Below are 55,960 nucleotides of genomic sequence, written 5' to 3' on the forward strand. Positions count from 1 at the left end.
CCCGCTGACCGAGATGACGGGCGAGAAGGGCGCTCCCGTCCGCCGTACGGCCACCGCGGAGACCGCCGACCTGCTGACCGACCTCGCCGTCCAGGGGGTCCGCACGGTGGCCTTCATCCGCTCCCGGCGCGGCGCCGAGCTGATCGCCCTGATCACCCAGGAGCGGCTGGCCGAGGTCGACCGCTCCCTGCCCCGGCGGGTCGCGGCCTACCGGGGCGGCTACCTGCCGGAGGAGCGCCGCGCCCTGGAGCGGGCCCTGCACTCGGGCGAGCTGCTGGGCCTGGCCGCCACCACGGCACTGGAACTCGGCGTCGACGTGTCCGGCCTGGACGCCGTGCTGATCGCCGGCTACCCCGGGACCCGGGCCTCGCTGTGGCAGCAGGCGGGCCGCGCCGGCCGGTCCGGCCAGGGCGCGCTGGCCGTGCTGGTCGCCCGCGACGACCCGCTCGACACGTACCTCGTCCACCACCCCGACGCGCTGTTCAAGCGCCCCGTCGAGGCCACCGTCCTCGACCCCGACAACCCCTACGTGCTGGCCCCGCACCTGTGCGCCGCCGCCGCGGAGCTGCCGCTGACGGAGGACGACCTGGCGCTCTTCGGCCCCGCCACGGCCGACCTGATGCCGCAGCTGGAGGCCGCGAAGCTGCTCCGCCGCCGCGCCACCGCCTGGCACTGGACGCGCCGCGAGCGGGCCTCGGACCTCACCGACATCCGGGGCGGCGGCGGGCGCCCCGTCCAGATCGTGGAGGCCGCGACCGGTCGGCTGCTGGGCACCGTGGACGAGTCCGCCGCCCACACCGCCGTCCACGAGGGTGCGGTCCACCTCCACCAGGGCCGTACGTACCTGGTGAAGACGCTGGACCTGGAGGACTCCGTGGCCCTCGTGGAGGAAGCCAGCCCGCCCTTCTCCACCACCGCCCGCGACACCACGTCGATCTCCGTGCTGGAGACCGAGACCGAGGTCCCCTGGGGCGACGCCCGGCTCTGCTACGGGTCCGTCGAGGTCACCAACCAGGTGGTGTCCTACCTGCGCCGCAAACTGATCACCGGCGAGGTGCTGGGCGAGGCCAAGCTCGACCTGCCGCCCCGCACCCTGCGCACCCGGGCCGTCTGGTGGACGGTCACCGAGGACCAGCTCGACGCCGCCCGGATCAACCCGGAGATCCTCGGCGGAGCCCTGCACGCCGCCGAGCACGCATCCATCGGCCTCCTCCCGCTCTTCGCCACCTGCGACCGCTGGGACATCGGCGGCGTCTCCGTGCCGCTGCATCCCGACACCCTCCTTCCGACGGTCTTCGTCTACGACGGCCACCCGGGCGGCGCCGGGTTCGCCGAGCGCGCCTTCCACACGGCCCGCTCCTGGCTCACCGCCACCCGCGAGGCCATCGCGTCCTGCGAGTGCGAGGCGGGATGCCCCTCGTGCATCCAGTCCCCCAAGTGCGGCAACGGCAACGACCCGCTCCACAAGCGCGGCGCCGTCCGCCTGCTCACCGAGCTCCTCAAGGCGGCCCCGGCGCCCTGACGGGCACCCCGAGCGGCGCTCCGGGCAGCATCCCGGCCGACGGCGCCCCGGCCGGCCCGCCGGTCAGCGCCTCGGCGGGACCGGCCCGGGCGGCCACCTCCGGAGCGAAGGGCCCGGCCCGCACCCGGGCGGCCACGTCCGCCACCTCGCCGGGGGCGGCGCACCGGGAGAGCTCCGCACCCTGGGCCCGGGCCACCCGCAGCGCGACCGCACACGCCTCGGGCTCCCCCCGGGTCCACACCGTGGCGGCCGCCAGGGCGGCCAGGTCCGCGGCGGCGGCGGCCCGGTGCCGGGCCACCACCACCTGGCCCAGCGTGAGGACGCCCCCGAACACGGCGGTCAGCACGGAGGCCACCAGCACCGCCCAGACGGTCGCCGAGCCCCGGTCCCGGCTCACGGCAGCACCTCCTCCCCGAGCGCGTCCTCGGCCAGTGCCACCGCACCGGCCCCCAGCCGCACCCCGAGCGCCCCGGGTCCGGGGGCGGGCGCCTCCACCCGCACCCGCCACAGCTCGCCGTCCCGCTCCACCCGCACCCGGGCCCCCTCGGGGGCCACCGCACGGGCCGCGGCCACGGCCTCCGGCACCGGTTCCGAGCGGGCGGCGGCCCGCGCCCCGGCCCGGGCGGCGTCCACGCACCCGATCTGCGCGGCCGCCGCCATCAGGGCCCACACCAGCGCCACGGCGAACAGCACCAGCGCCGGCAGCACCAGGGCCGCCTCGGCGGTGACGTACCCGCGGTCCCGGCCGGGCCCGGCCCGGCAGCGGAGGCCGCGGTCAGACCGAGCCACCGAGCGCCTTCCCGATCGTCGACGCCAGCGCCGACGACACCACGTCGCTCGTGACGACCTTGTAGAGCACGGCCGCGAAGGCACAGGCGGCGATCGTGCCCATCGCGTACTCGCTCGTGGTCATGCCCGCGTCGCGCAGGTGTCCGCGCAGCGCCTCCCGCACCCGTCGCCAGATCCCCATCTCGTTCCCGCCTCTCAACTCGCAGATGTCCATGACGTTCTGATCTCCGTTCAGCGCCCGCCGAGCAGTCCGGCCGCCAGGCCGATGACCACCGGCGCCACCCCGACCGCGAGGAACGCGGGCAGGAAGCACAGCCCCACCGGGGCGGTGATGAGGACCGCGGCGCGCTGCGCGCGCGCCGTGGCGGCCCGTGCCCGCTCGGCCCGCAGCCCCGCGGCCAGCCGGGAGACCGGCTCGGCCGCCGGAGCCCCCGTCCTGGCGGCCCGCTCCAGGCAGTCCGCCAACGGCCGGGCACCCGGTATCGCGGCCAGCCGCCCCCACGCCTCGCCCGGTTCGCCACCGAGCCGCAGCTCCGCGCCGGCCCGGGCCAGCCGCTCCCCCACCGGCCCGCCCAGGGAGTCGCCCACCACCTCGGCGGCCTCCCGCGGGCCCGCGCCGGCGGCCAGGCAGGCACCCAGCAGATCGGCGGCGAACGGCAGCTGCCGCCCGTCCTCCCGCCGCCCGGCCCCCACCCGGTCCACCCGGCGGCGCCACCGCACCGCCCACCGCACCCACCCACGGCCCCACCGGCCCGCCCCGGGCACCTCACCCGCACCCCCGGCCACCCCCACACCCCGCACAGCCCCCGCCGGACCACCCCGGACCGCACCCCCGGGCACCCCCGCACCCCGCACGGCCCCCGCCAGGCCACCCCCGCCAGCCCCACCGCCCCCCGGACCACCCAGCACCCCCAGGAGCCGCCGCCGGGCGCCCCGCTCCAGCACCGCGGCCCGCACCAGACACCCCAGCCACGCTCCGACGGCCGCCACGGCCACCACTGTCCCCAGCCTGTGGACGAAGTCCCCGGTCACGACCGCTCCCCCGCCCGCACGATCCGCCAGGCCCAGCACAGCCCCAGCCCCTCCAGCACCAGCCCGGTCACCAGACACCCCAGTCCCAGACCGGTGTGCAGCAGCACCCGCAGCGGAGCGGCCCCCAGCGCCGTGCCCATCAACAGCCCGGCCACCGGCAGCAGCGCGAGCACCACCGCGGTCGACCGCGCACCCGCCAACTGGGCCCGCAGCCCCTCACGCTGCTCCCGCTCGGCCCGCAACGCCCGCTCCAGCCGCTCCAGTCCGGCCGCAAGACCCGCACCACCGTCCACGGACACCCGCCAGCAGGCGGCCATCCCGGCCAGCCCCTCGGCCCCCGGTTCCCGCGCCGCCACCCGCAACGCCCCCGGCACATCCCCACCGAACGCCGCCGCGGCCAGCACCCCGGCCTCCCCGGCCCCGAGCACATCCCCCTCGCCCCGCAGCACCGCGGTCACCGCCTGCCCGGCATGGGCGCCGGCCCGCAACTCCCCGGCGACGGCGGCACACACGCCCAGCACCCGGGCCTCCCGCTCCGCCCGCCGCCGCGCCGCCTCCCGCACCCGCAGCCACCGCCGCACCAGGGGCACCGCCAACGCCCCACCGGCCAGGGGCAGCAGCGAACCGCCGGCCAGCGCCACGAGCAGCCCGGCCGCCAGGCACCCCCACTCCCGCCGGCCCCGCAGCCACGCACCGGCCAGGGCCGCCCCGCACCGCCAGGACGCCACCCGCCGCACCGCAGGGCCCGCGAACAGCGCCCGCGCCCGGAACTCCGCCTCGTCCCGCACCGCAAGGGCCCACACCGCGCCCCCGGCACACACCGCCGCACCGAACACCCTCACCGCACACCCCCGAGCATCCCCCGCAGCCGCTCCCAGCCGCCCTCGCGCACGAACCCCCGCGCTCCCCAGCGCAACGCGGGCACCGTCACCACCAGCCCGGCCCCGTCCCGCTCCAGCACGTGCAGCTCGGCCACCCGCCGCCGCCCGGCACGGTCCCGCACCAGGTGCACCACCACGGACAGGGCGGCCGCCAACTGGCTGTGCAGCGCGGCCCGGTCGAGACCCGCGGCGGTACCGAGCGCCTCCAGCCGGGCCGGCACGTGCGCGGCGGCGTTGGCATGGACCGTCCCGCACCCGCCCTCGTGCCCGGTGTTCAGCGCGGCCAGCAGATCCGCCACCTCGGCACCCCGCACCTCGCCGACCACCAGCCGGTCGGGCCGCATCCGCAGGGCCTGCCGCACCAGATCGGCCGGCGTCACCAGCCCCGCACCCTCCTGGTTGGCCGGACGCGTCTCCAGCCGCACCACATGCGGGTGGTCGGGGCGCAGCTCGGCCGAGTCCTCGGCCAGCACGATCCGCTCCCCGGGCCCCACCAGCCCCAGCAGCGAACTGAGCAGCGTGGTCTTCCCGCTGCCCGTGCCCCCGGAGACCAGGAAGGACAGCCGGGCCTCGACCAGCGCCCGCAGGATCCGCTGACCGCCGGGCGGCACCGTGCCCGCGGCCACCAACTCCTCCAGCGTGAAGGCGCGGTGACGCACCACCCGCAGCGAGAGGCAGGCGGACCCGACCGCCACCGGCGGCAGCACCGCGTGCACCCGCGTCCCGTCCGGCAGCCGCGCGTCGACCCAGGGCCTGGCATCGTCCAGCCTGCGCCCCGCCACGGACGCAAGCCGCTGCGCCAGCCTGCGCACCGCGTCCGCGTCCTTGAAGGCCACCGGCGTCAGTTCGAGCCCGCCGCCCCGGTCCACCCACACCCGGTCGGGCGCGGCCACCAGCACGTCCGTCACCTCGGGATCGGCCAGCAGGGGCTCCAACGGCCCGGCGCCCACCAGCTCCGAGCGCAGCTCCCGCGCCGCCCCCAGCACCTCGGCGTCCCCGAGCAGCCTCCCCTGGGCCCGCAGCGCGGCGGCCACCCGGGCCGGTGTCGGCTCGGCCCCGCTCTCCGCGAGCCGCTGCCGCACCGCGTCCAGCAGCCCGGCGCTCATCCCGCACCTCCCCCGGCCAGTGCCCGCTCCCAGAACCCGGCGCAGAACCGCCCCAGCGGCCCCCGCGCCCGCACCCCCGGCGGCTCCCCGGCAGCGGACCCGAGCCCCGCCTCGCACGGCACCTCACCGGCCGACGGCAGCGTCAGCAGCCGGGCCACCGCCTCCGCGTCCAGCCCGGGCGCGAACGGCCCCCGCACCACGAGCCGCAGGTCGCGGGACACCGCTCCGACGGCGCCGGCCACCCGCCCGGCGGCCGCCACGGCCCTCAGCTCACCCGGCACCACGAGCAGCACCAGGTCCAGTTGGGCGAGCACCTCCGCCACCCCGTCGTCGAGCCGGCGCGGCAGGTCCACCACGACCACCCCGCCCCGGCGCCGCGCGGCGGCCAGCACGGACCGCACCGCGGCGGGCGGCACCACCACCTGGTCCCCGCGGTCCCAGCTGAGCAGCCGCAGCCCGTGCAGGCGCGGCAGCGACTCCTCCAGCGCCCCTGCGCCGACCCGGCCGCGCGAGGCGGCGAAGTCCGGCCAGCGCAGCCCTTCGGCGTGCTCACCGGCCAGCAGCACGTCGAGGCCGCCGCCCAGGGGGTCGGCGTCGACCAGCATGGTCCGCTCGCCTGCCCGGGCGGCTCCGACGGCGAGGGCGCAGGCCAGCGTGGACGCGCCGGCGCCGCCACAGCCGCCGATCACCCCGACGGTCAGGGCCTGGCGTCCGGTGCCCTCGGCGACGTCCGCGATCCGGTCGGCCAGCCAGGCCTCCCGGTCGGGCAGCCGCAGCACCTGCTCGGCGCCGATCTCGACGCCCGCCCGCCAGACCTCCGGGTCCTCGGTCCGGTGCCGCCCCACGAGCAGCACTCCGCCCCGGCGCGGCGCGCCGCGCACGCGCCCCACCGCGTCCTCGCCCACCAGCACCAGCGGGGCCGATTCCCAGCCGGGCCCGGCCCCCGGAGGGGGCGGCGAGCCGCCGGCCGCGGCGTCGCGCGTTTGCTCCGGCACCGAGTGCTGCACGCGTGGTTCCGCCCCCGCCGCTGCGCACAGCCGCAGCAGGTCGTCGAGCAGGTCCGGGTCCTCCGTGACGATCAGCGGCCCGCCGGGCCGGACCTCGCCGGGCACCGGTCCCTCCAGCCGCTCGCGCGCCTCCCGCGACTTCGATCCAGCCACGATCTCCGCCCCCTTCTCACCGCAAATCCCACAGCCGCGGACTTCGCGGCCGGAATCACCGTGCGGCGATCCGGAAAAAGATGTGGATCTTGCTCAAAAACTGTGAACAACTCCCCACCTGTGAATAACTTCGTCACTCTTTCGATTGCGTTCCAGAGCGCACCGGAACCGCTACGCAGCGTGACGAGTCCAAGGGGTTGGAGGGCCGCTCGGCCCGCGGCCGCGGGCCGCTGGAGCGGACGAAAGGTGATCACACCGGATCGAGGGAACGGACGAAAATGCGTCCGGACATGCGACGACCCCCGCCGGGGGGGAGAGCGGGGGTCGTCCCCACGGCCGACTCGGGGGGGGAGGAGTCGGACCGGGTTAGCACGGTCGCGAACGATCCGTGACTTCCATGGTGTACCCGAGAGCCTTCTCAGGCAAACCCACGCGCCACACCTTACGCCGAATGGTGGGCGCATATGCTGCGCTCGTGGAAAACCACTCCTTGCCCCGCACAGCCGCCTTCTTCGACCTGGACAAGACGGTCATTGCGAAGTCGAGCACGCTGACCTTCAGCAAGTCCTTCTACCAGGGCGGCCTGATCAACCGCCGCGCCGTACTGCGGACCGCGTACTCCCAGTTCGTGTTCCTCGCGGGCGGCGCAGACCACGACCAGATGGAGCGGATGCGCGAGTACCTCTCCGCCCTCTGCAAGGGCTGGAACGTCCAGCAGGTCCGGGAGATCGTCGCGGAGACGCTGCACGACCTCATCGACCCGATCATCTACGACGAGGCCGCCTCCCTGATCGAGGAGCACCACACCGCGGGCCGCGACGTCGTGATCGTCTCGACCTCCGGCGCAGAGGTGGTCGAGCCCATCGGCGAGATGCTGGGCGCCGACCGGGTGGTCGCGACGCGCATGGTCGTGGGCGACGACGGCTGCTTCACCGGAGAGATCGAGTACTACGCCTACGGCCCCACCAAGGCCGAGGCGGTGCGCCAGCTCGCCGAGTCCGAGGGCTACGACCTGGCGCGCTGCTACGCGTACAGCGACTCGATCACGGACGTCCCGATGCTGGAGTCGGTCGGACACCCGCACGCGGTCAACCCGGACCGGGCGCTGCGCCGCGAGGCGCTGTCGCGCGACTGGCCGGTCCTGGTCTTCAACCGGCCGGTCCGGCTCAAGCAGCGCGTGCCGGGGCTGTCGATGTCCGCACGGCCCGCGCTGGTCGCGGCCGCGGCCGTGGGTGCGGCGGCGGCGACCGCCGGCCTGGTCTGGTACGCGAGCCGACGCCGCGCGAACGCCCTCGCGTCCGTTACGGCCTGACCGGGACGCTCCCCCGGATCGCAGCCCGCTCGCGCCCGTCGCCCCACCCGGAAGCCCCGCCCGTCGCCCCGCCCGGATCCGCCCCACGGACCCGGGCGGCCCGCGGGCACCCGTCCCGACCTGCGACGACCCACCCTGTCCGATTGATCCTTCCCTGTCCGGAAAGGTAAAGAACTGGGGCCAGGGGTTCCGCTTCCTTGCCGACGGAGGTACAAAGGAGTCACGGCCCGCGAGACCAAAGAACATCCGAGAGGATCATCTTTAAGAACGCAGTATGGCCCCACGGACCGATTGCATGAACGCCGAGCACCCACGCGACGTCGACCCTTCGATTAAGGGCCAGCCGCACCAGGCGAGGGCAAAGTTCCCGGCCTGATGGGCACATATCGAGGACGCTTGGTAACTGGGCGCGCATGCCAGCGGCGACACCACGAGCAGGACGGTGTCGCCGCAACCCTTTTCCGGGGCGTCCCCCCGCCGCCCAGCCCTGATCCGAAAGACAGGGCCTAGGCCGCGCCTCGCTGCAGCGCCTCGCAGACCGCCGTCGACTCGCGAACGCCCAGCTCGACCGCCCGCCCGCAGTGCGCGATCCAGTCCGCCATCCCCTCCGCGGTGCCGGACACGTACCCGTCCAGCGCGGCGAGGTAGGCCTCGCTCCCCTGCTCCGCGTGCCCGACCTCGGCCGGACAGATGGCCTTGGGGTCCAGACCGCTGTTGATCAGCACGATCCGCTCCGCGGCCCGGGCCACCAGCCCGTTGTACGTACCGAACGGCCGCAGCGCCATCAGCTCGCCGTGTACGACCGCGGCCGTGACCAGCGCCGGGGCCGAGCCGCCCGCGATGATCAGCCGGGACAGGCCGTCCAGCCGCCCCGCCACCTCGTCCGCGTCCGGCAGCGGCAGCCCCACCAGCGGCTCCGCCACCGGCTCACCGGCCAGCCGCGGCCGCCCCACGGTGTCACCCGCACCCGCCGGAACGTCCGCCCCGGCCGCCGGAGCCGCGGGGGCCCCGCCGGCCGCCACCAGGTGCAGCCTGGCCAGCACGCGCAGCGGCGACTGGCGCCAGATGCTGAGGAGCTGGCCGGCCTCGGCCGCCAGGCGCAGCGCGGCGCCGACGGTACGGGCCTCGTCGTCGGCGCTGAAGTCGGTGCGCCGGCGCACCTCCTCCAGGGCCCAGTCCGCCCCGGACAGCGCGGCGCTGCCACGCGCGCCGCGCAGGGCGGCCTCGGAGGTGATCTCCGCGCTCCGGCGGCGCATCACGCGGTGGCCGTAGACCCGGTCGACGGCCTTGCGTACGGAGTCCACGGCCTCCGGCACGCCGGGGAGCGCGGCCAGGGCGGCGAGGGGATCGGCAGACGTACTCATAAGTAGGGAGCCTACGCACCCATAGCAGCCGCCCCACGTTGGAGTGGTCTTCTTCACTCACCTCGACCACGCACCGCGACACACCTACTACGCTAGGTGAACATGAAGATCGCTTTCGTGGGAAAGGGCGGCAGCGGGAAGACCACGCTGTCCTCCCTCTTCATCCGCCACCTCGCCGCCGCCGAGGCCCCCGTCGTCGCGGTGGACGCCGACATCAACCAGCACCTCGGGGCCGCCCTCGGGCTCACCGAGGAGGAGGCCGCGGCACTGCCCGCGATGGGCGCGCACCTCCCCCTCATCAAGGAGTACCTGCGCGGCTCCAACCCGCGGATCGCCTCCGCGGAGACGATGATCAAGACGACCCCGCCGGGCAGCGGCTCGCGCCTGCTGCGGGTCGGCGAGGACAACCCGGTGTACGCGGCCTGCGCCCGGGCCGTGGCGCTCGACGGGGGCGCGGTGCGGCTGATGGCCACGGGTCCGTTCACCGAGTCGGACCTCGGGGTGGCCTGCTACCACTCGAAGGTCGGGGCGGTGGAGCTGTGCCTGAACCACCTGGTGGACGGCCGGGGCGAGTACGTGGTGGTCGACATGACGGCCGGCTCGGACTCCTTCGCGTCGGGCATGTTCACCCGTTTCGACATGACCTTCCTGGTGGCCGAGCCGACCCGCAAGGGGATCTCCGTCTACCGCCAGTACAAGGAGTACGCGCGGGACTTCGGCGTCGCGCTCAAGGTCGTCGGCAACAAGGTGCAGGGGCAGGACGACCTGGACTTCCTGCGCGCCGAGGTGGGCGAGGACCTGCTGGTGACGGTGGGGCACTCGGACTGGGTGCGCGCGATGGAGAAGGGGCGCCCGCCGCGGTTCGAACTGCTGGAGGAGCCCAACCGGCGGGCCCTGGCGGTGCTCCGGGAGACGGCCGACGACGCGTACGGGCGGCGCGACTGGGAGCGGTACACGCGCCAGATGGTCCACTTCCACCTGCGCAACGCGAAGAGCTGGGGGAACGCGAAGACCGGGGCCGACCTGGCGGAGCAGGTCGACCCCGGGTTCGTGCTCCGGGAGGAGCCGGTGGGCGCCGGCCGGGTCAGTCCTCCTCAGACTGCTCCGATGCCTGCTCCGCTGCCTGCCTGACCGCCTGGGGCGCCGCGGAAGCGACGGGCGGGGCGGCCGGGCCCCTGGTCATGAACGCCGCCCAGCCCTCCTTGGGCGCCTCGGCGACGTCCAGGGTGCGCAGCCACTCCAGAGACTTGGGGTCCTGGGCGTCCAGCCAGTCGGCCAGCTCCCTGAAGGGCACGCAGCGGACCTCCTTCTGCGTGCAGACGCCCTTGATGACCTGCTCGACGGCGCGCATGTAGGTGCCGCCGTTCCAGGACTCGAAGTGGTTGCCGATGATCAGCGGAGCGCGGTTGCCGTTGTACGCACGGTCGAAGGCCTTGAGCAGGCCGTCGCGCATCTGGGCGCCCCAGTACTCGTGCTGCGCCGGGTCGCCCTGGGACGTCGTACCCGACTGGTTGACCATGTAGTTGTAGTCCATGGACAGCGTCTCGAAGGCCCGGCCCGGCATCGGGACCAGCTGGAGGGGCAGGTCCCAGAGCCCGTCGGTCTTCTTGGGCCAGACCTGCTTGCTGATGCCGCTGGAGTCGTAGCGGAAGCCCATGTCCTTCGCCGCCAGCATGAAGTTCTTCTGGCCTTCGAGGCAGGGGGTGCGGGCGCCGATCAGCTCCTTGTCGTAGTCGAAGGGCAGCGCCTTCTCCTTCTGGAGGCCGGCGTTGCTCTTCCAGCTCTTCACGAACGACTTGGCCTGGTTGATCTCGTTCTTCCACTCCTCGACGGACCAGGTGCCGACGCCGCCCTCGGGGCCGCAGAAGTGGCCGTTGAAGTGGGTGCCGATCTCGTTTCCGTCCAGCCAGGCCCCGCGGAGCTGTGCCGCGGTGTCCTTGATGCCCTGCAGGTCGCCGAAGCCGATGTCGGAGCGTCCGGCGCCGTGGCGCGGGGCGACGTACATCTCCCGCTTCTCCTCGGGGAGCATGTAGACCCCGCTGAGGAAGTACGTCATGCGGGCGTTGTGCTCCTTGCCCACCTCGCGGAAGTGCGAGAAGAGGCGCTGGCTGTCCTCGCCGGCGCCGTCCCAGGAGAAGACCACGAACTGCGGCGGCTTCTCGCCGGGCTTGAGCTTCTGCGGGACGGTGACGTTCGGCTGACTGCCGGTGTACGAGGTGGAGCCGTCGCCGATCAGCCGGAGGACGCTGCCCGGCGCGGGCGCGGCCGGGGCGCCGCGGTTCGCGCCCGGCTTGAGGGCGCCGGGGCCGGGGGCCGGGCTCTTGACCGGGGGCTCGGAGCCGGAGCAGCCCGCGGCGCCGAGCGCCAGCGCCGTGGCGACCAGGCCGCCGGCGATCTTCTTCGAGGCGGCCTTCATCCGCCCACCCCTTTCCTTGCAGCTCTTCGTGGGATGCCGCCGAACCGGCCGGCGTCCGCAACGTCCCACGGCAAGGACCCGAGGAAAGGTATGACAAGCCGGAAAAAATGCCTATTCACTCACGAGGGCGAAGTCATAGCCCATTCGCCCCTTATCTCCACCGCGAGACTTTACTCTGCATTACGATCCGTTTACCGAGTGTTGAGAAACCGCCTCCGCAGGCCACCCCTGCCTGAGCTCCCGCCGCCACACCCCCTTCCCCGGAGGAGACGGGAACCGTGTCTGATTTCTCCGCGTCGATCGCTGTCTTCCTGATCGCCCTGCCGCTCTCCCTCGGCATCGCCCTCGCCACCGGAGCGCCGCTCCAGGCCGGCCTGGTCGCCGCCGCAGCCGGCGGCATCGTGGCCGGCCGGTTCGGCGGCGCACCGCTACAGGTGAGCGGCGCGTCCGTGGGCCTGACGGTCGTCACCGCCGATCTCATCCAGCGCTACGGCTGGCGCACGACCTGCGCCATCACCGTGCTGGCCGGCGTCGTCCAGGTCGCCCTCGCCGTGCTGCGCACCGCCCGGTCGGCCCTGATGGTCAGCCCCGCCATCGTGCACGGCATGCTGGCCGGCATCGGCGTGACCATCGTCGTGGCACAGCTGCACATCGTGCTCGGCGGCACTCCCCAGAGTTCAGCCGCAGCCAACGTCCTGGAACTGCCGGCCCAGTTGGCGGACCTGCACCCGGGGGCGCTGGCGGTCAGCGCCCTCACCCTCGCGGTCCTGTTCGCCTGGCCGCGGCTGCCCGGGCGGGCCGGCCGCGCGCTGCGGAAGGCCCCGGCCGCGCTGGTCGCCGTGGCCCTGGCGACCACGGCCGCCGCACTGGCGGGGCCCGGGCTGCCGCGGGTGGACCTGCCGTCCTGGAGCAGCCACGCCCTGGCCGGACTGCCCGAGGGACCGGTCCTCGGGATCGCCACCGCCGTCGTGGCCGTCGCCCTGGTCGGCAGCGTCGAGTCCCTGCTGTCCGCCGTGGCCACCGACAAGGTGATCGCCGTCGAGCGCCGCACGGCCGACCGACCGCCGCGCGCCTCCCTCAACCGCGAGCTGCGCGGGCAGGGCCTGGCGAACGTGGTCTCCGGAGCGCTCGGCGGCCTGCCCGTGGCGGGCGGCGCCGTCCGGAGCGTCGCGAACGTCAAGTCCGGAGCGCGCAGCCGCCGTTCCACGGTGCTGCACGGCGTGTGGGTGCTGCTCGCGGCCGCACTGCTGGTGCCGGTGCTGGACCTCATTCCGCTGGCCGCGCTCGCCGCGCTGGTGCTGGCCGTCGGCGTGCAGATGGTCAGCATCACCCACATGCGCAGCGTCACGCGCCACCGCGAGGCGCTCGTGTACGCGGTGACCATGGCGGCGGTCGTCGTGCTGGGCGTCCTCGCGGGCGTCGCCCTCGGCATCGGGGTCGCGGTGGCCGTGGCCCTGCACCGGCTGGCCCGCACCCGGATCACCGTCGAGGTGCGGGAGGGCGTCCACCACGTGCGTGCCCGCGGGCAGTTGACCTTCCTCGCCGTCCCCCGGCTGAGCCGGGAGCTGAACCGGATCCCCCAGGAGGCACGAGTGGTCGTCGAGCTGGACGGCTCCTTCATGGACCACGCCGCGTACGAGGCCCTGCAGGACTGGCAGGAGGTCCAACTGGCCCACGGCGGCACGGTGGAGGTCACCGGACGCGCGGGCGCCCGGGTCTCCGGACCGGGACGCGCGGGCCGCGGTGGCCACCACTGCTGCCACCCCTGGACCCCCTGGCGCAACCACTGCGAGCACCGGACGGCACCGGAGGCCCAGCCCAGGCCCGGCGCGGCCAAGCTGGCCAGTGGCCTCAGCGCCTTCCAGCGGGACACCGCACCGCTGGTCCGCGGCGAACTGGCCCGGCTGGCGCGCGAGGGCCAGCGGCCCTCCCAGCTCTTCCTCACCTGCGCCGACTCCCGGCTGGTCACCAGCATGATCACGGCCAGCGGCCCGGGCGACCTCTTCACCGTGCGCAACGTCGGCAACCTGGTGCCGCTGCCCGGGGCCGAGTCGTCGGACGACTCCGTCGCCGCGGCGATCGAGTACGCGGTGGACGTCCTCCAGGTCTCCAGCATCACCGTCTGCGGCCACTCGGGCTGCGGGGCGATGCAGGCGCTGCTGACCACCACGCCGGGGGCGCCGGCCACCCCCCTGCGGCGCTGGCTGCGGCACGGCCTGCCCAGCCTGGAGCGGATGGGCAGCCGGCACCACCCGTGGGCGCGGATCTCCGGGCGGCTGCCCGCCGACCCGGTGGAGCAGCTGTGCCTGACCAACGTGGTCATGCAGCTGGAGCACCTCAGGGCACACGAGTCGGTGGCCCGCCGCCTGGCCGAGGGGACGCTGGAGTTGCACGGGATGTACTTCCACGTGGGCGAGGCGCAGGCGTACCTGCTGACCGAGGGCGACGAGTTCTTCGACAGCCACGTGTTCACGGGAGTGGACCAGCAGGCCGCGTTCGAGGGGATGGCACTGGCCCAGACACCCGAGGCGGTCCGGAAGCCCGGGGCCGCGGTGCGGCAGGAACCGGCCGCCGACGACACCCCGACCGTCGAAAACAAGTCAATCGAGCGGAGGTCGGCGCTGGAAGAGGCGAACGCCTGAACCGCACCGGCTCCCGGTCCGTGAGACCGTATGGCCCCTTCCCGCACCCTGCAGCGGGGAGGGGCCGTCGTGCTGAGGTGCCGCACAACCGGGTTATAGGTCTAAACCAATTTCCCGTTGCCCCTTGTCACCCGGCCCTTCGACTGGTGAGCTATGACCCGGGACACAACGGACACCCTGGGAAAGGGAGATGTCGGTGAGCAACGAAAGCCTGGCCAACCTGCTCAAGGAGGAGCGGCGGTTCGCACCCCCCGCCGATCTGGCCGCCGGCGCCAACGTCACGGCGGCGGCGTACGAACAGGCAGAGGCCGACAGGCTGGGCTTCTGGGCCACGCAGGCCCGGCGGCTGACCTGGGCGACCGAGCCGACGGAGACGCTCGACTGGACCAACCCGCCCTTCGCGAAGTGGTTCGCGGACGGCAAGCTCAACGTCGCGTACAACTGCGTCGACCGGCACGTCGAGGCCGGCAACGGCGACCGGATCGCCATCCACTTCGAGGGCGAGCCCGGTGACGGCCGCGCGATCACCTACGCCGAGCTGAAGGACGAGGTCTCCAAGGCCGCCAACGCCCTCACCGAGCTGGGCGTCCGGGCCGGCGACCGCGTCGCGGTCTACCTCCCGATGATCCCCGAGGCGGTCGTCGCGATGCTCGCGTGCGCCCGCGTCGGCGCCGCGCACTCCGTGGTCTTCGGCGGCTTCTCCGCGGACGCCGTCGCCTCCCGCATCCAGGACGCCGACGCCAAGCTGGTCATCACCGCCGACGGCGGCTACCGCCGCGGCAAGCCCAGCGCCCTGAAGCCGGCCATCGACGAGGCCGTGGCCAAGTGCCCGCAGGTCGAGCACGTCCTGGTGGTCCGCCGCACCGGCCAGGAGACCGCCTTCACCGAGGGCCGCGACATCTGGTGGGACGACCTGGTCGGCCGCCAGTCCGCCGAGCACACCCCCGAGGCCTTCGACGCCGAGCACCCGCTCTTCATCCTCTACACCTCGGGCACGACCGGTAAGCCCAAGGGCATCCTGCACACCTCCGGCGGCTACCTCACCCAGGCCGCCTACACCCACCACGCCGTCTTCGACCTCAAGCCGGAGAGCGACGTCTACTGGTGCACCGCCGACATCGGCTGGGTCACCGGGCACTCGTACATCGTCTACGGGCCGCTGGCGAACGGCGCCACCCAGGTGATGTACGAGGGCACCCCGGACACCCCGCACCAGGGCCGCTTCTGGGAGATCGTCCAGAAGTACGGCGTGACCATCCTCTACACCGCGCCCACCGCGATCCGGACGTTCATGAAGTGGGGGGACGACATCCCCGCCAAGTTCGACCTGTCCTCGCTGCGCGTGCTCGGCTCGGTCGGCGAGCCCATCAACCCCGAGGCCTGGGTCTGGTACCGCGAGCACATCGGCGGCGGCCGCTGCCCGATCGTGGACACCTGGTGGCAGACCGAGACCGGCGCCATGATGATCTCCCCGCTGCCCGGCGTCACCGAGACCAAGCCCGGCTCGGCCCAGCGCCCGCTGCCCGGCATCTCCGCGACCGTCGTGGACGACGAGGCCCGCGAGGTCCCCGACGGCGGGGGCGGCTACCTGGTGCTCACCGAGCCGTGGCCGTCGATGCTGCGCACCATCTGGGGCGACGACCAGCGGTTCCTCGACACCTACTGGTCCCGCTTCGAGGGCAAGTACTTCGCCGGCGACGGCGCCAAGAAGGACGACGACGGGGACATCTGGCTGCTGGGCCGCGTCGACGACGTCATGCTCGTGTCCGGCCACAACATCTCCACCACCGAGGTCGAGTCCGCGCTGGTCTCCCACCCCTCCGTGGCGGAGGCGGCCGTGGTCGGCGCCGCCGACGAGACCACCGGCCAGGCCATCGTCGCCTTCGTCATCCTGCGCGGCTCCGCCAGCGAGGACGAGGGCCTGGTCGCCGAGCTGCGCAACCACGTCGGCGCCACCCTCGGCCCGATCGCCAAGCCCAAGCGGATCCTGCCGGTGGCCGAGCTGCCCAAGACCCGCTCCGGCAAGATCATGCGCCGTCTGCTCCGCGACGTCGCGGAGAACCGCGAGCTGGGCGACGTCACCACGCTCACCGACTCCTCGGTGATGGACCTGATCCAGACCAAGCTCCCCAGCGCGGGCGGCGAGGACTGAGTCCGGCCCCAGGGGGCAACCGGACCCGGGAGGGCATCCGGCGCGTGACGCGCCGGATGCCCTCCCGGCATCTAGGGTGAAGATCACCCGATATGACTCCCTCGCCACACCCTGTAAAATAAGGAGAGCGTCAAAGTCTGACGTTCGAAGTCTCTGGGTGTGCCGGGAAGTCTGGTCGGCAACAGCGTCAGCCATGCCGTCGACCACACCGGAGGTGCCCCACCGTGGCCGCGCCCGCACCCACCGACAACCAGAACCGCAAGCTCCTGGGCCGCCTCTCGCTGCCGGAGCGCAGGTTCGTGGCCGAGGCGCTGCGCGCCGAGACCGTCGGCGGCGTCCTGCTCCTCGTGGCCGCCATCGCCGCCCTGCTGTGGGCCAACATCCCGGCCGTCTCCGAGAGCTACACGACCGTCCGGGACTTCCACTTCGGCCCCGCCGCGCTCGGCCTCGACCTGTCCGTCCAGCACTGGGCGGCCGACGGCCTGCTGGCGGTCTTCTTCTTCGTCGCCGGCATCGAGCTCAAGCGCGAGCTGGTCGCCGGAGACCTGCGCGACCCCAAGGCCGCCGCCCTGCCGGTCATCGCCGCCGTCTGCGGCATGGCCGTACCCGCCCTGGTGTACGCCCTGGTCAACATCCTCGGCAGCGGCTCGATGGACGGCTGGGCCGTGCCCACCGCCACCGACATCGCCTTCGCGCTCGCCGTCCTCGCGGTCATCGGCACGTCCCTGCCCTCGGCGCTGCGCGCCTTCCTGCTCACCCTCGCCGTCGTGGACGACCTGTTCGCCATCCTGATCATCGCGGTGTTCTTCACCAGCGAGATCAGCTTCCTGCCGCTCGTCGGCGCCTTCGCGGGCCTGGCCCTGTTCTGGTTCCTGCTGCGGGTCGGCGTGCGCGGCTGGTACGTGTACGTGCCGCTGGCCCTGGTGATCTGGGGCCTCATGTACAACAGCGGCGTCCACGCCACGATCGCCGGCGTCGCCATGGGCCTGATGCTCCGCTGCACCCGCGAGGAGGGCGAGGAGCAGTCACCCGGCGAGCACATCGAGCACCTGGTCCGGCCGCTCTCCGCGGGGCTCGCCGTACCGCTCTTCGCGCTGTTCTCGGCCGGTGTCTCCCTCTCCGACGAGGCGATCGCGCAGGTCTTCACCCGGCCCGAGACCCTCGGCGTGGTCCTCGGTCTGGTGGTGGGCAAGGCCCTGGGCATCTTCGGCGGCACCTGGCTGGCCGCCCGCTTCACCAAGGCCGAGCTGAACCCCGACCTGGCCTGGCCCGACGTGTTCGCCGTGGCCTCACTGGCCGGCATCGGCTTCACCGTCTCGCTGCTGATCGGCGAGCTCGCCTTCGCCGGGGACCCGGTCCTCACCGACGAGATCAAGGCCGCCGTCCTGATGGGCTCGCTGATCGCGGCGGTCCTCGCCTGCGTCCTGCTGAAGGTGCGCGACCGCAGGTACCGGGCGCTGACCGAGGCCGAGGAGCTCGACGCCGACCAGGACGGCATCCCGGACATCTACACGGAGCACAACCCCGACTACCACCTCCGGATGGCGGAGATCTACGAGCGCAAGGCCGCCGAGCACCGGCGCCGGGCCGAGCTCGCGGCCGCCCCGCCGGTGGCCGAAGTCCCCGCCGGGTCCAGCGGCGAAGGCGACAGTCCGGCATGATCTGAGCACAGAGTGCCCCCGGCCGACGCCGGGAGCCGCCCCCACCGGACCGATCGAGGGAGAGACCGATGAGCGCAGTGGACCAAGGGGCGCCTGGAGCGGCCGAGCGCAGTCTCGGCCAGCTGGTCGCCTCGGCCACCGCCGAGATGTCCGCCCTGGTGCACGACGAGATCGCCCTGGCCAAGGCCGAACTGCGCGAGGACGCCAAGCGCGTGGGCATCGGCGGCACCGCCATCGGCGTGGCCGGCGTACTCGCGCTCTTCTCGCTGCCGGTGCTGAGCTTCGCCGCCGCCTACGGCATCCACAACCTGGGGCTGGGCCTGGCCTGGTCCTTCCTGATCGTCGGTGCGGCGTTCCTGCTGTTCGCCGGCGTGGCGGCGCTGCTGGCCGTGTCGAAGTTCAAGAAGGTCAAGCCGCCGGAGCGGACCATCGCCTCGGTGAAGGAGACCGCGGCGCTCGTCGGGACCGTCAAGCCGCACCCGCGGCCGGTCGGTGACCGCGCCGTGGGTGTGGCACGCTCGTCCTCATGACGGCCCCCTCCTCCGACGCGACCACTCCCCCCACCGCCGCCACGGCGGCCCGGATCGACATCCCGGGCGCGCAGGTGACGCACCGGGACGTGGCCGCCAACGGGGCGCGCTTCCACGTCGCCGAGCTGGGTGACGGGCCGCTGGTGCTGCTGCTGCACGGCTTCCCGCAGTTCTGGTGGACCTGGCGCCACCAGCTCGTGGCCCTGGCCGACGCGGGCTACCGGGCGGTCGCCATGGACCTGCGCGGCGTCGGCGGCAGCGACCGCACCCCCCGCGGCTACGACCCCGCCAACCTGGCCCTCGACATCACCGGGGTCGTACGGTCCCTCGGCGAGCCGGACGCCGCCCTGGTCGGCCACGACCTGGGCGGTTACCTGGCGTGGACCGCCGCCGTGATGCGGCCCAAGCTGGTGCGCCGCCTGGTGGTGTCGTCCATGCCGCACCCGCGCCGCTGGCGCTCGGCGATGCTCTCCGACTTCGCGCAGAGCCGTGCCAACTCCTACGTGTGGGGTTTCCAGCGGCCCTGGCTGCCCGAGCGGCGCCTGGTCGCGGACGACGGCGCCCTGGTGGGGCAGCTGATCCGCGACTGGTCCGGCCCGCGGCTGCCCCAGGACGAGGACGTCGAGGTGTACCGGCGGGCCATGTGCATCCCGTCGACGGCGCACTGCTCGATCGAGCCGTACCGCTGGATGGTCCGCTCCCTGGCCCGGCCGGACGGCGTGCAGTTCAACCGCCGGATGAAGCGCCCGGTCCGGGTGCCCACGCTGCACCTGCACGGATCGCTGGACCCGGTGATGCGTACGCGCAGCGCCGCGGGGTCCGGCGAGTACGTCGAGGCCCCCTACCGGTGGCGTCTCTTCGACGGACTCGGGCACTTCCCCCACGAGGAGGACCCGGTGGCGTTCTCCACGGAGCTGATCAACTGGCTCAGGGACCCGGAACCGGACCGCTGACCCGGCCCGGTCGGCCGACCCGACCCGGTACGCCGGCCCGACCCGACCCGGTACGCCGGCCCGACCCGGTACGCCGGCCCGGCCCGACCCGGTACCGGCCCGGTCGGCGGCCCCGGCGTGCTGCCGGGGCCGGCCCGCTCCGGGGACCCGGCCTAGCTGGTGCGCTGGTGCCTCAGGCGCGCCGAGACCCAGCGGGCGCGGCGGCGGAGGATACGCGGAATGCCGAGACGGGGGTCGGGGCCCTGTGCGGGCCCGCCTGCCCTCTCGCGGGAGCCCAGCGGCGCTGCTGAGCGGCGGTTGCGTGCGGAGTCACCGAAGTCGTGCGTCCAGCCCATACCTCGACGTCTGCCCGTGACCCAAGGTCGGTAACCGCCCGGGGGAGGGCCAATTGGCCTATGCACCGGGCATTTGGCCGTTCGAGGGACAGGTGTTCCCCCACGGTCACCGGAGCCGCAGGATCAGAGTGCGCAGCCCTGGCTGTCGACCCGCTGGCGGGCCGTCACGCCCTCCTCGATGTCGTCCCGGATCTCGTCCGCGGTCAGCGCGTAGCCGGTGTTCGGGTCGTCGAGCGACTTGGCGAACACCACGCCGTACACCTTGCCCTCGGGCGTCAGCAGGGGGCCGCCGGAGTTGCCCTGGCGGACCGTCGCGTACAGGGAGTACACGTCGCGGCGGACGGTGCCGCGGTGGTAGATGTCCGGGCCGTTGGCGTTGATGCGGCCGCGCACGCGGGCCGCCCGTACGTCGTACGAGCCGTTCTCGGGGAAGCCGGCGACGATGGCGCCGCTGCCGCTGCGGGCGTCGGAGCCGGTGAACTCCAGGGCGGGGGCCCGGAGCTTCGGCACGTCCAGCACCGCGATGTCCCGCTGCCAGTCGTAGAGCACGACCTTCGCGTCGTAGAGCCGGCCCTCGCCGCCTATCTGGACGGTCGGCGCCGCGACGCCGCCGACCACGTGGGCGTTGGTCATCACCTTGCGGTCGGCGAAGACGAAGCCGGTGCCCTCCAGGACCTTGCTGCAGCTCGGCGCGGTGCCGACGACCTTGACGATGGACCGCTTGGCGCGCTGCGCGACGGGGCTCCCTGCGAGCGCCGGGTCGGGCGCCTTCACCTCGGTGATGGGCTCGTTGGAGAACGGGCTGAAGACCTGCGGGAAGCCGTTCTGCGCCAGGATCGAGCTGAAGTCGGAGAACAGCGTGCCGGCCTGCTGGGGCATCAGCTGTGAGACGCCGTACAGGACCTGGGACTTGTTGGCCTGCTTGCCCAGCGTGTTGGTGGGGTTTCCGGCCAGTGCAGAACCGATAAGCCAGGCGACCAGCAGCATGGCCACCACGTTCACCAGGGCGCCGCCCGTGGCGTCCAGGGCGCGCGCGGGCGACCAGGTGATGTGTCTGCGCAGGCGGTTCCCCAGGTGCGTGGTGAAGGCCTGGCCCACGGAGGCACAGATGATCACCACCACGACGGCGATGATCGCGGCCGTCGTGTTCACCTCGGCGCTGTCCGTGACCTGGTTCCAGATCCACGGCAGCACGGACACGGCGATCAGGCCGCCGCCGAGGAAGCCGATCACCGAGAGGATGCCGACGACGAAGCCCTGGCGGTATCCGATGATCGCGAACCACACCGCGGCGACCAGCAGGAGGAAGTCCAGCCCGTTCAGCTGGTCGAGCACGTTCACGTGGGCCACCGTCTCATGCGCGCCAGTCGAGCGGGACCTGCCGGGTGCGGTCCCAGGGGCGTTCCCAACCCGAGAAGTGCAGGATCCTGTCGATCACGCCGGCCGTAAAACCCCAGACCAGAGCCGATTCGACCAGGAATGCCGGGCCCTGGTGGCCGCTCGGGTGCACCGTCACGGCGCGATTGGCCGGGTCCGTGAGATCCGCCACGGGAACCGTGAAGACGCGGGCCGTCTCGGCCGGGTCGACCGCGGCCACCGGGCTGGGCTCGCGCCACCAGCCGAGGACCGGCGTGACGACGAACTCGCTCACCGGGATGTAGAGCTTCGGCAGCACCCCGAAGAGCTGCACGCCGGCCGGATCGAGCCCGGTCTCCTCCTCGGCCTCGCGCAGCGCGGCGCGCAGCGGCCCGGAGTCGTGCGGGTCGCCGTCCTCGGGGTCCAGCGCACCGCCGGGGAAGGAGGGCTGGCCCGCGTGGGAGCGCAGGGTGCCGGCGCGCTCGATCAGCAGCAGCTCGGGGCCCGCGGCCCCCTCCCCGAAGAGGATGAGCACGGCCGACTGGCGGCCCCGGCCGCTCGCGGGCGGCAGGAACCGGCTGAGCTGCGTCGGCCGGACCGTGCGGACCGCCTCGACCACGGGGTCCAGCCAGGCCGGCAGCCCCTGCGTGGTCACCGCCACGCCGTCCCCGGCCTGGCCCGCCCTCGTCGCCCCTGTCATCGGCACCCCGTTCGCTGGTTCCCCGCTCGCTGGCACAACGCCGCCCGGGACCGGATTCGTTCCTCGCCGTACCGGGCGCGACCGCCGCCCGTACCCCCGCCCGCGCCGCCTCCCGGGGCCGCCCGGGACGTCACCCGGCGGCGCCCAGCGGTGCCGCGGGCTTGCCCGGGTAGTCCGCCGGCGGGCTCAGCCGCTGGCCGGGCTGGCCGCCCATCTCGTACTTGAGCAGCTGCTTCGCCTTCTCCGGGTCCGTCTCGCCCTCGCCGTACGCCGGGCAGAGCGGGGCGATGGGGCAGGCGCCGCAGGCGGGCCTGCGGGAGTGGCAGATCCGGCGGCCGTGGAAGACCACGCGGTGGGAGAGCATCGTCCACTCGCTCTTGGGGAAGATCGCGCAGATCTCCGCCTCGACCTTCTCCGGGTCCTCCTGCTCGGTCCACTTCCAGCGCCGCACGAGCCGGCCGAAGTGCGTGTCCACGGTGATGCCCGGCACCCCGAAGGCGTTCCCGAGGACCACGTTCGCCGTCTTGCGGCCGACACCGGGCAGCGTGACCAGGTCCTCCAGCCGGCCCGGCACCTCGCCGTCGAAGCGGTCCCGCAGGGCCGTGGACAGGCCGATCAGGGACTTCGCCTTGGCCCGGAAGAAGCCGGTGGGCCTGATGACCTCCTCCAGCTCCTCGGGCACGGCCGCCGCCATGTCCTCGGGCGTCGGGTACTTCGCGAAGAGGGCCGGGGTGGTCTGGTTCACCCGCAGGTCCGTGGTCTGGGCGGACAGCACGGTGGCGACCAGCAGCTCGAAGGGGTTGCGGAAGTCCAGCTCGGGGTGGGCGTACGGATAGACCTCGGCCAGCTCGCGGTTGATCCGGCGGGCGCGGCGCACCATCGCCAGCCGGGACTCCGGCTTCGCCCGCGCCGCCCCGGCCTTCTTCGCCGGCTTCGCCACGGCCTTCCCGCCCGGGTTCGCCACGGTCTTCTTCCCCGGCTTCGCCACGGTCTTCTTCGCGGGCTTCGCCACGGCCTGCCTCGCGGGCTTCGCCACGGCCTCGGCCACGCTCTGCTCCACACCCTTGCTCTCAGCCATGTGACGAAGGCTACGCCCGGCCGCCGACACCCCGCGGCTGATCCGCCCGGGTGATCGTGACCGGTCTCCGAGGGCCCCCTCGGGCCTCGTTCCGGCCCCCGTGGAACGCCCGCCACAAGGGATCCCTTCCGACCTGTTCGCCCACAGCTGAATCGCCTGGCATCATGGCCCCCACGGGCCGTCCGGCCCACGCCCAGCGGCCTCTTGACCCCCGGCCGGCCCCGACGGCCGACCGGCAGGGCCACCCGGGCGTGGTCCGATCAGCCCATGGATCGGCCCCCTGCCACACAGCACACCCGTTCGTCCGGCATCCTTGTGATTGATCGCACTGTTTGCAGCGTCCGGCAAAATGGGGAGCACGGTCCCCTGAGCAGGTCGACATAGGAGAGAGACTCGTGGACGACGTTCTGCGGCGCGCCCCGCTCTTCGCGGCGCTCGATGACGAGCAGGCCGCGGAGCTCCGCGCCTCCATGGCCGAGGTGACCCTCGCACGCGGCGACGCCCTGTTCCACGAGGGCGACCCCGGCGACCGGCTGTACGTCGTCACCGAGGGCAAGGTGAAGCTGCACCGCACCTCGCCCGACGGCCGCGAGAACATGCTGGCGGTCCTCGGCCCCGGCGAGCTGATCGGCGAGCTGTCCCTCTTCGACCCGGGCCCGCGCACCGCCACCGCGACCGCGCTGACCGAGGTCAAGCTGCTCGGCCTCGGCCACGGCGACCTCCAGCCCTGGCTGAACGCCCGGCCCGAGGTGGCCACCGCGCTGCTGCGCGCCGTCGCCCGCCGCCTGCGCAAGACCAACGACCAGATGTCCGACCTGGTCTTCTCCGACGTCCCGGGCCGTGTCGCCCGCGCGCTCCTCGACCTGTCGCGCCGCTTCGGCGTCCAGTCCGAAGAGGGCATCCACGTGGTGCACGACCTCACCCAGGAGGAGCTGGCGCAGCTCGTCGGCGCCTCCCGCGAGACGGTGAACAAGGCCCTGGCCGACTTCGCCGGCCGCGGCTGGCTCCGCCTGGAGGCCCGTGCCGTGATCCTGCTGGACGTCGAGCGCCTCGCCAAGCGTTCGCGCTGATCCCCGCGGCCGGTCGCGCACCGGCCCGGCCACCGGCCCGTACGAAGGCCCCGCCCCCCGTGGGCGGGGCCTTCGCCGTATCCGGGGCCCGGTGCCGCACAGTGGGGGCATGGAGCGCAAGGGGCTGGACGAGCGGGGCTTCATCGAGCGGGAGGGGGCCCTGGGGAACGTCGGACCGGACTTCCGGGCGGTCGTGGCGGCCGCGCGGACGGCGGCGGCGCGCACGTACGGGCGGCGGCTGCACAGCGCGTACCTGTACGGGTCCGTGCCGCGCGGCACCGCGCGCCCCGGCCGCTCCGACCTCGACCTGCTGCTCGCCCTGCACGAGGAGCCCACGGCGGCGGACCGGGAGGACGCGGCCCGCCTCGGACGGGAGCTGGACCGCGAGCACCCGGAGATCGACGGCGCGGGCGTGCTGCTCTTCGGCAAGGAGACCCTGCTCGGGGAGGCCGAGCGGTACGACATGGGCTGGTTCGTGGCCTGCCTGTGCACCCCGCTGCTGGGCGACGACCTGGCCGAGCACCTGCCGCGCTACCGCCCCGACGGGCTGCTGGCCCGGGAGACCAACGGCGACCTGGCCGAGCGGCTGCCTGTCTGGCGCGCGCGGGCCGGGCGCGCGGAGGGGCCGGCGGAGCGCAGGGCGCTGGTCCGTGCGTACGCGCGCAAGCTCGTCCGTACCGGCTTCACCCTGGTCATGCCCCGCTGGGGCGGCTGGACCAGCGAACTCGACCGGTCCGCCGAGATCTTCGGCCGGTACTACCCCGAGCGCGCCCGGCAGATGCGCGAGGCGGCGGCCCTGGCACTGGAGCCGGTGGCCGACCCGGCCGTGCTCCGCGCCTTCACCGAGGACCTGGGGCCCTGGCTGGCGGCCGAGTACGCGGCGGTCGTCGGCACGAAGGCGCGCCGGAGCCCGGTGGCAACGGCCCGATAGGCCGGCAGCTCGTGGGCCCGGCAGCCCGACAGCCCGTGGGCCCGGCAGCTCAGTGGTTCAGTGGCTCAGTGGCTCAGCTTCTCCACGGCGTCCTTGGCCTCCTTCAGGCCCTCGCCCGTCAGACCCCGGTAGACCTTGATGGCCTCGATCTTCTTCCCGTCGCGCAGCAGGGCCCGGACCCGGTCCAGGCCCGCCGGCTCGGGCTCGGCCACGCCCAGGTGAGCCATGATCAGGTCGAGCTTGCGCTCCAGGCGGTCGGCGCGGCGGGACACCGCCTGGACCCTGGCGTTGACGGAAGCCGTGATCACCCCCGCCGTGAGGACGAGGGCGGCGACGGCGAGGGAGACGTTCGTGATCATGAAACCCAGCCTAGTGACCCGTCAGTAGCCGGGCGGCCCCGGGATCAGGCCGTGCTCGCGCAGGTACTCCAGCTGCGCCCGCACCGACCACTCCGCAGCCGGCCACAGCGATCGGTCCACGTCCGCGTAGACGTGCGCCACGACCTCGGGAGCCGTGGTGTAGCCGTCCTCCACCGCCGTCTCCACCTGCGCCAGGCGGTGCGCGCGGTGCGCGAGGTAGAACTCGACCGCGCCCTGCGCGTCGTCCAGCACCGGCCCGTGCCCCGGCAGCACCGTGTGCACCCCGTCGTCCACGGTGAGCGAGCGCAGCCGCCGCAGGGAGTCCAGGTAGTCGCCGAGCCGCCCGTCGGGGTGCGCCACCACCGTCGTGCCGCGTCCGAGGACCGTGTCCCCGGTGAGCACCGCCCGGTCCGCCGGCAGGTGGAAGCAGAGGGAGTCCGCCGTGTGCCCCGGGGTCGGCACGACCCGCATCTCCAGCCCGCCGGTGGTGATCACGTCACCCGCTCCCAGGCCCTCGTCCCCGAGCCGCAGGGCCGGGTCCAGCGCCCGCACCCCGGTCCCGGTCAGCTCCGCGAAGCGCCCGGCGCCCTCGGCGTGGTCCGGGTGGCCGTGGGTGAGCAGCGTCAGCGCGACGCGCTTGCCCGCCTCCTCGGCCGTGCTGATCACCCGGCGCAGGTGGGCGTCGTCCAGCGGGCCCGGGTCGACCACGACCGCGAGGTCCGAGCCGGGCTCGGAGACGATCCAGGTGTTGGTGCCGTCCAGCGTCATCGCGGAGGCGTTCGGGGCCAGGACGTTCACCGCGCGGGCCGTCGCCGGGCCGGAGTGGACCGCTCCGCGGGGCTGGCCCGGGAGGGCGGACGCGTTCGTCATCGGTTCCCTCCCGTCTTCACGCGCTTCGTGAACTCCTCGTGCCCCGGCCAGCTGAGGACAATCTCCCCCTCCTCCAGCCTGGCCTGCGCGAGCACCGGTGCGAGGTCCTGCTTCCCGGCGGCCGCGAGCGCCTCGGCGGCGGTGCCGTAGGGGGTGAGGGAGCGCAGGGTCGAGATGGTGGGCGGCATCATCAGCAGCTCGCCGCGGTCGTAGCCGGCGGCGGCGTCCGCGGGCCGGGTCCACACGGTGCGGTCGGCCTCGGTGGAGGCGTTGCGGGTGCGCTGGCCCTCGGGCAGGGCGGCCACGAAGAACCAGGTGTCGTAGCGCCGCTGCTCGAACTCGGGGGTGATCCAGCGCGCCCACGCGCCGAGCAGGTCGGAGCGGAGCAGCAGGCCGCGCCGGTCGAGGAACTCGGCGAAGGACAGGTCCCGGGCGACCAGCGCCTGCCGGTCGGCCTCCCAGTCGTCGCCGGTGGTGTCGCCGACCAGGGTGTCCGGGGCCGGGCCGGCCAGCAGGACGCCCGCCTCCTCGTACGTCTCGCGGACCGCGGCGCACACGATGGCCTGGGCGGTGGCCCGGTCGGTGCCGAGCCGCTCCGCCCAGTGCTCCAGCGAGGGCCCGGCCCAGCCGACGAGGTGGTCGTCGTCGCGCGGGTCGACGCCGCCGCCCGGGTAGGCGTACGCGCCCCCGGCGAAGGCCATGGAGGCGCGCCGGCGCAGCATGTGGACGGCGGGCCCGCCCTCGGCGTCCCGCAGCAGCATCACCGTGGCGGCCCGCTTGGGCTCCACGACCGTGAGGGTGCCCGCCGCGAGGGCACGGATGCGGTCCGGCCACTCCGGGGGGTACCACTGGCCTCCGGCGGTGCTCCGGGCTGTTCCGTCCTGCGTCTGACCATTCGGCATGGCCGGATGCTACGGCGATCCGCGTCGATGTTCGAGGGGTGCCCGGGAGCGGCGTCCCGGGTCACCCGTGCCCGAGGGGTGTCAGTCCTCGATCTCGATCTGGAACTCGACCTCGACCGGGGCGTCGAGCGGGAGCACCGCCACGCCGACGGCGCTGCGGGCGTGCACGCCCTTCTCGCCGAGGACCTCGCCCAGCAGCTCGCTGGCGCCGTTGATGACGCCCGGCTGGCCGGTGAAGTCGGGGGTCGAGGCGACGAAGCCGACGACCTTCACGACGCGCTTGATCCTGTCCAGGTCGCCGACGACGGACTTCACGGCGGCCAGCCCGTTGAGGGCGCAGGTCTTCGCGAGCTCCTTGGCCTCGTCGGCGGTGACCTCGCCGCCGACCTTGCCGGTCAGCGGGAGCTTGCCGTCCACCATCGGGAGCTGGCCGGCGGTGTAGACGTACGCGCCGGAGCGGACGGCGGGCTGGTACGCGGCGAGCGGAGGCACGACCTCCGGAAGGGTCAGCCCGAGTTCGGCGAGCTTGGCCTCGACGGCGCTCATGCCTGCTTCTCCCGCTTCAGGTAGGCCACCAGCTGCTCGGGGTTGTTCGGCCCGGGCACGACCTGGACGAGCTCCCAGCCGTCCTCGCCCCAGGTGTCGAGGATCTGCTTGGTGGCGTGGACGAGCAGCGGGACCGTCGCGTATTCGAACTTCTTCATGCAGGGGAGCGTAGTGCCTGCCGTGAGGGCTCGTGCGCGGCGCGAGAGGCGACTGGTTAAGGTCGACGGGTGAGCAGGCTCCAGGTGGTCAGCGGCAAGGGCGGTACCGGTAAGACCACGGTCGCCGCCGCACTCGCGCTCGCCCTCGCGACCGAGGGAAGGCGGACGCTTCTGGTGGAGGTCGAGGGCAGGCAGGGGATTGCACAGGTCTTCGGTACGGAGGCGCTGCCCTACGAGGAGCGGAAGATCGCCGTCGCCCCGGGCGGCGGGGAGGTCTTCGCGCTGGCGATCGACGCCGAGCGCGCGCTCCTCGACTACCTCCAGATGTTCTACAAGCTGGGTTCCGCGGGGCGGGCGCTGAAGAAGCTGGGCGCCATCGACTTCGCGACCACCATCGCGCCGGGCCTGCGGGACGTGCTGCTGACGGGCAAGGCCTGCGAGGCGGTCAAGCGCAAGGACAAGAAGGGCCGCTTCGTCTACGACCACGTGGTGATGGACGCCCCGCCGACCGGCCGCGTGACCCGCTTCCTGAACGTCAACGACGAGGTGGCGGGGCTGGCCAGGTTCGGGCCCATCCACAACCAGGCCCAGTCGGTGATGAAGGTCCTCAAGTCCGCGGACACGGCGGTGCACCTGGTGACCCTGCTGGAGGAGATGCCGGTGCAGGAGACGGCCGACGGCATCGAGGAACTGCGGGCCGCCGGGCTGCCGGTGGGCCGGGTGATCGTGAACATGGTCCGTCCGCACCACCTGGACGAGGCCGCCCTGCGGGCCGCCTCGGGCGAGCTGCGGACCGGCGTCGCACAGGCGCTGTCCCGGGCGGGGCTGGGCGGGGCGCGGCGCGGGGGGCCGGCCGAGCGGCTGGTCGGGCCGCTGCTGGAGCAGGCCGCGGAGCACGCCGAGCGCGTGGAGCTGGAGCGCGAGCAGCGCTCCGTACTGCGCGGCCTCGGCCTGCCCTCGTACGAACTGCCGCTGCTGGGCGGCGGGATGGACCTGGCCGGTCTCTACGACCTGGCGGCGGAGCTGCGGAAGCAGGTGGAGGCCGAGTGAGCAGTGCCCTGAGGACTCCCCCGCCGCTGGACGTGGACGCCCTGCTGGACGACCGGGGCACGCGCATCATCGTGTGCTGTGGCGCGGGCGGCGTGGGCAAGACGACGACGGCCGCGGCCCTGGGCGTACGGGCGGCCGAGCGGGGCCGCCGGGTGGTCGTGCTGACCATCGACCCGGCGCGGCGGCTGGCCCAGTCCATGGGCATCGACTTGCTGGACAACACGCCGCGGCCGGTGGCGGGCCTCAGGGGAGCGGACGGCGCGGCCGGGGACGGTGGCCCGGAGGGCTCCGCGGGCGGCGAGCTGCACGCCATGATGCTCGACATGAAGCGGACCTTCGACGAGATCGTCGAGGCGCACGCGGACGGCGAGCGGGCCCGCGCGATCCTGGACAACCCCTTCTACCAGTCCCTGTCGGCCGGCTTCGCGGGCACGCAGGAGTACATGGCCATGGAGAAGCTGGGCCAGCTGCGGGCGCGGGACGACTGGGACCTGATCGTGGTCGACACCCCGCCGAGCCGGTCGGCCCTGGACTTCCTGGACGCGCCGAAGCGGCTGGGGTCCTTCCTGGACGGGAAGTTCATCCGGGTGCTGATGGCGCCGGCGAAGGTCGGCGGCCGGGCGGGGATGAAGTTCCTCAACGTCGGCATGTCGATGATGACCGGCACGCTGAGCAAGCTGATGGGCGGTCAGCTGCTGAAGGACGTACAGACCTTCGTGGCCGCCATGGACACTATGTTCGGCGGCTTCCGCACCCGGGCCGACGCCACGTACCGGTTGCTGCAGGCGCCGGGGACGGCGTTCCTCGTGGTGGCGGCGCCCGAGCCGGACGCGCTGCGGGAGGCCGCGTACTTCGTGGAGCGGCTGGCCGCGGAGCGGATGCCGCTGGCCGGGCTCGTACTGAACCGCGTGCACGGGAGCGGTGCCGGGCAGCTGTCGGCCGAGCGGGCCCTGGCCGCCGCGGAGAATCTTGAAGAGACCGGCATTGTCGATCAGGAGTCCGGGAAAGCTGGTGCTCGTGGCCCCGCCGACCCCGCCGACCCCGCCGGCCCTGCCGACCGCGCCGACTCCCCCGACGGCGACTCACCCGGCCCGGACGGCGGCCGCGGTACGGACGGTTCCGTTCCGGATCCGGACGTGCCGGACGTGGAACTCATCACCGCAGGACTTCTGCGCCTGCACGCCGAGCGCATGCAGGTGATCGCACGCGAGAGGCAGACACGCGACCGCTTCACGTCGCTGCACCCGGAGGTGCCGGTGGCCGAGGTGGCCGCCCTGCCCGGCGATGTGCACGACCTCGCCGGGCTGCGGGCCATCGGTGAACGGCTCACGGCCGGTCAGCCGGACTGACGCGGGCGGGGGCACCCGCTGGTGCGCCCCTGGTGAGCCGGTGTGAGGAGGACCGCGCGGGTGTCTACCCGGCAGCCGCGTACGTCTCGTAGGCGACGTCCGCCTCCTCGTCGACATCCACGGTGAGGATGCCGGTACTGCGCTCGTACTCCGTGCGCGCGGTCTCGAGCAGTCGCCGCCACGAGGTGACGGTGGGGCGCCGGCGCAGCAACGCCCGCCGCTCCCGCTCGGTCATGCCTCCCCAGACACCGAACTCGACACGATTGTCGAGCGCGTCCGCGAGGCACTCGGTCCGCACCGGGCAACCGGTGCACACCGCCTTGGCCCTGTTCTGCGCTGCACCCTGAACGAACAGTTCATCCGGATCGGTAGTGCGGCAGGCTGCCTGCGCACTCCAGTCGGTAACCCAGCCCATTGCGGCGCCGTCCTCTCCCGAATCGAGGCTCCCCCACGGCGGCAGCGGCATATTCACCGCTGCCAGTTGAGGACGTTACGGAAGGCGGACACAGCGCAACACCCCCGACGGGCCCAATCTTGAATGGCCCGAACGGACTATGCGTAAGCGGCAGATCACCCGACGGAGTGACCCGGCGACATGCCGGACTCTTCCGGCAATTCGGGACGAACCCATGGAGCCGGACCGGCAGACGGGCGCCGGGTGCGGGGAATTCGGACATGTGTCCACCCTCTTCGGGAAGGGTGAATGTCACGTCCAGGGGTTGATGTCCCACCGCACGGCTGTGACAGTTGGGAGCAGCTTAGGCCAAGGCATGCGCGCGTGTCCGGCGAATGGCACAGTAGGCCCTTCGCGTTGTCTCCGCGCCGCCTTCGCGTGGCCGTTCACGTGCCCGCGCGCCGTCGTTCCCGGCGCCGGTCGTGCCGTCGTTCCCGGCGCCGGTCGTGCCGCACGTCACGCCGTCGGGCGTGCCCGGATGTCACGGTCTGGTACTCGAACACCGCCGGGGGCCCCCGGTCCCGCGGAATGCCACTGGTGACGGATTAGGCTGCCTCCATGCCAAAGAAGCGCTCGGGCGGAGGTCTCACCGGGACCCAGCAGGCCGCCAAGTTCGTCGGTGTCTCGGTCCTGGCCGGTGTCGTGCTCGCCGGAATCGCCATCCCGGGCGCGGGTGCGCTCGGGCTGGCGGCCAAGGGCACGGTGGAGGGGTTCGACGAGATCCCCGCCAACCTGAAGACCCCGCCGCTGAGTCAGCGCACGAGGATCCTGGACGCCGAGGGCGGGCTGATCGCCACCGTCTACTCGCGCGACCGGAAGGTCGTGCCGCTCACGGCCATCTCCCCGTACATGCAGAAGGCGATCGTCGCGATCGAGGACTCGCGCTTCTACGAGCACGGGGCCATCGACCTCAAGGGCATCCTGCGCGCGGTCAACCGGAACGCGCAGGAGGGCGGCGCCGCGCAGGGCGCCTCCACGCTCACCCAGCAGTACGTGAAGAACGTGTTCGTCGAGGAGGCCGGCGACGACCCGGCCAAGGTGGCGGAGGCCCAGCAGAAGAGCCTCGGCCGCAAGGTGCGCGAGCTGAAGTACGCGATCCAGGTCGAGGAGGAACTCGGCAAGAAGAAGATCCTCGAGAACTACCTCAACATCACCTTCTTCGGCCAGCAGGCGTACGGCGTCGAGTCCGCCGCGCAGCGCTACTTCAGCAAGCCCGCCGCCGACCTCACCCTGGAGGAGTCCGCGCTCCTGGCCGGGCTGGTCCAGTCGCCGAGCCGGTACGACCCGGTGAACGACGCGGAGGAGGCCACCAAGCGCCGGAACACCGTCCTCCAGCGCATGGCGGACATAAAGGACATCTCGCAGGCCGAGGCGGACCGCGCCAAGGCCACCCCGATCAAGCTGAAGGTCACCCGGCCCAAGAACGGCTGCATCACCGCCGTCAGCGGCGCCGGCTTCTTCTGCGACTACGTCCGCGCCGTGTTCCTCTCCGACCCGGTCTTCGGCAAGACCAAGGAGGAGCGGGCCAAGGTCTGGAACCGCGGCGGCCTGACCGTCCGCACCACCCTGGACCCGCAGTCCCAGGAGTCGGTCAACGACTCCATCAAGGACCACGTCAACCAGGACGACAAGGTCGCGACGGCGGTCACGCTGGTCCAGCCCGGCACCGGGCGCGTGCTGGCGATGGGCCAGTCCAAGCCGTACGGCTTCGGCACGAACGAGACCCAGATCAACTTCTCGGTCAACAAGAAGATGGGCGGCTCGAACTTCGGCTTCCAGACCGGTTCGACCTTCAAGCCCTTCGTGGCGGCGGCCGCCATCGAGCAGGGCGTGCCCCCGACCAAGACGTACTCCTCGCCGTACGACATGGACTACCCGAGCCCGGTCCGCACCTGCAACGGCGGCACCTGGGTCAACACCGGCGACCGCGTGGAGAACGAGACGGAGTCCGAGGTCGGCCCGTACGCGCTGCGCGAGGCGATGGCCAAGTCGGTCAACACCTACTTCGTGCAGATGATCAGCGACATCGGCGTCTGCCCGGTGACGGAGATGGCGCAGAAGCTCGGCGTCATCCAGGGCGACGGCTCGAAGCTGAAGGAGGTGCCCTCGATCGCGCTGGGCACCGGCGAGATGTCCCCGCTGACGATGGCCAACGCCTACGCGGCCTTCGCCAACCGCGGCGTCTACTGCACCCCCGTCGCCATAGAGTCCATCACCGACGCCCACGGCAAGGCCCTGCGGGTGCCGAAGTCCAGCTGTGAGCGGGTCATGTCGGAGCGGACCGCCGACACCATCAACACCCTGCTGCGCGGCGTGGTCGACTCCGGTACGGGCAAGCAGGCCGGCCTCGGCGACCGCGACAGCGCGGGCAAGACCGGTACCACCGACGAGCGCAAGAACGCCTGGTTCGTCGGCTACACGCCGAACCTGTCGGGCGCGGTCTGGGTCGGCTCCGGCGGCGCCAAGAAGGTGCCCATGGAGAACATCTACATCGGCGGCCAGTACTACGAGAAGGTCTTCGGTGGCGGCGTCCCCGGCCCCATCTGGCGCGACGCGGTCGAGGGCGCGCTGGCGGGCCGCGAGGTGATGCAGTTCCAGACGGTCCACATCCCCGAGCCGGTCGACCCGAGCGCCGGCGGCAAGGGCAAGCCGGGCAAGCGCAAGCCCGGCAAGAAGGACGACGGCAAGCCCGGACGCGACCGGGACGGCGACTCCGGCCGTGACACCGGCGGTGACGACGACCCCGCCACCGGCGGCCCGGTCGACGGCGGCACCCTGCCGATCCCCGGCTTCGGGATCGACCCGGCCGTGATCACGCGCGAGCCGTAGCCGCGGGCGACGGACGACGCAAAGAGGGCGGGCGCCCGGCCTGGAGCCGGGCGCCCGCCCTCTTTCGTTCCATCCGCGGCCCGGCCGGCTCCGTGCGCCGGCCGCCTGGCGTGCGTACGCCGGTCAGCCGGCCAGCAGCTGCTTCACGACGGCGGCGACACGGCCGCCCTCGGCCAGGCCCGCCACCTTCGGGTTCACGATCTTCATGACGGCACCCATGGCGCGCGGCCCCTCGGCGCCGGCGGCGCGGGCCTCCTCCACGGCCTGGGTGACGATCGCGGTGAGCTCGTCGTCGCTGAGCTGCTTCGGCAGGTACCCGGCCAGGACCTCGCCCTCGGCCGTCTCACGCGCCGCCTGCTCGGTGCGACCGCCCTGGGCGAAGGCGTCCGCGGCCTCGCGGCGCTTCTTCGCCTCCTTGGTGATCACCTTGAGGACCTCGTCGTCGGAGAGCTCTCGGGCGACCTTGCCGGCGACCTCCTCCTTCGTGATCGCGGCGAGGGTCAGCCGGAGCGTGGCCGAGCGGAGCTCGTCACGCGCCTTGATGGCGGTCGTGAGGTCTTCCTGCAGCTTGGACTTGAGCGTGGTCATGGGTCGAGTCTGCCAGGTGAGTGCCCGGCGGCGCCCCCCGGTTTCGCCGGGCACGGGGCGCGTCCCGCGTCTGCGACGATAAGCACCATGCACGCGCGTTACGGAGTACCCCTGAAGGTCGCCGCGGGAATCGCCGCCGTCGGCGCGGCCGGCGTGGCCTACGCCGCTGGCTTCGAGGCGAGGTCCTTCCGGCTGCGGCGGGTCACCGTGCCCGTGCTGCCGCGCGGCATGCGCCCGCTGCGGGTGCTCCAGGTCTCCGACATCCACATGGTCACCGGCCAGGACAAGAAGCGGGCCTGGCTCCAGTCGCTGGCCGGGCTGCGGCCCGACTTCGTCGTGAACACCGGTGACAACCTCTCCGACACCGGGGGCGTCCCCGAGGTGCTGGACGCGCTGGGCCCGTTGATGGAGTTCCCCGGCGTGTACGTCTTCGGGTCGAACGACTACTACGGGCCCCGGCTGCGCAACCCCGGCCGCTACCTCATCGAGAAGGTGCAGGGCCGGCACGGGCTGAACGGCAACAAGCCGGTGGTCGGAGCCGTGCACAACCCGTGGGAGGAGATGCGGGACGCCTTCGACGCGGCCGGCTGGGTCAACCTCACCAACACGCGCGGGCGCCTGAAGCTGCCGGACCTCGAACTGGCCTTCACGGGCCTGGACGACCCGCACATCAAGCGCGACCGGTACGAGTACGTCGCGGGCGGCCCGGCCGCCGACGCGGACTTCTCGGTGGCCGTGGTCCACGCCCCGTACCTGCGGGCCCTCGACGCCTTCACCGCCGACGGCTACCCCCTGATCCTGGCGGGGCACACCCACGGCGGGCAGCTGTGCATCCCCTTCTACGGGGCGCTGGTGACCAACTGCGACCTCGACACCGACCGGGTGAAGGGGCTGTCCACCCACGAGCTGGCCGGCAACCGCGCGTACCTGCACGTCTCCGCGGGCTGCGGCACGAACCGCTTCACGCCGGTCCGCTTCGCCTGCCCGCCCGAGGCGACACTCCTCACGCTGACGCCCGCGGAGTGACGCGCGGCAGTACGTTGACCGGATGATCGCACCCGCGTATCCGACGGCCTTCCGCGCCCTGATCGCCCTGGCCGCGCTGGCCGGCGTCACCATCGAGTGCGTCCAGGGCAGCGTCCCGGTCGTGCTGAGCTTCTTCACGATCTGGACGAACATCGCGGTGGCGGTGGTCTACGGGACCTGCGCGGCCCGCACCTGGCGGCGCCGCGCACCGCTGCCGCCGCTGGTGACGGGCGGGGTGCTGCTGTTCATCCTGATCACCGGGCTCGTCTACCACCTGGTGCTGGCGAACCCGGCCAGCCCGTTCAACGTGACGGACGACATCGCGAAGCTCACCGGGGCGCGGGCGGTGGCCAACCAGCTGCTGCACACCGTGACCCCGCTCGGTGCGGTCCTGGAGTTCGCGCTGCTGACCGCCCCGCGCCGGTTCACCCCGCGACTGGCCGCCCTCTGGCTGGCGTACCCGCTGGTGTACGTGGGCTTCGCCCTGGTCAGGGGCGCCCTGCTGGCCCCCGGCACGCCGACCCGCTACACGTACCCCTTCATCGACGCGGCCCGGTACGGCTACGCCCAGGTCGCCGTGAACGCGGTCGTCCTGGGCCTCGCCTTCTACTCGCTGGCCCTGCTCCTGGTCCTCGCGGACCGCCTCCGCCCGGACCTCCGCCCGCTGTCCCTGAGGGCCGCCGAAAACCGGATTTCGTCTCCGGGCGAGGGTCCGCTAAAGTAATCGATGTCGCCACGGCAAGCAGAACCGCCCGGCGGCGATCGGGGTGTAGCGCAGCTTGGCAGCGCGCTTCGTTCGGGACGAAGAGGTCGTGGGTTCAAATCCCGCCACCCCGACTCAGCAGTACCAGGTCAGAGCCACCTAGGAGATCTCCTAGGTGGCTCTTCCGTTTGTGCTGGGGTCAGGCCTGGAGGGTGACCTTGGTGCCGGTGCGGGGGTTGATGAACCACCAGTCGTTCGAGGCTGCATTCGGGACGCCCCATTTGAACTGGCGGGCCGTGCCGTAGAAGGTGCAGGTCTTGTTGCCGGCCGAGTCCCAGGTGCAGACGTTCTTGTTGTACGTGTACTGGGCCGACCACCAGGTCCGCGGGCCCGCGCGGCCGTCCTTCTGGAGGGCGTCGCCGTCCCAGTCGAGGTGGATGCCCTGCCAGTCCTTCGTCCGGGTCTCCGTGTTGGGGCCGAACTGGCCGTCGATGAAGCCGGTCGAGGTGATCTGACCGTTCACGTTGTCGGCCCAGAGGACCGTCTGCCAGAAGCGGATGTAGTTCGCGTCGGTGCTGCACCCCGACCGGCAGAGCTCGGGGTTGGTACGCCACGCGTCTCCGTCGGCGTGGGCCGTGCCCGAGCCCGTCGCCGTCGCGATGATCGCGGAGGCGGCCAGGGCCGAAAGGGCGGTCAAGGTACGGGATGAGCGCACGGGTCCTCCTTGATTGTTGGCGTGAGCATGCTCAAGTGGGAGGAGTCGTGCGTCAAGAAGGCGTTGTCGGTCAGGGGGTCGGGGTGCGGCGGGGGAGGAGGGCCGGGGTGGCGGCCGCGGCCAGGGCGAGGAGGGCGGTGCCGGCGGCGAAGGCCAGGCGGAAGCCCGAGGTCAGGGCCTCGGCGGCCGGGTGGCCGGCGGCGGTGAGGCCGCGGGTGCGGCCGGCGGCCAGTGTGGACAGGACCGCGACGCCGAGCGCCATGCCGATCTGGCCGGTGGTGTTGAACAGGCCGGACGCGAGCCCCGCGTCCCGCTCGTCCGCGCCGGACATCGCGAGGGTGGTGAGGGCGGGCAGGGCCAGGCCGAAGCCGGCGGCCAGCAGCATCACGGGCAGCAGGTCGGTCACGTAGTCGGCCCGCACCGGCAGCCGGGTCAGCAGGCCCAGCGCCCCGACCAGCAGGACGAGACCGGCCAGCAGGACGTTGCGCTCGCCGAAGCGGGCGGCGAGCCGGGCCGAGCCGCCCAGCGAGACGGCACCGATGGCGACCGCGGCCGGCAGCAGCGCGAGACCGGTGGCGGCGGCGCCGTAGCCCCGCACCTGCTGGAGGTACAGGGCCACCAGCACCTGGAACGCGAACAGCGCGGCCACCATCAGCATCTGCACCAGGTTGGCCCCGACCACGGCCCGCGACCGGAAGATCCGCAGCGGCAGCAGGGGCGTACGGGCCTTCGCCTGCCGGACCGCGAAGGCGGCCAGCAGCACCAGGGCGAGGCCACCGGGGCCGAGGGTCCGGGCGGCGGTCCACCCGTACCGTTCCGCCCCGACGACGGTGGAGATGCCCAGCATCAGACCGCCGGTGATCAGCAGCGCGCCCCAGACGTCGGCCCCGGCGCGCAGCCCGAGCCCGCGGTCGGCCGGCAGGGCGGGGAGCGCGAGCAGCAGGGCGGCCAGGCCGATCGGGAGGTTGATGAAGAAGATCCAGTGCCAGTCGAGCGCGTCGGTCAGCACCCCGCCCAGCACCTGCCCGAGGGAGGCTCCGGCCGCGCCGGTGAAGGAGAAGACCGCTATCGCCCGGGCCCGTTCACGGCCCTCGGGGAAGAGGGTGACCAGGATCCCGAGGCTCACCGCGCCGGCCACGGCGGACCCGACGCCCTGGAGGAAGCGGGCGGCGATCAGCACGGCCGGGGAGGCGGCGAGGCCGGCCAGCACCGAGGCACCGGTGAAGACGGCGGTGCCGGCGAGGAACATCCGCCTGCGGCCGATCAGGTCCCCCAGCCGCCCGGACAGGAGCAGCAGGCTGCCGAAGGCGATCAGGTAGGCGTTGACCACCCAGCTCAGACCGGCCGCGGAGAAGCCCAGGTCCTCCTGGACGGCGGGCAGGGCGACGGTGACGATGCTGCCGTCGAGGATGGTCATCAGCATGCCGGTCGAGAGCACGCCGAGCGCGGTCCAGCGGGACCGGAGGCCCCCGGGGGCGGGTGGCGCGGCAGGCGCGCCGGCGGCGGACTCCGGGATGGCAGGGTCCGGGGCGGCGGACGCCGAGGTGGCTGGGTCCGGGGCGGCGGGCGCGGGGGTGGTGGAGGGCGCGGACATGGTCTCTCCCGTCGGGGACGCACGTGGCTGATGGATGAGACCGTAGCAGATAGATCTGTTGCAGACGATTTATTGAGAGACGATTTCCGACGGGACTGTTCGTTAGGCTGGACCCATGACTGCCATGGCCCCCCGGCGGACCGAGCCGGACCTCTCCTTCCTGCTCGACCACACCAGCCACGTCCTGCGCACCCGCATGGCCGCGGCCCTCGGCGAGATCGGGCTGACCGCGCGCATGCACTGCGTGCTCGTGCACGCCCTGGAGGAGGAGCGCACCCAGATCCAGCTCGCCGAGATCGGCGACATGGACAAGACGACGATGGTCGTCACCGTGGACGCGCTGGAGAAGGCCGGACTGGCCGAGCGGCGGCCGTCCGGCACCGACCGCCGGGCCCGGATCATCGCCGTCACCGAGAAGGGCGCCGAGGTCGCGGCGCAGAGCCAGCGGATCGTGGACGGCGTGCACCGCGACGCGGTCGCCGCCCTCCCCGAGGCCGACCGGACGGCGCTCCTCAAGGGGCTGAGGCTGCTGGCCGAGGGGGAGCTGTCCACACCTGTGGACAGCCCGCGGCCCGCACGGCGGGCCCGTCAGTAGCCGGCGGCCCCGGGGCCCCAGGCCACGGGCCCCAGGCCACGGGCCCCAGACCCGGGGGCTCAGCGGTGTTCGGGGTTCGGGAAGTCGAAGCGGCAGCCCGCGTCCCATTCCGAGCGCTGGTTGCCGTGCGCCGGGATGCCGCCGGCCCGGCGGATCATCCCGGCCAGGTGCATCAGGTTCCACGCCATGAAGGTCGTGTTCCGGTTGGTGAAGTCGTTCTCCGGCCCGCCCGAGCCCTCGTCCAGGTACGACGGCCCCGGCCCCGCCTCGCCGATCCAGCCCGCGTCCGCCTGCGGCGGGATCACGAAGCCCAGGTGCTGGAGGCTGTAGAGGACGTTCATCGCGCAGTGCTTGACCCCGTCCTCGTTGCCGGTGATCAGGCAGCCGCCGACGCGGCCGTAGTACGCGTACTGGCCCTGCTCGTTCAGGAGCGAGGAGCAGGCGTAGAGGCGCTCGATCACCTGCTTCATGACCGAGCTGTTGTCACCGAGCCAGATCGGCCCGCACAGCACCAGGATGTCCGCGGCCATGATCCGCGAGTACAGCACCGGCCACTCGTCGCTCTCCCAGCCGTGGTCCGTCATGTCGGGCCACACGCCGGTCGCGATGTCGTGGTCGACGGCGCGGATCAGCTCGGTGGTGACGCCGTTGGCCTCCATCACGGCCCGGCTCCTGGCGATCAGCCCCTCGGTGTTGCTGACCTCGGGGGACCGCTTGAGGGTGCAGTTCACGTACACGGCGCGCAGGTCTTCGTACACAGCCCCAGCCTGCGGGGCCACCGGGCGGGTCGGCCAGCCCGGTGGGCCGTACGGCCTACGACGCTAGTCCCGTGCCGCGTCGAGCGGGTTCGCCGCGATGCGGGCCGCCACGCCGCCCGCGACCAGGTGCGCGGCGGCGCAGCCGGGCTTGCGGACACCCTGCTCGGTGACCAGGTCGAGGAAGGCGGGGCCGAAGCCGGCCCGCGGGTACACGCTCAGCAGCGCCGCCGTGAACTCCGCGGCGAACGCGCCGACCCGCAGCCCCGACACGTCCGCGCTCGTGCCGACCTGGAGCAGGTGGCTCTCCGGGTCCTCCTCGGCGGTCACGTCGTCCCGCATGTGCAGCACGATCAGCTCGGCCGCCCGCTCGCGCCGCTCCAGCGGCCAGCCGAGCCCCGCCGTCAGCACCCGCGCCACGTGGCCGCCGGCCTCCTCGAAGGGCAGCGTGTGGCTGTCGAACGGCACGGTCAGCCCCAGGTCGTGCAGCAGCGCCGCGACGTAGAACAGCTCCCGGTCGTACTCGATGCCGTGCTGCCGCGCGTACTCGGCGCCGAAGGCGTACGAGCGCACCGAGTGGTTGAACAGCGCCTCGTCCGCGTACTCCGCGGCCAGTATCCGGGCCGCCTCGGCGGCCGCGCCGCCCGGGACCTCCACGCCCGGGATCCCCGCACCCGTCGGTTCCATCGTCCTCTCCCCCTATAGCCGTTGCCAGGCGGCGGCGTCGCGCCGCCGTACGAAGTCGATCATCTCGCCCTCCTCGCCCGGCCAGTCCAGCCGGGTGGCCTGGTACGGGGTCTCCGCGACCACCCGGCCCCGCGCGACCACGTACCGCGGCCGCACCTGGCGGCGTACGGCGTCGAACGGCGAACCGGCGGGCAGCAGCACGAAGTTCGCCGGGCGGCCCTCCGCGATGCCGTACTCCTCCCCCAGGCCCAGCACCCGCGCGGCCCGGTCGGTGACCATCGCGAAGGCCGTGGCGATCTCCTCGGCGCCGGTGAGCTGGGCGGCGTACACGCCGGTCAGGGCGGTCTGGAGGGGGCTGCCGGTGCCGAGCGGGTTCCAGGGGTCCATCACGTCGTCGTGGCCGAAGGCCACGTTCACCCCGGCCGCCAGCATCTCCTTGACCTGGGTGAGGCCCCGGCGCTTGGGGTAGGCGTCGAAGCGGCCCTGGAGACCGAGGTTCGCGAAGGGGTTGCAGACCAGGCCGATTCCCGAACGCGCCAGGATCCGGCGGAGCTTGTAGCTGTACGCGCCGTTGTACGAGCCCATCGCCGTGGTGTGTGAGGCGGTGGCCCGGTCGCGCAGGCCCGACCGCAGCGCCAGTGTCGCCAGCACCTCCACGAAGCGCGACTGCTCGTCGTCGATCTCGTCGCAGTGCGCGTCCACCCGCAGGCCCTCGCGCTCGGCCAGGGCGAAGGCGAAGCGGAGCGACTCGACCCCGTCCTCACGGGTGTCCTCGAAGTGCGGGATGGCGCCCACCACGTCCGCGCCCCGGCGCACGGCCTCGGTCATCAGCCGCTCGCCGTCGGGGAAGGAGCGGATGCCCTCCTGGGGGAAGGCCACGATCTGGAGGCCGATCACGTCCCGGACGCGGTCGCGGACCTCGGCGAGGGCGTCGAGGGCCAGGAGCCTGGGGGCCCCTCCCGGCGGTAGCCGGGGGACGGTGACGTCGCAGTGCGTCCTGACGTGCAGCACGCCCTGCGCGGCCTGCCAGCGCAGCACCTCGGTGGCCCGGTCGACCACGTCCTCGCGGGTGAGGGTCTCCTTGCGCTCGCTCCAGCAGGCGATGCCCTCCCAGAGGGTGCCCGAGGCGTTCCAGCGCGGCTCGCCGGCGGTCAGGGCGGTGTCGAGGTGGATGTGCGGCTCGACGAACGGCGGGGCGAGGAGGGCGCCGTAGGCCTCGATCACGCGGGTGCGGGAGTCGGTACGGGCCTCCGCGAGGCCGTCCGTGCCGTGCCGGGCGCCCGGCAGCCCGTCCGGGCCCGGCGGCGGCTCCTCGTACCGCCCCTCGTGCGGGTCCTCGTGCGGCTCCGCGTACGGGACCACCCTCGCGATCCGGCCGTCCTCGACCAGTACGTCGGCCGGTCCCGCGGCCACCTGTCCGTCGCCGGCGTAGAGCCGCGCGCCCCGCACGATCATCCGCATGCCGACCACCCTACGAACGAGTGCGGACAGAATGGGCACATGACCGACGACACCACGATGCCCGACTGGGAGAAGCGCTTCCGCGCGCCGCGGACCGGCCTGCCGGAGTGGGCCGAGGACGCACCGGACCGCTCGCTCTTCGTCTCCAACGCCACCGGCACCTACGAGCTGTACGCCTGGGACCGCGCCACCGGCACGCGCCGGCAGGCCACGGACCGGCCCAACGGCACCACGGACGGCACGCTCTCGCCGGACGGCGAGTGGATCTGGTGGTTCTCCGACAAGGACGGCGACGAGTTCGGCGTCTGGATGCGGCAGCCCTTCGGTGGCGGCCCCGACGAGCCCGCCACCCCCGGGCTGGCCCCCTCGTACCCGGCGGGCCTGGCCATCGGGCGCGACGGCAGCGCGGTCGTCGGCCGGTCCACCGACGAGGACGGCTCGACCGTCCACGTCTGGCGGCCCGGCACGGACCCGGTGGAGATCTACCGGCACCGCGAGTCGGCGGGCGTGGGCGACCTCTCCCGCGACGGGACGCTGATCGCGATCGAGCACACCGAGCACGGCGACGCCATGCACGCCGCGCTGCGGGTGCTCCGCCTGGACGGCACCACGGTCGCGGAGCTGGACGACACCGAGGGCGGCACGCGGGAACTCGGCCTGGAGGTGCTGGGCTTCGCGCCGGTGGCCGGCGACACCCGGCTGCTGGTGGGCCACCAGCGGCGCGGGCGCTGGGAGCCGATGGTGTGGGACGTGGCCACCGGCACGCAGACCGACCTGGTGCTGGACCTGCCGGGCGACGTGAGCGCGGAGTGGTACCCGGACGGCTCGGCGCTGCTGGTGGCGCACAGCCACGAGGCGCGCAGCGAGCTGTGGCGGTACGAGCCGGACACCGGCGCGCTGACCCGGGTGGACACCCCGCCCGGCACGGTCTCGGGGGCGACCGCCCGGCCCGACGGCACGGTGGAGTACCTGTGGTCCTCGGCGGCGCAGCCGTCCTCCGTGCGGTCCACGACGGGCGCGGTCGTGCTCGACCCGCCGGGCATGAAGGCCCCCGGCTCGGTGCCGGTGGAGGACGTCTGGGTGGACGGGCCCGGCGGACGGATCCACGCGCTCGCGCAGCGGCCGGCCGGCGGCGAGGGCCCCTTCCCGACGGTGTTCGAGATCCACGGCGGGCCGACCTGGCACGACAGCGACGCCTTCGCGGCGGCTCCGGCGGCCTGGCTGGACCACGGCTTCGCGGTGGTGCGGGTCAACTACCGGGGCTCGACCGGGTACGGGCGGGCCTGGACGGACGCGCTCAAGCACCGGGTGGGCCTGATCGAGCTGGAGGACATCGCCGCGGTGCGGGAGTGGGCGGTGTCGTCCGGGCTCGCCGACCCCGCGCGGCTGGTGCTGTCGGGCGGTTCCTGGGGCGGCTACCTGACCCTGCTGGGGCTCGGCACGCAGCCGGACGCCTGGGCCGTGGGCCTGGCGGCGGTCCCGGTGGCCGACTACGTGACGGCGTACCACGACGAGATGGAGGCGCTGAAGGCCCTGGACCGGACGCTCTTCGGCGGGACGCCGGAGGAGGTGCCGGAGCGTTTCGCGGCCTCGTCGCCGCTGACGTACGTGGACGCGGTCAGGGCGCCCGTGCACATCGCGGCCGGCGTGAACGACCCGCGCTGCCCGATCCGGCAGATCGACAACTACGTGGACCGGCTGGCGGCGCGGGGCGCGGTGCACGACGTGTACCGGTATGACGCGGGTCACGGTTCGCTGGTGGTGGAGGAGCGGATCAGGCAGGTGCGGATGGAGATCGACTTCGCCCTGAAGCACCTGGGTGCGCCGGCGGGCGGGTACGCGGGGGGTGTCGCCGGGGGCGCCGCCGGGGGTGCCGCGGGCTGACCCCGCGGACCGCCGCCGGTGCACCCCCCGTACCGTGGTGGGGTGCACCGGTTTCTGCTGACCCCGCGCTGGTGGGGGATCAACCTCTTCGTCGTGCTGGCCGTCCCCTTCTGCCTCTTCATGGGGTCCTGGCAGCTCGGCCGGTTCGAGGACCGCGTCGACAGCCACCGCGAGGCCACGGCCCCCCGCCCCGCCGCGGAGAGCCCGGCAGCCCCGCTGGAGTCCCTCCTTCCGGTGGACAAGGAGACCTCGGGGCGCACCGCGTCCGTGAGCGGCACGTACGCCGACCAGTTCCTGGTCCCGGAGCGGAAGCTGGACGGGAAGTCCGGCTACTACGTGCTGACGCTGCTGCGGACGGACGCCGGGAAGGCGGTCCCGGTGGTACGGGGCTGGCTGCCGGGGACCGCTTCGGGCAAGGGGCCGGCGGCGCCTGCCGGGCGGGTCACGGTGACCGGCGCGCTGCAGGCCTCGGAGAGCTCGACGAGCCGGGGCGTCCACGCGGTGGGTGGCCTCCCGGCGGGGCAGCTGGGCGTGATCGCGGCGGCGTCGCTGGTGAACCTGGTGCCGTACGAGCTGTACGACGCGTGGCTGACCGTGCCGGTGGCTTCGGGCGGGCTGACGCCCGTGCCGGCGGTGGCGCCGGCGGGTACCGGGCTGGACCTCAAGGCGTTCCAGAACCTGGGGTACACCGGGGAGTGGTTCGTCTTCGCGGCGTTCGTGGTCTTCATGTGGGTGCGGCTGTACCGGCGGGAGGCCGAGGCCCTGCGGGACGCGGAGTCCGGCCTCGTGGGGGGTCCGGATGCGGGTGCCCCTGCCGGTGGCTCTGCGGTTCCCGATGCCGCATCCGGTGCCGATGCCGCTGCCGCTCCTGATGCCGCATCCGGTGCCGATGCCCCTGCCGCTGCCGCTGGCGTGCCCGATGCCGCTGGCGGTGCGGGTGGCATTGCCGGTGCCGGGGCGGATGCGGTGCCGGGTGGTGGAGCGGTGCGGGGCTGAGCCCTGCGGGGCTGGTCCCCTACCCGCCCTTCCTCCGTTCCTCCCCCAGCTACCGCTGGGAGGTGCCCCCAGGGCTCCGCCCGGACCCCTTGCGGGGGCTCCGCCCCCGCACCCCCGCTCCTCAAACGCCGGAGGGGCTGGATCTGCCCTCGGGCCAGTTACAGCCTCGCCGGCGTTTGAGGCGCGGGGGCCGGGGCGGAGCCCCGGGAAACGGAGAAAGGGCGGGGTGGGGAACCGGCCCCGCGCAGCGGCAACGGCCCGCACGGGAACGGACCCGCAGCAGGCACACTGCCCGGGGCTGGTCGGGACCCACGCCGGGGCTGAGCCCCATGAGGGCTGGGGCCATGCCCAGTAACAGGACTCGGGCCCGGGCAAGGGCTGGGCCGGGGCATCGCCCGGGCCAAGGCAGGGCCGGACAAAGAGGTCGGGCCGGGGCCAGGGCAGAGCCCGCGGCCGGGACTGGGCAGGGCAAGGCCCGGGGCCAGGACTGGGGTGGGGCCCGGGGCCAGGACTGGGGTGGGGCCCCGGGCCGGGGCTGGGGTGGGGTCCGGGGGTCGGTTAGGTCGGGGGGGCCGGTAGGAGGCCGGTGCGGTAGATCGTGCCTTCGCACGCGTTCGGGATCGTCGTCGTGGCCACCGGCGCACCGGGGTCGGCCACGTGCGTGACCGAGACCGCGCCGGCCTGGGACGGCGACGGGTTCTCCGCCTGGTCCACCGGCGGCTCGCCGCCGTCCAGCGGGTCCGAGTCCGTCGCGCCGTCCGACGCGGTCGGGTCCGGGCTGGGGTCCGGCACCGACGTCGGGTCCGGGCACGACTGGGCCGGCACCCAGGCGAACCGGACCTCGTACGCCGCGTTCGGCTCAAGCCGCAGCACCCGCTGCTCCGCCGACGTGTCCGGCAGCCCGGTGGCCGGGTCGCCCGAGGTGTGGTCGAGGACCGTGACCTGCCGCTGGTCGGCCGCCAGCGCGGACACCGTGCCGCCGCTGCCGACCACGCAGTCGCTCTGCGAGACGTTGGTGATCCGGAAGGTGCCGTAGACCTTGCCGTCCGCGTCCGGGGTGCGGGTGTCCTGCACGGCCACGCCCAGCTGGTCCGCCTGGCAGACCGGGGTCCTGCCCGAGTCGTCCGCCGGCGGGTTGGGGCCGCCCTTGCCGATGCCGCTGTCGGCCGGCTCGCCCTTGGGGGTGCCGCCCTTGCCGCGGTCCTTGCCGTCGCGGCCGTTCTTGCCGCCCTTGCCCTTGCCCGGCTTGCCTGACGGGGAGGCGAGCGCCGTGGGCCCGAAGACGTCGGGGCCGGTCAGGTCGGGGTTCGTGCTGACACCCCCCGTACCGCCTTCGGGGGCCTTCTCCCCGTGGCCGGCGATGGCGGGGTTCGCGGAGTCCGCGGACGTGGCGACCCGGAAGAACGCCGGGATCGCGGTGCCGACGAGCAGCGCCGCCGCGGCGACGCCGACCATCGCCTGGCGCTTGCGCTGCCGCCGGCGCGGCACGGCGACCTGGAGCCTGGCCAGCGCGCCGTCGGAGGGCTCCAGGCCCTCCACGGCTCCCCGCAGCAGGCTCCTCAGCTCGAGTTCGTTCTCGGGGCCGGGGGTGGGGCTGGGGTTCACGCTGCCGCTTTCGGTCGGTTCGGGATCGGGGGACGACGGTGTCCGGTCCGGCACAGGACTCACTGCTGCTCCCCCATCGCCAGTCGCAGGGCTGCGATGCCACGCGAACCGTACGCCTTCACGGAGCCCAGCGATATGCCGAGGGTCTCGGCGACCTGGGCTTCGGTCATGTCGGCGAAGTACCGCAGGACCAGCACCTCCCGCTGCCGCCGCTGCAGGCCCTTCATGGCCTTGATCAGCGCGTCGCGCTCCAGCTGGTCGTACGCGCCCTCCTCGGCGCTGGCCATGTCCGGCATCGGCTTCGAGAGGAGCTTGAGGCCCAGGATGCGGCGGCGCAGCGCGGAGCGCGAGAGGTTGACGACGGTCTGGCGGAGGTACGCCAGGGTCTTCTCGGGGTCGCGCACGCGGCTGCGCGCCGAGTGGACCCGGATGAAGGCCTCCTGCACCACGTCCTCGCAGGACGCGGTGTCGTCGAGGAGCAGCGCGGCGAGCCCGAGGAGCGAGCGGTAGTGCGCGCGGTACGTCTCGGTGAGGTGGTCGACGGTGGTGCCCGCGGCGGTCACCGGGTCGGCACTCTCACGCGGGGAGGGCACGAGACCGGTACGCGTGGTCGGCACGGGAGCCATTACGGGCAGTCCTCCCCCGAAGCCGCCCGTCCGGGAGTTGCCTGCTGGTACGCGGGGACGCCGGATCGGCGGAACGAGCGTGCCGCGCACCGGTATGACTGCAATGTCGAGGACCTCTGCCACGCCAGTTGGACACGCATCCCCCCGTCAGGGTTGTACGCGTGGGGCATGCCGATCGGCGGCAGGTCAAAAGCCCTCATGCGTAACCACTCTTCCCAGTTGCCCCATTTATCCAGGCGGCAGTGGGCCATCACCTTGATCACGGGATCACTGAAGATCCTACAAAGGGATGTGTGATGCGGGCTCGGCCAGGCCGTCCCTTCAGGCGGACGCGAATTCGGCGGCGACCAGTTCCGCGATCTGCGCGGTGTTGAGTGCGGCGCCCTTGCGCAAATTGTCCATGGAAACGAAGAATTCCAACGCCCTTGGATCGTCAAGGGATCTGCGCACCCGCCCCACCCAGGTGGGGTCCGTTCCGGCCGCATCGACCGGAGTCGGGAATTCCGCCATTCCGGGATCGTCGGCGAGCACCACACCCGGAGCTGTGGCGAGGATCTCGTGCGCCCGGGCCGCGGTGACCTCGTCCTCGAAGGAGGCGCGTACGGACAACGAGTGCCCGGTCACGACCGGCACCCGGACCCGGGTGACCGACACCGGCAGCGCGTCCAGCCCGAGCACCTTGCGCGTCTCGGCCCGCAGGGCCAGCTCGGCCGAGGACCAGCCCCCGCCCGCGTCCTCGCCGGCCCAGGGGACGACGTTCAGGGCCACCGGCGCGGGGAAGGGCCCGAGGGCCTCGCCCACGGCCCGGCGTACGTCCCCGGACTGCTCGCCCAGCTCCGTACCGGCCACCAGCGACAACTGGCGCCGCAGCGTCTCCGCTCCGGCCCTGCCGGACGCGCTCACGGCCTCGTACGAGGAGACGGTGAGCCCGGTCAGGCCGAACTCGGCGTGCAGCGCACCCACGGCCGTGGTGAGCGCCAGGGTGGCGCTGCCGGGCCCGGCGACGATCCCGCGGGGCCTCAGGCGCGCGGCCGCGGCGTTGAGTTCGGGCACCACCAGCGGGACCTCGGGGTCCGCGCGGAAGGCCCCGGAGGAGTCGACCACCACCGCGCCGCGCGCGGTGACGACGGGCGCCCAGCGGGCGGAGACCTCGTCCGGGGTCAGGAAGACCACCACGTCGCGCGGACCGACGCCGTCGAAGGCGTCCTCGGTCAGCGCGAGCACCTCGTCCTCCTCGCCGCGCACGGCCAGGGGCTTCCCCGCCGAGCGGGAGGAGGCGATCAGGCGGATGCCGCCCCAGACGTCCGCACGCTGGGACAGGATCTGGAGCAGGACCGAACCGACCGCTCCGGTCGCCCCGACGACGGCGAGCGTCGGGGCGGACCGGGCGCCGGTCATCGTCCGGTGCCTCCGTAGACGACGGCCTCGTCGCTGTCGGAGTCGAGCCCGAAGGCGGTGTGCACCGCGCGGACGGCCTCGTTGACGTCGTCCTGGCGGGTGACGACGGAGATGCGGATCTCGGAGGTCGAGATCAGCTCGATGTTCACGCCGGCGTCGGACAGCGCCTTGAAGAAGGCGGCGGTGACGCCCGGGTTGGTCTTCATGCCCGCGCCGACCAGGGAGATCTTGCCGATCTGGTCGTCGTAGCGCAGGGACTCGAAGCCGATCGCGGACTTCGCCTTCTCCAGGGCCTCGATGGCCTTGGAGCCCTCGCTCTTCGGGAGGGTGAAGGAGATGTCCGTCAGGCCGGTGGACGCCGCCGACACGTTCTGCACGATCATGTCGATGTTGATCTCGGCGTCCGCGATGGCCTGGAAGATGGCCGCGGCCTCGCCCGGCTTGTCCGGGACGCCGACGACCGTGACCTTGGCTTCGGAGACGTCGTGGGCGACTCCGGAGATGATGGCGTGCTCCACCTGCTCGTCCCCTTGAGGCTCGTTGCTGACCCAGGTGCCGCGCAGTCCGGAGAAGGACGAGCGGACGTGGATCGGGATGTTGTAACGGCGCGCGTATTCCACGCAGCGGTGCAGCAGCACCTTGGAGCCGGAGGCGGCGAGCTCCAGCATGTCCTCGGAGGAGATCCAGTCGATCTTCCGGGCCTTCTTCACGACGCGGGGGTCCGCGGTGAAGACGCCGTCGACGTCGGTGTAGATCTCGCAGACCTCGGCGTCGAGCGCCGCGGCGAGCGCGACGGCGGTCGTGTCCGAGCCGCCGCGGCCCAGGGTGGTGATGTCCTTGCTGTCCGCCGAGACGCCCTGGAAACCGGCGACGATGGCGATGTTGCCCTCGTCCAGCGCGGTGCGGATCCGGCCCGGCGTGACATCGATGATGCGCGCTTTGTTGTGGACCGAGTCGGTGATCACGCCTGCCTGGCTGCCGGTGAACGACTGGGCCTCGTGGCCCAGGTTTTTGATCGCCATGGCCAGCAGGGCCATGGAGATCCGCTCTCCGGCGGTCAGCAGCATGTCGAATTCACGCCCGGTAGGCATCGGAGATACCTGCTCGGCGAGTTCGATCAGCTCGTCCGTCGTGTCGCCCATCGCAGACACCACGACGACCACCTGGTGGCCGTTCTTCTTGGCATCGACGATCCGCTTGGCGACGCGCTTGATGCCCTCGGCATCGGCTACGGAGGAGCCTCCGTACTTCTGCACGACAAGGCCCACGTGCGCTCCTCGCTCAGTCCATTACTGCGGTCCGACCGCCACTGACGGTCCGGGCCAGTCTATCGAGCGACCGGATTCCGATCGGCGTGTGTCACATCATGAGATGTGATGTTCGCCAAGCCCGCGCCGGGAATCAGCGGCCGGGCAGTCCGAGCGATCCGCCGAGCTCCTCGGCCATCACCCGGCCCGCCTGCTCCGCCAGGTCGTCCTCGGCCAGGTCCTCGTCCGTGTCCAGCCCGTCCAGTTCCTGGAGCGGCTGGTCGAGCCGGACGTGCGCGACCACGGACTGGAGGGCCCGCAGGGCCGCCGACGCGGTCGGGCCCCAGTTGGTGAAGTACGAGAACTGCCACCACCACAGCGCCTCGGTCACCCGGCCGGCGCGGTAGTGGGCCAGCCCGTGGCGCAGGTCGCTGACGATGTCCGCCACGTCGTCCGAGATGCGGTGCGCGACGGGCGCCTTGCGCGGCTCGTACGGGTCGAAGACCTCCGAGTACACGTCCACCGGGTCCAGCATCAGCGCGAACCGCTCGCGCAGCTCGTCCACGTCCTGCTCGGGCCCGAGGTCCGGCTCGTACCGCTCGTCCGGCAGGACGTCCTCGTGGGCGCCCAGCCGCCCGCCGGCCAGCAGCAGCTGGGAGACCTCCAGCAGCAGGAAGGGCACCGCGCGGTCCGGGTCCTCGCCCTTGGCCACCTCGGTGACCGCGACGATGAAGGACTCGACCGAGTCGGCGATCTGGACGGCGAAGTCGGCCGGATCCTGGCCCACGGCGTGCAGCGTTGCGTCAGACATCGAGTAGTCGCCTTCCTTCAAAGGCCCGCCCGAGCGTGACCTCGTCCGCGTACTCCAGATCTCCCCCGACGGGGAGCCCGCTGGCCAGGCGGGTGACCTTCAGGCCCATGGGCTTGATCATCCGGGCGAGGTACGTGGCGGTGGCCTCTCCCTCCAGATTGGGGTCGGTGGCCAGGATCAGCTCGGTGACCGCACCGTCCGCGAGCCGCGCGAGCAGCTCCCGGATGCGCAGGTCGTCCGGGCCGACGCCCTCGATCGGGCTGATCGCGCCGCCGAGCACGTGGTACTTGCCCCGGAACTCGCGGGTCCGCTCGATCGCGACGACGTCCTTGGGCTCCTCGACCACGCAGATCACCGCGGGGTCGCGGCGCGGGTCGCGGCAGATGCCGCACAGCTCCTCCTGCGCGACGTTCCCGCACACCGCGCAGAAGCGGACCTTCTCCTTGACCTCCAGCAGCGCGTGGGCGAGCCGCCGCACGTCCGCCGGCTCCGCCTGCAGGACGTGGAAGGCGATCCGCTGGGCGCTCTTGGGCCCGACGCCGGGCAGCCTGCCCAGTTCGTCGATCAGGTCCTGGACCACGCCTTCGTACAACGGACTCTGCCTACTCTCTCTGCTGTCGCCCGGCTTCGTGGGGTCGCCGGGCCTCGGGTTCGTACGGTAGTGCCGGGCCGGGTCAGAAGGGCAGACCCGGGATGCCCGAACCGCCGCCGAGGCCCTGGGCCAGCGGGCCGAGCTTCTCCTGCTGGAGCGCCTGGGCGTTCTCGTTCGCCGCCTGGACCGCCGCGACCACCAGGTCGGCGAGGGTCTCGGTGTCCTCCGGGTCGACCGCCTTCGGGTCGATCACCAGCGCGCGCAGCTCGCCCGAGCCGGTCACCGTGGCCCTGACCAGGCCGCCGCCGGCCTGCCCCTCGACCTCGGTGGCCGCGAGGGCCTCCTGGGCCGCGGCGAGGTCCCGCTGCATCTTCTGGGCCTGCTGAAGCAGCTGCTGCATGTTGGGCTGCCCACCACCGGGAATCACGGTCACACGCTCCTGTCTCTTGCGGTCAAACCGAGCCTACGTGCTCCCCGCGCGGCGCGCCCTACGCCGAGAGGACCAACTCTTTCGGGTGAGAGTTCCGCCGCCCCCGTACCTGATCAAGACCTCCTTGCGGGCGGAAATCCCGGGATTCGATGTCCATACCCCGCCGTTCGGCGGTAGGAAGGGCTAGCGCATCATTGCGCACACGCGCACCACCATCACGTCAGCGCAGGCAGAGGGAGTGCCGGGTGAGCCAGCCGGAAATGCAGCCCGAGGGGCCGCCCCGGGATCCGCGGGAGGAAGGTGGCCCGAAGGCGCACGACCTGACCGGCCGCCCGTTCCCCCTCGGGGACTGGGGAGAGCCCGCGGAGCGCCTGGACGAGCTCTACCGGTGGGTCGAGGCCGACGCGCTGCGCACGGCCGAGTGGTACCTCTCGGACCGCGCCTGGAAGCGCCGCGGGGCGCGGGCCATGCGGGGCGTGGCCGCCGTGGGCGCGGTCACCGGCGCCGCGCTGCCGCTGCTGGAACTGACCGGCTCCCTGCCCGGTGCCTCGACCTGGGGCTACCTCTCCCTGCTGGTGGCCGCGGCCGCGCTGGCCTGCGACCGGTTCTTCGGGCTGACCTCGGGGTGGATGCGGGACGTGGCCACGGCGCAGGCGGTGCAGCGGCGGCTGGCGACCCTCCAGTTCGACTGGGCCTCGGAGAACGTGCGGGAGGTCCTGGGGCCCACCGAGGGTACGGCGAGCGAGGCGGCGGAGCGGTGCCTGACGGTGCTGCGGCGGTTCTCGGAGGACGTGACGGAGCTGGTGCGGTCGGAGACCGCCGACTGGATGGTGGAGTTCCGGGCCGGGCCGGCCCCGCTGGTGACGCAGTCGCTGGGGTCGGGGGCGGCGCGGTCGGAGGCGGGTGCGGTGCCGGCGCGGTTTCCGTTGCCGCCGGGTACGCGGCCGAACATGCCGCGTCAGCGGCCGCCGGAGCAGCCGCGCTGACCACCCCGCCGCCGAACCGGCCCGTGCGGGCCGAGCGCCGTGCCGCCCCCGCGGGTCCGGGCCCTTCCCGGCCCTGCGGGTCGGGCCCGTGCCGGCCCTGGGGGTCGGGCCCTTGCCGGCCCTGCGGGTCGGGCCGGACCTGACCCCTGCGGGTGCGGGTGCCGTGCCGGGCCCGTTCCGGGTGCGGGTGCCGTGCCGGGCCCGTTCCGGGTGCGGGTGCCGTACCGGGCGCGGGCCTTTGCCGGGTGCGGGTGCGTTGCCCTGCGGGGCCAGGTCCCCTACCCGCCCTTCCTCCGTTCCTCCCCCAGCTACCGCTGGGAGGTGCCCCCAGGGCTGCGCCCGGACCCCTTCGGGGGCTCCGCCCCCGCACCCCCGCTCCTCAAACGCCGGAGGGGCTGGATATGCCCCGGGGCTGCTGCCAGCCTCGCCGGCGTTTGAGGCGCGGGGGTCTGGGGGCAGCGCCCCCAGTTTCGGGAAGGGGCGGGGTGGGGAACCGGCTCCGCGCAGCGGCAACGGTCCGGACCCCGCACGGCGCCGCACCCGGCACGGGACCAGCACCCAGCACGGGACCGGCACCGGCACGGGACCGGCACCCGGCAACGGACCGCACCCGGCACGGGACCCGTATGGGGCCCGCGCCCCCGGCAACGGATCGCACCCCGCACAGTGGCGCGCGCGGCGGGCCCGCGCCAGGGGTCGTCAGCTGAAGATGATCATGGAGCCTTGGCCCAGGCTTCGGGTGGCGGCCGCGTGCAGGCCCAGCCACACGTGCCGTTCGCGGGCGAAGGGGCTCTCGTCGTACGGGATCGGGCCCGCGGGCTCTTCCAGGGACGTCGGACGGCCGGGCGGGGCCGGAGGGGCCGGCGGGTTGGCCGGGTCGATGCCGATGACCGGCGCCACGAACTGCAGCTCCCGCAGCAGCCCCTGCGCGGAGCCCAGCGGTCCGCCCCCGCCCAGCAGCTCCTCGTTGGCCAGCGGCACCGGGAAGTCCACCGGCACGTACGCGCCCGCGTGGTCGTAGTGCCAGACCAGGTGGGACTGCTGCGCCGTGGACTCGAACATCTCCAGCAGCTGCTCGTAGTCGCCGCCCAGCTCGTCCACCGGCGTCACCGGCAGCCCGCAGATGTGCAGCAGGTAGGCCCGGCGCAGGAAGTGCAGGGCGTCGTAGTCGAAGCCCGCGACCGGGGCGACGTCACCGGAGAGGCCCGGCATGTAGGCGAACACGGGTACGGACGGCAGCCCGGCCTCGCCGAGCGCGCGGTCGTACGCGGAGATCTCCTCCGCGAAGGGGTTGTCGGGGCTGTGGCACAGCACGTCGACAAGGGGGACCAGCCACAGGTCACAGGCCACACGGGCTCCCATCGTTGTCCTCCGGTCGCCACAGCGTAGTCCGCCCGGCACCCTGCGCGAAGGGCCCTGCACAGACCGGTACGGTCACCGGAACGGACCCCGCCAGATCCAGACGTCCTGCACCCGCTCCGGCTGCCTGCCCAGCATCTTCGCGACCGTCTCCCGCAGCACGCCCGCACGCTCCTGCTCGACGGGCAGCACCAGCAGGCCGGCCTTCCACCAGCGCAGGTCCCGCCGGGCCTGGTCCTTCCAGCCCTGGTCGATCTCCGGCGGCTCCTTGCCGTACCGGATGTCGGAGAGCAGGTTGGAGGTCCAGCGCGGGGTGGCGCCGTAGATGCCCATCCGCTCCGGGCCCCAGGGTCCGTTGAAGTACCCGCCGGGCATCCGGAAGCCCAGGCCGGCCTCCACCTGCCAGTGCAGCGCGTCGGCCGCGGCCGGGTCCGGCACCGGGACGGGCACCAGCGTGCGGCCCTCGGGCAGGTACCGCTCCCAGGCGCCGCCGGTGATGAACACCGGCACCTCGGCCCGGTCCCGCACGGGGAACGGCGTCGGCACGATCGGCAGCAGCGCCGCACCCACCGCCATGAAGGCCAGCACCCGCTGCTTGGGCACCGGGAACGTCCTGATCCGGTCCAGGGCCAGCGCGACCAGGACCGCGAGCGGCGGGGCGCACACCATGCCCACGCGCCCCTCGATCACGGACTCGAAGAGCGGCTGGTGGGCCAGCGCCCGCCAGGGGCCGGGTACGACGATGTCGGTGCCCGGCACGCGGATCCGCTGGCCCAGCGAGAGCCAGGCCGCGACCACGGCGGTGGCCACCAGGGCCTTCACCGCCGGGCGGCGCCACTGCCAGACGGCCACGCCGGCGCAGAGGGCGATCAGCGGCCAGCCGTAGAAGGCGTTCTGCTCGGTGCGGTTCAGGGCCAGCTTGTCGGCCATCGCCTCGTCCCCGAACAGGGAGCGCTGGGCGTACTCGACGAAGGCGCGGGGGCTGTTGCCCGCGGCGTCCCCGTGCAGCACCGAGGTGTAACTCTGGGGGCCGAAGAACTGCCAGTACAGCGGGACGGCCACCAGCGGCACCGCGACCAGCGCCCCGATGCCCAGCCCCTTCAGCAGCGGCCGCCAGACCGCCCGGGCCCGCTCGCGGTGGGCCAGGGCGTACGAGAGGGCGAAGAGCAGCATGCCCACGGCCGCCAGGAGGAACGGTTCCTCCCCGAGGAACACCTGGTACGCCGAGAACAGCCCGAGCAGCACCCCGTCCCGCACCACGTTCCGCCCGGTGCACAGCCGCAGCGCGCGGTCGATGATCACCGGGATCATGAACAGCACGCAGAAGTTGGGGTGGGCGTTGGCGTGCGAGATCATCGGCGGCGCGAAGGCCGCCAGCGCTCCGCCCACGGCGGCGGCCCAGCGGCTCTCCACCAGCCAGCGGCGCAGCAGCCAGTACCAGGCCACCGCGGTGCCGGTCAGGCCGAGGGTCAGCACCAGGGCCCAGGTGACGGCGGGCCCCAGGGCCAGCGTGACGGGCGTGAGGGGCACGGACAGGCCGAGCATCACCGTGTTGGCCATCAGGTTGACGCCGTCGGGCATGCCCTGGAGGTCGGTGAAGAGCGGGTTGCGCAGGTGGGAGACGTTGTCCGCGGTGACCGCGAAGAACCACTCCCACTGGTTCTGGTCCTGCCCGGCGTCCGCGAGGTAGCTCGTGCCCAGGTCGGCCCACAGGCCCTTGTAGAGCAGCAGGGAGCCGAGCAGGTAGAGGCCGGCGACGGCCAGCGCGCCGGCCTTCAGCCGGGCCAGTTCGCCGAGCACCTTCAGGTAGTCGGCGGGCTTCACCTTGGAGCCCTCGCGGTGCGACCAGCGCACCGGGACCTCCGTGACGGGCCAGCCCTGGCGGCGGAAGAACTGCAGGATCTCGACGTCTATGCCCCAGCCGTCCAGCCGGGAGGCGCCGAAGGCGGCCCGCGCCCGGTCGCCGTCCAGCAGCTTGAAGCCGCACTGGGTGTCGCGGATGCCGGGCACGGCCACGGCGCGGATCAGCCGGTTCCCGGCGCGGCCGAGCAGCTCGCGGAACCGGTTCTGGTGGTGCTCGATGCGGGAGTCGGGGTGGGCGCGCGAGCCGATGGCGGCTTCGGCGCCCTCCTGCGCGTACGCCTCCTCCAGGCGGCCGAGCTCCTCGATGGGGGTGGCCAGGTCGGCGTCGGTGAGCAGGACGCGGCGGCCGTTGGAGGCGAGGACGCCCTGGCGCAGGGCGTTGCCCTTGCCGCGGTTGCGCTCGCAGCTCACCAGCCGGATGCGCGGCTCGGCGGCCGCGGCGGCGAGCACGATCTCCGCGGTGCGGTCGGTGGAGCCGTCGTCGGCGACGATCAGCTCCCAGGCGCCGGGTGCCGTGCCGAGGTGGGCGTCG

Annotated in this window: 52 protein-coding genes, 1 tRNA gene and 1 pseudogene (2 of these 54 cut by a window edge); 20 read left to right on the plus strand and 34 right to left on the minus strand. The window is 73.3% G+C overall.

Annotation, left to right across the window (positions count from 1 at the left end):
- Positions 1-1,522: pseudogene (locus tag ACIQUR_RS15765) on the plus strand (DEAD/DEAH box helicase) (it extends 933 nt beyond the left edge of the window).
- Here ACIQUR_RS15765 and ACIQUR_RS15770 read toward each other — a convergent pair.
- From ACIQUR_RS15770 to ssd, 7 genes are read right to left on the minus strand one after another with little or no spacing between them, the layout of a single operon-like run.
- Positions 1,500-1,919 carry an Rv3654c family TadE-like protein gene (locus ACIQUR_RS15770; protein WP_403664220.1) on the minus strand — a complete coding sequence of 140 codons (420 nt, stop codon included), beginning with the start codon at positions 1,917-1,919 and terminating at the stop codon, positions 1,500-1,502. The pseudogene ACIQUR_RS15765 and the gene ACIQUR_RS15770 overlap by 23 nt on opposite strands.
- Positions 1,916-2,311 carry a TadE family type IV pilus minor pilin gene (locus ACIQUR_RS15775; RefSeq protein ID WP_403664223.1) on the minus strand — a complete coding sequence of 132 codons (396 nt, stop codon included), beginning with the start codon at positions 2,309-2,311 and terminating at the stop codon, positions 1,916-1,918. The genes ACIQUR_RS15770 and ACIQUR_RS15775 overlap by 4 nt, the downstream gene beginning before the upstream one ends.
- Positions 2,298-2,492 (minus strand): DUF4244 domain-containing protein, encoded by a 195-nt coding sequence (locus tag ACIQUR_RS15780; RefSeq protein ID WP_403664226.1) that lies wholly within the window; start codon positions 2,490-2,492, stop codon positions 2,298-2,300. The genes ACIQUR_RS15775 and ACIQUR_RS15780 overlap by 14 nt, the downstream gene beginning before the upstream one ends.
- A gap of 50 nt (positions 2,493-2,542) precedes the next feature.
- Entirely contained in the window at positions 2,543-3,343 is an 801-nt protein-coding gene (locus ACIQUR_RS15785; RefSeq protein ID WP_403664229.1) for a type II secretion system F family protein, read from the minus strand.
- Positions 3,340-4,179, minus strand: coding sequence for a type II secretion system F family protein (locus ACIQUR_RS15790; protein ID WP_403664863.1), 840 nt, complete (start codon positions 4,177-4,179; stop codon positions 3,340-3,342). The genes ACIQUR_RS15785 and ACIQUR_RS15790 overlap by 4 nt, the downstream gene beginning before the upstream one ends.
- A 2-nt stretch (positions 4,180-4,181) precedes the next feature.
- Positions 4,182-5,330 carry a TadA family conjugal transfer-associated ATPase gene (locus ACIQUR_RS15795; protein ID WP_403664232.1) on the minus strand — a complete coding sequence of 383 codons (1,149 nt, stop codon included), beginning with the start codon at positions 5,328-5,330 and terminating at the stop codon, positions 4,182-4,184.
- Positions 5,327-6,454, minus strand: a complete 1,128-nt coding sequence (gene ssd, locus ACIQUR_RS15800) for a septum site-determining protein Ssd (protein WP_403664865.1) — start codon at positions 6,452-6,454, stop codon at positions 5,327-5,329. Before ssd ends, ACIQUR_RS15795 begins: the two co-directional genes overlap by 4 nt.
- A 487-nt stretch (positions 6,455-6,941) precedes the next feature.
- Here ssd and ACIQUR_RS15805 point away from each other — a divergent pair, with 487 nt between their 5' ends.
- Positions 6,942-7,802 (plus strand): HAD family hydrolase, encoded by an 861-nt coding sequence (locus tag ACIQUR_RS15805; protein WP_403664235.1) that lies wholly within the window; start codon positions 6,942-6,944, stop codon positions 7,800-7,802.
- 506 nt (positions 7,803-8,308) lie between these two features.
- On the opposite strand, the gene ACIQUR_RS15810 is transcribed toward ACIQUR_RS15805, so the two are convergent.
- Complete coding sequence (locus tag ACIQUR_RS15810) at positions 8,309-9,166, minus strand: oxidoreductase (protein ID WP_403664238.1); 858 nt, start codon at positions 9,164-9,166, stop codon at positions 8,309-8,311.
- A gap of 102 nt (positions 9,167-9,268) precedes the next feature.
- Here ACIQUR_RS15810 and ACIQUR_RS15815 point away from each other — a divergent pair, with 102 nt between their 5' ends.
- Positions 9,269-10,297 (plus strand): ATP-binding protein, encoded by a 1,029-nt coding sequence (locus ACIQUR_RS15815; RefSeq protein WP_403664241.1) that lies wholly within the window; start codon positions 9,269-9,271, stop codon positions 10,295-10,297.
- On the opposite strand, the gene ACIQUR_RS15820 is transcribed toward ACIQUR_RS15815, so the two are convergent.
- Complete coding sequence (locus tag ACIQUR_RS15820; RefSeq protein WP_403664244.1) at positions 10,251-11,582, minus strand: hypothetical protein; 1,332 nt, start codon at positions 11,580-11,582, stop codon at positions 10,251-10,253. The two genes, ACIQUR_RS15815 and ACIQUR_RS15820, sit on opposite strands and share 47 nt — an antisense overlap.
- A 278-nt stretch (positions 11,583-11,860) precedes the next feature.
- Here ACIQUR_RS15820 and ACIQUR_RS15825 point away from each other — a divergent pair, with 278 nt between their 5' ends.
- The 5 genes from ACIQUR_RS15825 to ACIQUR_RS15845 all read left to right on the plus strand — a co-directional run bounded on the left by ACIQUR_RS15825 (position 11,861) and on the right by ACIQUR_RS15845 (position 19,520).
- Positions 11,861-14,224, plus strand: a complete 2,364-nt coding sequence (locus tag ACIQUR_RS15825; protein ID WP_403664247.1) for a SulP family inorganic anion transporter — start codon at positions 11,861-11,863, stop codon at positions 14,222-14,224.
- A gap of 196 nt (positions 14,225-14,420) precedes the next feature.
- On the plus strand, positions 14,421-16,376 hold the full coding sequence (gene acs / locus ACIQUR_RS15830) for an acetate--CoA ligase (RefSeq protein ID WP_403664250.1): 1,956 nt from the start codon (positions 14,421-14,423) through the stop codon (positions 16,374-16,376).
- A 224-nt stretch (positions 16,377-16,600) separates the two neighbouring features.
- Positions 16,601-18,037: a Na+/H+ antiporter NhaA gene (nhaA, locus tag ACIQUR_RS15835; protein ID WP_403664253.1), complete on the plus strand. Its 1,437-nt coding sequence runs from the start codon at positions 16,601-16,603 to the stop codon at positions 18,035-18,037.
- A gap of 68 nt (positions 18,038-18,105) precedes the next feature.
- A complete protein-coding gene (locus tag ACIQUR_RS15840) occupies positions 18,106-18,567 on the plus strand; it encodes a phage holin family protein (RefSeq protein WP_403664256.1) in 462 nt (153 codons plus the stop codon).
- Positions 18,564-19,520, plus strand: coding sequence for an alpha/beta fold hydrolase (locus tag ACIQUR_RS15845; protein ID WP_403664259.1), 957 nt, complete (start codon positions 18,564-18,566; stop codon positions 19,518-19,520). Before ACIQUR_RS15840 ends, ACIQUR_RS15845 begins: the two co-directional genes overlap by 4 nt.
- A gap of 152 nt (positions 19,521-19,672) precedes the next feature.
- Here the strand turns inward: ACIQUR_RS15845 and ACIQUR_RS15850 are convergent, their stop codons facing one another.
- The 4 genes from ACIQUR_RS15850 to nth form a co-directional block, all read right to left on the minus strand.
- Positions 19,673-19,855: a hypothetical protein gene (locus tag ACIQUR_RS15850; RefSeq protein ID WP_399946897.1), complete on the minus strand. Its 183-nt coding sequence runs from the start codon at positions 19,853-19,855 to the stop codon at positions 19,673-19,675.
- 123 nt (positions 19,856-19,978) lie between these two features.
- Positions 19,979-21,178, minus strand: coding sequence for a MarP family serine protease (locus ACIQUR_RS15855; RefSeq protein ID WP_403664867.1), 1,200 nt, complete (start codon positions 21,176-21,178; stop codon positions 19,979-19,981).
- Between the two features lie 31 nt (positions 21,179-21,209).
- A complete protein-coding gene (locus ACIQUR_RS15860; protein ID WP_403664263.1) occupies positions 21,210-21,911 on the minus strand; it encodes an NUDIX hydrolase in 702 nt (233 codons plus the stop codon).
- Positions 21,912-22,041: 130 nt separating this feature from the next.
- Positions 22,042-22,989: an endonuclease III gene (nth, locus tag ACIQUR_RS15865; protein ID WP_403664266.1), complete on the minus strand. Its 948-nt coding sequence runs from the start codon at positions 22,987-22,989 to the stop codon at positions 22,042-22,044.
- 395 nt (positions 22,990-23,384) lie between these two features.
- Here nth and ACIQUR_RS15870 point away from each other — a divergent pair, with 395 nt between their 5' ends.
- A complete protein-coding gene (locus ACIQUR_RS15870) occupies positions 23,385-24,059 on the plus strand; it encodes a Crp/Fnr family transcriptional regulator (protein ID WP_007264960.1) in 675 nt (224 codons plus the stop codon).
- A gap of 109 nt (positions 24,060-24,168) precedes the next feature.
- Positions 24,169-24,990 carry a nucleotidyltransferase domain-containing protein gene (locus ACIQUR_RS15875; RefSeq protein ID WP_403664270.1) on the plus strand — a complete coding sequence of 274 codons (822 nt, stop codon included), beginning with the start codon at positions 24,169-24,171 and terminating at the stop codon, positions 24,988-24,990.
- Positions 24,991-25,055: 65 nt separating this feature from the next.
- Here the strand turns inward: ACIQUR_RS15875 and ACIQUR_RS15880 are convergent, their stop codons facing one another.
- The 5 genes from ACIQUR_RS15880 to ACIQUR_RS15900 form a co-directional block, all read right to left on the minus strand.
- A complete protein-coding gene (locus tag ACIQUR_RS15880; RefSeq protein WP_403664273.1) occupies positions 25,056-25,349 on the minus strand; it encodes a ribosomal protein L7/L12 in 294 nt (97 codons plus the stop codon).
- A gap of 21 nt (positions 25,350-25,370) precedes the next feature.
- Positions 25,371-26,219 (minus strand): MBL fold metallo-hydrolase, encoded by an 849-nt coding sequence (locus tag ACIQUR_RS15885; RefSeq protein WP_403664276.1) that lies wholly within the window; start codon positions 26,217-26,219, stop codon positions 25,371-25,373.
- Complete coding sequence (locus ACIQUR_RS15890; RefSeq protein ID WP_403664279.1) at positions 26,216-27,121, minus strand: NUDIX hydrolase; 906 nt, start codon at positions 27,119-27,121, stop codon at positions 26,216-26,218. Before ACIQUR_RS15890 ends, ACIQUR_RS15885 begins: the two co-directional genes overlap by 4 nt.
- A gap of 81 nt (positions 27,122-27,202) precedes the next feature.
- Entirely contained in the window at positions 27,203-27,667 is a 465-nt protein-coding gene (locus ACIQUR_RS15895; protein WP_403664282.1) for a RidA family protein, read from the minus strand.
- Positions 27,664-27,825: a DUF4177 domain-containing protein gene (locus ACIQUR_RS15900; protein ID WP_107048484.1), complete on the minus strand. Its 162-nt coding sequence runs from the start codon at positions 27,823-27,825 to the stop codon at positions 27,664-27,666. Before ACIQUR_RS15900 ends, ACIQUR_RS15895 begins: the two co-directional genes overlap by 4 nt.
- 69 nt (positions 27,826-27,894) lie before the next feature.
- Between ACIQUR_RS15900 and ACIQUR_RS15905 the strand changes: the two genes are divergently transcribed.
- Positions 27,895-28,875 (plus strand): ArsA family ATPase, encoded by a 981-nt coding sequence (locus ACIQUR_RS15905; RefSeq protein WP_403664285.1) that lies wholly within the window; start codon positions 27,895-27,897, stop codon positions 28,873-28,875.
- On the plus strand, positions 28,872-30,224 hold the full coding sequence (locus ACIQUR_RS15910) for an ArsA family ATPase (RefSeq protein WP_403664288.1): 1,353 nt from the start codon (positions 28,872-28,874) through the stop codon (positions 30,222-30,224). Before ACIQUR_RS15905 ends, ACIQUR_RS15910 begins: the two co-directional genes overlap by 4 nt.
- Before the next feature lie 64 nt (positions 30,225-30,288).
- Here ACIQUR_RS15910 and ACIQUR_RS15915 read toward each other — a convergent pair whose 3' ends face one another.
- Positions 30,289-30,639 (minus strand): WhiB family transcriptional regulator, encoded by a 351-nt coding sequence (locus ACIQUR_RS15915; RefSeq protein ID WP_403664869.1) that lies wholly within the window; start codon positions 30,637-30,639, stop codon positions 30,289-30,291.
- Between the two features lie 597 nt (positions 30,640-31,236).
- On the opposite strand from ACIQUR_RS15915, the gene ACIQUR_RS15920 reads away from it, so the two are divergent.
- Positions 31,237-33,507 (plus strand): transglycosylase domain-containing protein, encoded by a 2,271-nt coding sequence (locus ACIQUR_RS15920; protein ID WP_403664291.1) that lies wholly within the window; start codon positions 31,237-31,239, stop codon positions 33,505-33,507.
- 123 nt (positions 33,508-33,630) lie between these two features.
- On the opposite strand, the gene ACIQUR_RS15925 is transcribed toward ACIQUR_RS15920, so the two are convergent.
- A complete protein-coding gene (locus tag ACIQUR_RS15925; protein ID WP_403664294.1) occupies positions 33,631-34,095 on the minus strand; it encodes a GatB/YqeY domain-containing protein in 465 nt (154 codons plus the stop codon).
- A gap of 87 nt (positions 34,096-34,182) precedes the next feature.
- On the opposite strand from ACIQUR_RS15925, the gene ACIQUR_RS15930 reads away from it, so the two are divergent.
- The 3 genes from ACIQUR_RS15930 to ACIQUR_RS15940 all read left to right on the plus strand — a co-directional run bounded on the left by ACIQUR_RS15930 (position 34,183) and on the right by ACIQUR_RS15940 (position 35,958).
- Positions 34,183-35,121 carry a metallophosphoesterase gene (locus ACIQUR_RS15930; protein WP_403664298.1) on the plus strand — a complete coding sequence of 313 codons (939 nt, stop codon included), beginning with the start codon at positions 34,183-34,185 and terminating at the stop codon, positions 35,119-35,121.
- 22 nt (positions 35,122-35,143) lie between these two features.
- On the plus strand, positions 35,144-35,845 hold the full coding sequence (locus tag ACIQUR_RS15935; RefSeq protein WP_403664301.1) for a Pr6Pr family membrane protein: 702 nt from the start codon (positions 35,144-35,146) through the stop codon (positions 35,843-35,845).
- Positions 35,846-35,884: 39 nt separating this feature from the next.
- Positions 35,885-35,958: transfer RNA gene (locus ACIQUR_RS15940), tRNA-Pro, on the plus strand.
- Positions 35,959-36,023: 65 nt separating this feature from the next.
- Here the strand turns inward: ACIQUR_RS15940 and ACIQUR_RS15945 are convergent.
- Together ACIQUR_RS15945 and ACIQUR_RS15950 are read right to left on the minus strand one after the other, a co-directional pair.
- A complete protein-coding gene (locus tag ACIQUR_RS15945; RefSeq protein WP_399947001.1) occupies positions 36,024-36,539 on the minus strand; it encodes a peptidoglycan-binding protein in 516 nt (171 codons plus the stop codon).
- 70 nt (positions 36,540-36,609) lie between these two features.
- Positions 36,610-38,133 carry an MFS transporter gene (locus ACIQUR_RS15950; protein ID WP_403664304.1) on the minus strand — a complete coding sequence of 508 codons (1,524 nt, stop codon included), beginning with the start codon at positions 38,131-38,133 and terminating at the stop codon, positions 36,610-36,612.
- A 115-nt stretch (positions 38,134-38,248) separates the two neighbouring features.
- On the opposite strand from ACIQUR_RS15950, the gene ACIQUR_RS15955 reads away from it, so the two are divergent.
- The gene (locus tag ACIQUR_RS15955; RefSeq protein WP_403664307.1) at positions 38,249-38,728 is read left to right on the plus strand and encodes a MarR family winged helix-turn-helix transcriptional regulator; all 480 of its coding nucleotides are present in this window, start codon (positions 38,249-38,251) and stop codon (positions 38,726-38,728) included.
- Between the two features lie 59 nt (positions 38,729-38,787).
- Here the strand turns inward: ACIQUR_RS15955 and ACIQUR_RS15960 are convergent, their stop codons facing one another.
- The 3 genes from ACIQUR_RS15960 to codA all read right to left on the minus strand — a co-directional run bounded on the left by ACIQUR_RS15960 (position 38,788) and on the right by codA (position 41,631).
- Positions 38,788-39,486 carry a flavodoxin family protein gene (locus tag ACIQUR_RS15960; protein WP_403664310.1) on the minus strand — a complete coding sequence of 233 codons (699 nt, stop codon included), beginning with the start codon at positions 39,484-39,486 and terminating at the stop codon, positions 38,788-38,790.
- 63 nt (positions 39,487-39,549) lie between these two features.
- On the minus strand, positions 39,550-40,170 hold the full coding sequence (locus ACIQUR_RS15965; RefSeq protein ID WP_403664313.1) for an HD domain-containing protein: 621 nt from the start codon (positions 40,168-40,170) through the stop codon (positions 39,550-39,552).
- A 12-nt stretch (positions 40,171-40,182) separates the two neighbouring features.
- Positions 40,183-41,631 carry a cytosine deaminase gene (codA, locus tag ACIQUR_RS15970; protein WP_403664316.1) on the minus strand — a complete coding sequence of 483 codons (1,449 nt, stop codon included), beginning with the start codon at positions 41,629-41,631 and terminating at the stop codon, positions 40,183-40,185.
- Between the two features lie 39 nt (positions 41,632-41,670).
- On the opposite strand from codA, the gene ACIQUR_RS15975 reads away from it, so the two are divergent.
- Both ACIQUR_RS15975 and ACIQUR_RS15980 read left to right on the plus strand, forming a co-directional pair.
- Positions 41,671-43,515 (plus strand): S9 family peptidase, encoded by a 1,845-nt coding sequence (locus ACIQUR_RS15975; protein WP_403664319.1) that lies wholly within the window; start codon positions 41,671-41,673, stop codon positions 43,513-43,515.
- Between the two features lie 42 nt (positions 43,516-43,557).
- On the plus strand, positions 43,558-44,511 hold the full coding sequence (locus tag ACIQUR_RS15980) for an SURF1 family protein (RefSeq protein WP_403664322.1): 954 nt from the start codon (positions 43,558-43,560) through the stop codon (positions 44,509-44,511).
- A gap of 558 nt (positions 44,512-45,069) precedes the next feature.
- Here ACIQUR_RS15980 and ACIQUR_RS15985 read toward each other — a convergent pair.
- The 7 genes from ACIQUR_RS15985 to ACIQUR_RS16015 form a co-directional block, all read right to left on the minus strand.
- Positions 45,070-46,116 carry a hypothetical protein gene (locus ACIQUR_RS15985; protein WP_403664325.1) on the minus strand — a complete coding sequence of 349 codons (1,047 nt, stop codon included), beginning with the start codon at positions 46,114-46,116 and terminating at the stop codon, positions 45,070-45,072.
- Positions 46,117-46,175: 59 nt separating this feature from the next.
- Positions 46,176-46,865 (minus strand): SigE family RNA polymerase sigma factor, encoded by a 690-nt coding sequence (locus ACIQUR_RS15990; RefSeq protein ID WP_403664328.1) that lies wholly within the window; start codon positions 46,863-46,865, stop codon positions 46,176-46,178.
- Between the two features lie 198 nt (positions 46,866-47,063).
- Positions 47,064-48,140, minus strand: coding sequence for an aspartate-semialdehyde dehydrogenase (locus tag ACIQUR_RS15995; protein ID WP_403664331.1), 1,077 nt, complete (start codon positions 48,138-48,140; stop codon positions 47,064-47,066).
- Complete coding sequence (locus tag ACIQUR_RS16000) at positions 48,137-49,408, minus strand: aspartate kinase (protein ID WP_403664334.1); 1,272 nt, start codon at positions 49,406-49,408, stop codon at positions 48,137-48,139. The genes ACIQUR_RS15995 and ACIQUR_RS16000 overlap by 4 nt, the downstream gene beginning before the upstream one ends.
- 133 nt (positions 49,409-49,541) lie before the next feature.
- Positions 49,542-50,198: a DUF5063 domain-containing protein gene (locus ACIQUR_RS16005; protein WP_403664337.1), complete on the minus strand. Its 657-nt coding sequence runs from the start codon at positions 50,196-50,198 to the stop codon at positions 49,542-49,544.
- On the minus strand, positions 50,191-50,790 hold the full coding sequence (gene recR / locus ACIQUR_RS16010; protein ID WP_399947039.1) for a recombination mediator RecR: 600 nt from the start codon (positions 50,788-50,790) through the stop codon (positions 50,191-50,193). Before recR ends, ACIQUR_RS16005 begins: the two co-directional genes overlap by 8 nt.
- Before the next feature lie 82 nt (positions 50,791-50,872).
- Positions 50,873-51,217, minus strand: coding sequence for a YbaB/EbfC family nucleoid-associated protein (locus ACIQUR_RS16015; protein WP_399947267.1), 345 nt, complete (start codon positions 51,215-51,217; stop codon positions 50,873-50,875).
- Positions 51,218-51,465: 248 nt separating this feature from the next.
- Here ACIQUR_RS16015 and ACIQUR_RS16020 point away from each other — a divergent pair, with 248 nt between their 5' ends.
- Positions 51,466-52,206, plus strand: coding sequence for an SLATT domain-containing protein (locus ACIQUR_RS16020; RefSeq protein ID WP_403664340.1), 741 nt, complete (start codon positions 51,466-51,468; stop codon positions 52,204-52,206).
- Positions 52,207-52,905: 699 nt separating this feature from the next.
- Here the strand turns inward: ACIQUR_RS16020 and ACIQUR_RS16025 are convergent.
- Positions 52,906-53,556, minus strand: coding sequence for a hypothetical protein (locus ACIQUR_RS16025; protein WP_399947268.1), 651 nt, complete (start codon positions 53,554-53,556; stop codon positions 52,906-52,908).
- Positions 53,557-53,640: 84 nt separating this feature from the next.
- Positions 53,641-55,960: the 3' portion of a dolichyl-phosphate beta-glucosyltransferase gene (locus ACIQUR_RS16030; RefSeq protein ID WP_403664872.1), read on the minus strand. The gene runs 89 nt beyond the window's last position; 2,320 of the gene's 2,409 nt are visible here — the last part of the coding sequence; its start codon lies off the right edge, out of view; its stop codon occupies positions 53,641-53,643.

Origin of the sequence: Streptomyces sp. NPDC101132 (assembly GCF_044759225.1) — a bacterium.
Taxonomy (GTDB): Bacteria; Actinomycetota; Actinomycetes; order Streptomycetales; family Streptomycetaceae; genus Streptomyces.

Bases quoted from the DNA above. Each gene is read 5' to 3' on its own strand.
- ACIQUR_RS15780 (WP_403664226.1), bottom strand. From the start codon at position 2,492: ATGGGGATCTGGCGACGGGTGCGGGAGGCGCTGCGCGGACACCTGCGC.
- ACIQUR_RS15795 (WP_403664232.1), bottom strand. From the start codon at position 5,330: ATGAGCGCCGGGCTGCTGGACGCGGTGCGGCAGCGGCTCGCGGAGAGC.
- ACIQUR_RS15805 (WP_403664235.1), top strand. From the start codon at position 6,942: ATGGTGGGCGCATATGCTGCGCTCGTGGAAAACCACTCCTTGCCCCGC.
- ACIQUR_RS15810 (WP_403664238.1), bottom strand. From the start codon at position 9,166: ATGAGTACGTCTGCCGATCCCCTCGCCGCCCTGGCCGCGCTCCCCGGC.
- ACIQUR_RS15815 (WP_403664241.1), top strand. From the start codon at position 9,269: ATGAAGATCGCTTTCGTGGGAAAGGGCGGCAGCGGGAAGACCACGCTG.
- ACIQUR_RS15820 (WP_403664244.1), bottom strand. From the start codon at position 11,582: ATGAAGGCCGCCTCGAAGAAGATCGCCGGCGGCCTGGTCGCCACGGCG.
- ACIQUR_RS15840 (WP_403664256.1), top strand. From the start codon at position 18,106: ATGAGCGCAGTGGACCAAGGGGCGCCTGGAGCGGCCGAGCGCAGTCTC.
- ACIQUR_RS15845 (WP_403664259.1), top strand. From the start codon at position 18,564: ATGACGGCCCCCTCCTCCGACGCGACCACTCCCCCCACCGCCGCCACG.
- ACIQUR_RS15850 (WP_399946897.1), bottom strand. From the start codon at position 19,855: ATGGGCTGGACGCACGACTTCGGTGACTCCGCACGCAACCGCCGCTCA.
- ACIQUR_RS15860 (WP_403664263.1), bottom strand. From the start codon at position 21,911: ATGACAGGGGCGACGAGGGCGGGCCAGGCCGGGGACGGCGTGGCGGTG.
- nth (WP_403664266.1), bottom strand. From the start codon at position 22,989: ATGGCTGAGAGCAAGGGTGTGGAGCAGAGCGTGGCCGAGGCCGTGGCG.
- ACIQUR_RS15875 (WP_403664270.1), top strand. From the start codon at position 24,169: ATGGAGCGCAAGGGGCTGGACGAGCGGGGCTTCATCGAGCGGGAGGGG.
- ACIQUR_RS15880 (WP_403664273.1), bottom strand. From the start codon at position 25,349: ATGATCACGAACGTCTCCCTCGCCGTCGCCGCCCTCGTCCTCACGGCG.
- ACIQUR_RS15885 (WP_403664276.1), bottom strand. From the start codon at position 26,219: ATGACGAACGCGTCCGCCCTCCCGGGCCAGCCCCGCGGAGCGGTCCAC.
- ACIQUR_RS15890 (WP_403664279.1), bottom strand. From the start codon at position 27,121: ATGCCGAATGGTCAGACGCAGGACGGAACAGCCCGGAGCACCGCCGGA.
- ACIQUR_RS15895 (WP_403664282.1), bottom strand. From the start codon at position 27,667: ATGAGCGCCGTCGAGGCCAAGCTCGCCGAACTCGGGCTGACCCTTCCG.
- ACIQUR_RS15900 (WP_107048484.1), bottom strand. From the start codon at position 27,825: ATGAAGAAGTTCGAATACGCGACGGTCCCGCTGCTCGTCCACGCCACC.
- ACIQUR_RS15915 (WP_403664869.1), bottom strand. From the start codon at position 30,639: ATGGGCTGGGTTACCGACTGGAGTGCGCAGGCAGCCTGCCGCACTACC.
- ACIQUR_RS15920 (WP_403664291.1), top strand. From the start codon at position 31,237: ATGCCAAAGAAGCGCTCGGGCGGAGGTCTCACCGGGACCCAGCAGGCC.
- ACIQUR_RS15925 (WP_403664294.1), bottom strand. From the start codon at position 34,095: ATGACCACGCTCAAGTCCAAGCTGCAGGAAGACCTCACGACCGCCATC.
- ACIQUR_RS15930 (WP_403664298.1), top strand. From the start codon at position 34,183: ATGCACGCGCGTTACGGAGTACCCCTGAAGGTCGCCGCGGGAATCGCC.
- ACIQUR_RS15935 (WP_403664301.1), top strand. From the start codon at position 35,144: ATGATCGCACCCGCGTATCCGACGGCCTTCCGCGCCCTGATCGCCCTG.
- ACIQUR_RS15950 (WP_403664304.1), bottom strand. From the start codon at position 38,133: ATGTCCGCGCCCTCCACCACCCCCGCGCCCGCCGCCCCGGACCCAGCC.
- ACIQUR_RS15955 (WP_403664307.1), top strand. From the start codon at position 38,249: ATGACTGCCATGGCCCCCCGGCGGACCGAGCCGGACCTCTCCTTCCTG.
- ACIQUR_RS15965 (WP_403664313.1), bottom strand. From the start codon at position 40,170: ATGGAACCGACGGGTGCGGGGATCCCGGGCGTGGAGGTCCCGGGCGGC.
- codA (WP_403664316.1), bottom strand. From the start codon at position 41,631: ATGCGGATGATCGTGCGGGGCGCGCGGCTCTACGCCGGCGACGGACAG.
- ACIQUR_RS15975 (WP_403664319.1), top strand. From the start codon at position 41,671: ATGACCGACGACACCACGATGCCCGACTGGGAGAAGCGCTTCCGCGCG.
- ACIQUR_RS15995 (WP_403664331.1), bottom strand. From the start codon at position 48,140: ATGACCGGCGCCCGGTCCGCCCCGACGCTCGCCGTCGTCGGGGCGACC.
- ACIQUR_RS16005 (WP_403664337.1), bottom strand. From the start codon at position 50,198: ATGTCTGACGCAACGCTGCACGCCGTGGGCCAGGATCCGGCCGACTTC.